Raw genomic sequence first — 52997 nt, 5'->3', positions numbered from 1 at the left:
AACAGATCGAGCAGGTCGCGGCGGCCGCGCATGTCGAGCGATTTCAGCTGCCGCGCGACGGTCAGCGAGTTGAGCCAGTCGGCGAGCACGAAGCGGTCGCTGACGTTGGGCGGCGTGGCGTGCAGCAACGCGCGCAGCACGACGACGACGCGGTCGAGCATCGCGTAGTACTCCGGCAGACGCGCGGCATCGCGTGGCGACCAGCGCGCGAGCTCGGCCGCGCCATCCGGGCCCCCGAGCCGGAATGCACGGCCGTCCGGCAACGGCAGAAAATTCGAGTACGGCCGCTCGACCACACGCAGGCCGTGCTGCGCCAGCCGCAGATCCGCGATCACCTTCGGGTTGAGCAGGCTGACGGTGTAGCTCGCGAGCGAGTTGCGAAAGCCGGGATGGAATTCCTCGGTGACGGCCGCGCCCCCGACGACGCCGCGGCGCTCCAGCACGCGCACGCGCAAGCCCGCGCCGGCCAGATACGCCGCGCAGACCAGTCCGTTGTGGCCGCCGCCGACGACCAGCACATCGCAGTCGTCGCGGCGGCCGCTCATGCGTGCCGGGCCAGCGTGGACTGCACGAGATCGGCCAGCGTCGACGCGGCCTGCGGGCGACCGAGCGCGGCGGACGCACGCGCGGCATCGGGCAACACGGTCGGCGATGCGAACGCCTCGGCGAGCAACGTCGACAGATGCTCGGGCGTGAGTTCGGGTTCGGGCACGCACCAGCCGATACCGGCCGCGGCCAGCGTTTCGGCATTGCGGCGCTGCTCGTCGCGTGAGCCGCCCGCGGGAATCGGCACCAGCACCGCAGGACGGCCGACCGTCAGCAGATCCGCGGCCGTGGTCGCGCCGGCGCGGGTGATCACCAGATGCGCATCGCGCAGCCGCGCGCCCATGTCGTCGAAGAACGGACGCACGGTCGCGTCGATGCCGGCCTCGCGCAAGGTGCGTTCGATCTGGTCGGTCGCGTCGCCCTTGTATTGCAGCGAGACCTGCAGACGTTGGCGGATCGATCCGGGCAGTTGCAGAAGCGCCGGCGGCACGACATCGCCGAACACGCGCGCGCTCTGGCTGCCGCCGACGACGAGCAGGCGCAGAGGCGACGTCGCGTCGAGCACCGGATAGTCACCGCGCGCATCGAGGATCGCCTGGCGTACCGGATTACCGGTGTCGACGATGCGCGCGGCGTCGAAGCCGTCGAGACCCGCGGTGGCCGGGAACGACGTCGCCACGCCATCGGCGAAGCGCAGCAGTTTGCGGTTGGCCATGCTCAGGCGCGCGCCCTGCTCGTGCAGCAGCAGCGGCAGCGCACGGCTCTTGGCCGCCAGCGCCGGCGCGAAGCTCGGATAGCCACCGAACCCGACCAGCAGACGCACGCCGCGACGGCGCATGTCGGCGCGTGCCTGCGCCGTCGCCCGCAGGATCGTCAGGCCGGCGGCCAGCTTGCCCGACAGCCCGCCTTCGAGGCTGCGCGCCGGCAATACGAGGTGGTCGAGTCCCGCCAGTGCCTGCGTATACGCGGCGCCGCGGCGCTCGGTGTAGATCACCACCGGATGTCCGCGGCGCTGCAGCTCGCGCGCCAGCGCCTCGGCCGGGAACAGATGTCCGCCGGTGCCGCCTGCGGCGCAGGCGATGGTGGGGAGCGTTGCGGGAGACACGTGCGACATGGACAACCTGGGGGATCACGACAGCGCACGACTATAGCCAGTGCGCCCGGCGCGTTCACGCCCGCGCGCGGCGCTCAGTCGTCCAGGGTGCGGGTCATGAAGGTGCTGAAGGGATCGTCGACGTAATCGCCGAACGGACCGCAGGGCGCGAAGCCGTGGCGCGCGTACAGCGCATGCGCCGGGGCGAACGCGGCGGCGGTGCCGGTTTCCAGGCTCAGCCGCCGCCAGCCCTGCGCGCGGGCCTTGGCCATCAGGTGCGCGAGCATCGCGGCGGCCACGCCCTGGCGCAGATGCGCGGCGTCGGTGCGCATCGACTTGAGTTCGCCATGCCCGTCGCCGAGATCCTTCAGCGCGCCGCAGCCCGCCAGCGCATCGCCGCGCCAGGCGCCCCAGAACGACACGCCCGGCGCACGCAGGCCGGACAGATCCAGCGCGTGGATGCTTTCGGGCGGCGAGTGCAGGGCCATCGCATCGAGATGCGCCTGCAGCAGCGCGATGACGCGTGGATCGTCGAGGCCACCGGCGCGGATCTCCAGCATCGGCGCGGGCGCCTGCAACCAGGCCAGCTTGCGCGCACGCGGCTGGCGCTTGAGTTGCCACTCGGCGCGCGACGCACTGGCGCGATCGGGATAGACGCGGCTGGCGAGGATGCACACCGGCGGGTTGCCGCGCGTGTACTTCGCGCCGCGGCCTGCCGCGTGGGCCTTGAACCGCGCGTCGAGATCATTGGTGATGCCGGCATACCAGCTGCCGTTGCGGCATTCGAGCAGATACAGGTGCCAGGGCGACGGTGCGGTCATCGCACCGATTATCCACACGCGCGCGGCGCTGTCAGCGGTCGAGTCGATCGAACGAGAACAGCGCCGCCAGCGGATGTTTGCGCCGCTCGATCAGCGCCCGCAGCAGACCCGCGCCCAGCATCGAATAGGTGATGCCGTTGCCGCCGTAGGCCATCGCGAAATGCACGCGCTTGCCGGTCGCGGCATGCGGGCCGAAGAACGGCAGACCGTCGTCGGTTTCGGCGAAGGTGCCGGCCCAGGAGAACGTGGGCGTCAGGTCGAGATCCGGACGGATCTTCGCGATCTGTTTCATCAGCACGCGCGCCTTCTTCTCCACCCGCGCATCGCGCCGCGCGGGCACGTCGACATCGTCGTCCTCGCCGCCGATCAGCAGGCGCCGGTCGCCGGTGGTGCGCATGTAGAGATAGGGCCGCGCGGTTTCCCAGACGAGGGTGTGGGTGAGCGGACCCAGCTCGGCTTCGGCGATCGGATCGGTGACGAAGGCATAGCTGCTGCGGTTGCGCGCGACCTGCTTGGGCAGCCAGTGCTGGCTGGCATAGCCGGCTGCGATCACGACGTGGCGGGCGCGAATGCGCGCGCCGTTGTCGGTCGTCGCGACGACATCGCGCGGACGCGCATCGAGGCGCAGGATCGCGGTGCGGTCGAACACCTGCGCGCCGCGTTTCACCAGTCGCGCGAGCAGCCGGGACGCGAAGCGGTAGGGATCGACCTGCGCCGCCTGCTTGCTGCGCAGCGCAGCGGGCGCGTCGATCATGTATTCGGCTTTCAGCGGTTCCGGTTCCAGATACTCGATGTCGAAGCCGTGGCGTTTACGCGCCTCGTATTCCTCGCGCAGGCTGGCGACGTCGCGCTTGCGGCTGGCGTAGTAGAGGCTGTCGGCGCGTTCGAAATCCACATCGCGCAGGCCGCGTGCGACCTCGCCCAGCATGTCGATCGATTCGCCGCAGGCGCGATACGCCAGCGCGGCATCGGCCTCGCCGTAACGCTTGGCCAGATCCACCAGATGGGTGTCGATCTCGTACTGCAGCAGCGCCGTGCTCGCGGCCGTGCTGCCCCAGGCGATGTCGCGCTGCTCGACGACGACGACCGAATGCCCGTGCGTGGCGAGTTCGTCTGCGATCAGTGCGCCGGTGATGCCGCCGCCGACGACCAGCACGTCGCAGGCCACGTCGGCTTCGAGCCGCGGGAATGCGTGCATCAGCCCGTTGCGCACGGCCCAGAAGGGATAACCGCTCTTGAGGTCCATGCGCGCGCATCGATGGGAGGTGCGGCAGTCTGGACGCGCGCGCGTGAACGCATCGCTGACGGCGTCCGACGACAGCCGCGGCCGGCGCCCGCTAGACTGCGCGCCCCTGCCCGACCCGTGCCGCGATGTCCGTCGTTCCCGCCCCCGCCTCCACCGCCCTGCCGTCCACGGAGTGGGACGTCATCGTGCTCGGTGCCGGTGCGGCCGGCCTGATGGCGGCGATCGCGGCCGGGCAACGCGGGCGCCGCGTGCTGGTGCTCGACCACGCGAACAAGGTCGGCAAGAAGATCCTGATGTCGGGTGGCGGCCACTGCAATTTCACCAACACCGGCACCACGCCGGCGCAGTACCTGTCGGACAACCCGCACTTCTGCAAGTCGGCGCTGGCGCGCTACACGCCGCAGGATTTCATCGAACTGGTCGACCGTCACGGCATCGCCTGGCACGAGAAGGAGCTGGGCCAGCTGTTCTGCGATGGCTCCTCGAAGCAGATCGTGCAGTTGCTGCTCGACGAGGCCGATGCCGTCGGCGTGCAGGTGCGCACGCACTGCACGGTGCAGCAGCCGCGACGCATCGACGACGGCTACGCGATCGACACCGCGGCCGGGCGTCTGCGCTGCACCTCGCTGATCGTCGCGACCGGCGGGCTGTCGATTCCGAGCATGGGCGCGACCGGTTTCGGCTACGACCTCGCGCGTGCCTTCGGCCACACGCTGGTCCCGACGCGCGCCGGCCTGGTCCCGCTGACGCTCAGTGGCAAACACCAGGAACGGCTGGACGAACTGTCCGGCGTCGCGCTGGATGTCGAAGCCGGCTGCAACGGCGCGTCCTTCCGCAACCGCATGCTGGTCACGCACCGCGGTGTCAGCGGCCCGGCGATCCTGCAGATCTCGTCCTACTGGCAGCCCGGCGACGATCTGCGCCTGGATCTGCTGCCCGGCCGCGATGCGCTGGCGTGGCTGCAGACGCAGCAGGCCGAACGCCCCGGCACCGAACTGAAGAACGTGCTGGCCGAACTGATGCCACGCCGCTTCGCCCAGCGCCTGTGCGAGATCTGGCTACCGAACCGGCCGATGAAACAGTTCACGCCCCCGCAGCTGCAGGACACCGCCGCATTGCTGCAGGCCTGGCCGCTGGTCGCCAGCGGCACCGAAGGCTACCGCACCGCGGAAGTCACGCTGGGCGGCGTGGATACCGGCCGCGTGTCGTCGCGCACGATGGAATCGCAGCACGCGCCCGGGCTGTACTTCATCGGCGAAGTGCTCGACGTCACCGGCTGGCTCGGCGGCTACAACTTCCAGTGGGCCTGGGCCTCGGGCATGGCGGCGGGCAGCGTGGCCTGACAGCATTTCTGTGGCAGCGCGCTTGCGCGCGATGCTGCGGGACCGGAAAGGCCCCCTCGCGCGCAAGCGCGCTCCCACAGGGTTGATGTATCCGCTCAGGCCGCCTGCGCGTCGGCGCGCGCACGGCGCGTCCGCACCGCATCGGCCAGACGATCGAGCGTGCGCACCGTCGTGTCCCAGTCGATGCAGCCGTCGGTGATGCTCTGGCCGTAGACCAGCGGCGTGCCCGGCACCAGCGCCTGCTTGCCCGCCACGAGATGGCTCTCGATCATCGCGCCGACGATGCGGCGCTCGCCGCCTTCGAGCTGGCGCGCGATGTCGTCGATCACCTTCGGCTGGTTGTCCGGATTCTTGCTGCTGTTGGCGTGGCTGGCGTCGATCATCAACGCCGCGCGCTGGCCCTGCGCCTGCAGCACGCCGGACGCCGCCTCGACGTGCGTCGCATCGTAGTTCGGCACCGCGCCGCCGCGCAGGATCACGTGGCAATCCGGATTGCCGGACGTCGAGGCCACCGCGCAGCGCCCGTCCTTGCCGACGGCGAGGAAATGGTGCGGGTGCGAGGCTGCGCCGACCGCGTCCACCGCGATGCGCACGTCACCGCCGGTGCCGTTCTTGAAGCCGACTGGACACGACAGGCCCGACGCCATCTCGCGATGCACTTGGCTCTCGGTCGTGCGCGCGCCGATCGCGCCCCAGGCAACCAGATCGGCGAGGTACTGCGGGCTGATGATGTCGAGAAATTCGACGCCGGCCGGCAGGCCCAGCGCATTGACCTCGCGCAGCAGGCCGCGTGCCAGACGCAGGCCCTTGTCGATGTGGAAGCTGCCGTCGAGATCGGGATCGTTGATCAGGCCTTTCCAGCCGATCGTCGTGCGCGGCTTCTCGAAGTACACGCGCATCACCAGTTCCAGCGCATCGCCGTGCGTGTCGCGCAGCGCGCGCAGGCGATGCGCGTACTCCATCGCCGCGATCGGATCGTGGATCGAGCATGGGCCGACGACGACGATCAGACGGTCGTCCTCGCCGTGGAGGATCGCGTGGCAGGCGGCGCGGGCGTCGGCGACGGTCGTCGACATCGCGTCACTGCAGGGTAGTTCGGCGAGCAGCGTGGCGGGCGGGGTCAGCGGTTGCAGGTCGCGGATGCGGAGGTCGTCGGTGTGCGGGGGCATGGTCGATCTCGGAAACGGAAAGGCTGGAAACGAAAAAAGCCGCCAGGGTCTCTGGCGGCTTCCGGGAAAACGTGCGACCTGGTGTCAGGGCGCGCGCGGACCGTCCGCCGCCTGTGGCGTCGGAAACGCATACCAATAGAAAAAGCGGGCGGGGCGCGAGGTCATGGCGTCATTGATACCACGGCATTCCGCGCGGTGCGACGGTTGCAGTCGCGACCATCGCGGCCCGCCGCCGTCATTCGGGCAACAGCGGCGGCCGCGATTCGTACCAGTCGCGCGCACCGGCGATGTGCAGCTTGCGGTCGCCGCCCTGCAGCTCGACGCCCATGCCCAGCACGCCCCAGCGCGCGTACAGATCGCCATCCGGCGTGCCGTCGGCGATGCGCAGCCGCGCCTGCATGTCGATGCGGTCGTTGCTGGCCTGCACGCGGTCGAACACCAGCTCGTTGCCGCGCAGCCGCAGATCGCCGGTCGCGTGCGCTTCGCCGGAATCGATCAGATTGCCGATCCAGCGCGGGAACACGCTGCGCTCGGCGAACAGCCCCAACAGCACGCTGACATCACGCATGTCGACGCGGCCGCGGCCGCTGACCTCGAAAGGCTCGCGCCAGTCCAGCGTGCCGTTCTCCAGCGCGAGCCGTGCCCACCAAGGCGCGTCGTCGCCACCCGACCCGTCGAGCCGTACGCCGTCGAGACGCAGCGCCATCGTATCGATCCTGTAACGCCGTCCGACCCGCTGCATGCGCGACAGGCGACTGTCGAGATCGACATTGCCCGACAGCTGCGACGGTCCCAGCGCCACGCGCACATCCTGCCCGCGCACGCGCATGCGCCCGCCGATCATCTCGCCGCCGTTGTCCAGTCGGATGTCGCCGCTGGCATGCCCGCTGCCGCCGACCAGACGCGCACTGTCGCCGGGCAGATAGCGGTTGTAGCTGCGCAGGTCCGGCACCTGCGCATCGTCGAAACGCAGGCGCGCATCGAGGCGCTCGTGGAACTCGGCAAGCGCGCCGGTGGAACTCAGATCGAGACGAAGATCGCGACCGCGCAGATCGATCCGGTCCGGCGCCGATTCCGGCGCGAGCGTGAAGCGGTCGAGGACGATGCCGATCGTCGTGCGCTGGCCGGCCTGCGCGTCGTCGCGCATCCGCATGCGCGCGTGCGCGTTGCCACTGAAACGGTTGTCGAGCACACGCGCGGTCAGCGCGGCATCGTCGAGATCGATGCGGCTGCCGGGCTGCAGCTGCCCGTCGTGCAGGCGCACGTCGGCATCGAGATCGGCGCGACCGTCGAAGGCCAGCCAGTCGATGTCGCGCAGGATCACGTCGATCCAGCGCAGCGGCACCGCCGGCCATTGCGTCTCGACCGTCCCGCCCAGCGCGCGCACCGGTCGCAGCCAGTCATCGGGACCGATGCGGCGATCGGCGACACGCAGGTCGGCGCGCAGCCACGGCGTGCCCGACGCCGGCGCGGTCACGCGCGCGGCCACGAGAATCGCGTCGGACGAGGTGCGCAAGGCCACGCCCAGCGGATGCCGCAACGGTGTGCCATCTGCGGCGCTGGAATACACCGGCGCCGACCAGTCGAGCTGGCTGCCGGGCATCAGCACGCCGCGTTCGAGCGTCAGATCGGCACGCAGATGGCCGACGAAACCGGCGGTGCCGATCGGCAGGGCGTCGTCGTTGCGCGCGACCAGATCGATCCCCGGCGCCGGCCCGTCGACGCGCATGCGCGCATCGAGCAGCACGAGTTTCTCTTCGCCCTGCGCCTGCTCACGGATGTGGGCGGGGATCGCGATCTCGAAATCGAGCATGCCCTCGCGCAGCACGGTCACGTCGCTGATCTGCAGGGTCGCGTCCGGCATCTTCAGTGTGGACGGACCGACTTCCATCGCGCCGCCCTGCAGCGTCTTCTCGAACGCGAAGCGCGCCTCGCCGTGCCCGGTCACGCGCGCGTCGTAGAAATCCAGCCGCAGCAGGCTCGGCGTGGTGATCGCGGCGAAGCGGATCGTCCACGGCGACTTGCCGGGACGCACCGTGCTCGGCAGATCGTGTGGCGTGCGCGCGACGTGGACCGACACGTTCTGCGCGCGGATCCTGCCGAACGTGACCTGGCGCCCGAGCAGCGGCAGGATCCGGATGCGCCCGTTGGCGCGCGGACTGGCGACCGTCCACACGTTCGTGCGCGCATGACCGCCCATGACGATGCCGCGTGCGTGGATGTGCCCGGGATACAGACTCATCGCCCAGTCCCAGCGCGCATGGAAGCGCTCGGGCTTGCGGTTGATGATGTCCGCGCCGAACGTGCTGTTGAGGAACACGTTCGCGGCGACGAGATACAGCAGATACAGCACGCACGCGACGAGCGCCGCACGACGCAGGCCGCTGCGGTGCACGCGCCACCACGGATCGGGAGAAGTCGCCGGCATGTCGTGAGCATGGCCGATCACCGGTGACGGCTGCCTGCACGCGACACGGTGGAGCCCTTACACACGGCACGGATACGGGGCAAAAAAAACCCCGCCTCGCGGCGGGGTTCTTCGTGCAACGGTACAGCGGATGGGGCTGGATCAGAAATCCATGCCGCCCATGCCGCCCATGCCGCCGCCGCCCGGCATCGCCGGCTCTTCCTTCTTCGGCAGCTCGGCGACCATCGCTTCGGTCGTGATCATCAGACCGGCGATCGAGGCCGCGTTCTGCAGGGCCGAACGGGTGACCTTGGTCGGATCCAGGATGCCGAACGCGATCATGTCGCCGTATTCCCCGGTCGCGGCGTTGTAGCCGAAGTTGCCGCTGCCGTCCTTGACGGCGTTGAGCACGACGCTCGGCTCTTCACCGCAGTTGGTGACGATCTCGCGCAGCGGGGCTTCCATCGCACGCAGGGCGATCACGATGCCGTGGTTCTGGTCTTCGTTCGCACCCTTCAGACCGTGGATGGCCTGCAGCGCGCGCACCAGGGCCACGCCGCCGCCCGGGACCACGCCTTCTTCGACCGCTGCGCGCGTGGCGTGCAGGGCGTCTTCGACGCGGGCCTTCTTTTCCTTCATCTCGATCTCGGTCGACGCGCCGACCTTGATCACCGCAACGCCGCCGGCCAGCTTGGCCACGCGCTCCTGCAGCTTCTCGCGGTCGTAGTCGGACGAGGTGTCCTCGATCTGCGCCTTGATCTGCTTGATGCGGGCTTCGATACCACCGGTCTCGCCGGCGCCGTCGATGATCGTGGTGTTCTCCTTCGAGACCTGGATCTTCTTGGCGCGGCCGAGGTCGGCGATCGTCGCCTTCTCGAGCGTCAGGCCGACTTCCTCGGAGATCACGGTGCCGCCGGTCAGGGTGGCCATGTCTTCGAGCATCGCCTTGCGACGGTCGCCGAAGCCCGGCGCCTTGACGGCGCAGACCTTGACGATGCCGCGGATCGTGTTGACGACCAGCGTCGCCAGCGCTTCGCCTTCGACTTCCTCGGCGACGATCAGCAGCGGCTTGCCGGCCTTGGCCACGCCTTCGAGGACGGGCAGCAGGTCACGGACGTTCGAGATCTTCTTGTCGTACAGCAGGATGAAGGGGTCATCCAGCTCGGCCGACATCGACTGCTGGTTGTTGACGAAGTACGGCGACAGGTAGCCGCGGTCGAACTGCATGCCCTCGACGACGTCGAGTTCGTTGTCCAGGCCCGAGCCTTCTTCAACGGTGATCACGCCTTCCTTGCCGACCTTCTTCATCGCGTCGGCGATGATCGTGCCGATCGACTCGTCCGAGTTAGCGGAGATCGTGCCGACCTGCGCGATCGCCTTGTCGTCGGCCGTCGGCTTGGACAGGTTCTTCAGCTCGGCGACGGCGGCCTTGACGGCCTGGTCGATACCGCGCTTGAGGTCCATCGGGTTCATGCCGGCCGCAACGGCCTTCGAACCTTCGCGGATCAGCGCCTGCGCCAGCACGGTCGCGGTGGTGGTGCCGTCACCGGCGTTGTCGGAGGTCTTGGACGCGACTTCCTTGACCATCTGCGCGCCCATGTTCTCGAACTTGTCGGCCAGCTCGATCTCCTTGGCGACGGACACGCCGTCCTTGGTGATCGTCGGCGCGCCGAAGCTCTTCTCGAGCACGACGTTGCGGCCCTTCGGGCCCAGGGTTGCCTTGACGGCATTGGCAAGAATGTTCACACCACGCACCATCTTGGAACGTGCGTCTTCGCCGAAGCGGATTTCCTTCGCAGCCATTGCGGTATTACCTCAGAAATGAAAGGGGATTGAAGGGCGGGCGGTGCCCGCCAAGGGTCGATCGCGGGATCGCGCGGACGCGGTGCGTCCGCCGCGGATCAGCCGACGATCGCGAGGACGTCGTCTTCCTTGACGATCTTGTATTCGATGCCGTCGGCCTTGTAGGCGCTGCCGGCGTACTGGCCGTAGATCACGATGTCGCCGACCTTGACCTTCGGCGCGCGCACGCTGCCGTTGTCCAGGGCCTTGCCTTCGCCGACGGCGACGACTTCACCCTTGGTGGGCTTTTCCTTCGCGTTGTCCGGAATCAGGATGCCGCCGGCGCTCTTCTCCTCGGCCTCGACAGGCTTGACCACGATGCGGTCGTAAAGCGGCTTCAGGTTGCTCATTACAGCCTCGCTAAGTAATTGATTGGAAAGAAATCGGTCGCCAATTCTAGCACTCGCACATGGCGACTGCCAGAAACCGCGGCGCACGCACCCGGCAGAACCGGGACCGGACGGGAGATGGGCACGGGGAATCGGAATGCAAGGGCGGCCGAGGAAAAATGTCCGCCTGCCGATGCGCCTGTGCCCGCCGCAACCGACAGGCACGCAGTCATGCACGGCCGCCGCGCGGCCGGGAGGCCTGCGGGAGTGCAGATGTATCCATGAGGCCGCCCCACCGGCGCGACGCCGGCGCAGGGCGAGCGGCGTCAATCCGTCGTCAGCGGAAGCGCCACGCGGCGAGCAGCATCGTCTCGCCGTCGTTGGGCTGCTTGATGCTCGCGTTGGAGATGTGTCGGGCCAGCAGCGAGAACCGCTCCCAGCGCCAGCCGACGGTGCTGACGAACTGCGGATTGCCTGACAGCGCGCTCGTGCGGCCGGCCTGCACACCGACGCCAAAACCGGCGACGAAGCCGTTGTCGCGCTCGTAGCGGGCGCCGCCGTGGAACACACCGGCGTCTTCGGACAGATCGAAGCGCGTGTTGTCGCGGCCGCGCACGTAGACCGCGCCGACGTCCCAGCGCAGCACACCATTCTGCGTGCGGCGCCATTCCGGCAGCCAGGCCACGCTGGCGACGAAGGTGGTTTCGTTTTCCCGCGTCGCGGACGCGCCGACGGCGATGTCGACGGGCGCGCTCTGGGCGGCGGCGGGCAGGGTGGCGCAGGCCAGGAGGGCTGCAGCAAGGAGAGAGAGGATCGGGCGCATCGAACTCTGTAGGAATCGCTAGGCGATTCGGCTGGTCTGGGGAAGGTCAGTAATTATACCGACCGGTTCAGTAATGCGTGCGACATCTTTCTCCCACTGGCGGGATGCTGCGTCCGCACGGCGGCGCGCCAGCGTGGGCGGCGGCGCGTGGAGACGCCGTGCACGGCCCGCGTGGCGTCGCATTCGGAGGCCTCTGCCGTCGCGCCCGGACGCAGGCCTGCGTCCGGCCGCGTCTCGATCGGCATCGCCGCTGCGCTCGTGCCGCTCGCCGAGCGGGATGACAGGCGCTGAACCCGCGTTCGGGCATCGGCCATGGCGGCCTGCGATACTGGCGCGATGCGTGCGCCCTCCTCCGATGTCATGTCCGGCCGCGATCGCCGGCCCCGTTCCTTCACCGCGTGGCTGATGGCCTCGGTGCTGCTGTTCGCCGGGCTGCCGGCGTGGGCACAGGGCATCGGCTTCGACGACGTGCTACCGGTCGACGAAGCGCTGCAGGTCTCGGCCGAGGCCGTCGCACCGGGCCGGATCGAGATCCGCTGGACCATCGCCGACGGCTATTACCTGTATCGCCATCGCATGGGCGCTCGGGTCGAGAGCGGCTTCAAGACCAATCCGCTGCAGTTGCCGGCCGGCCACAAGCACACCGACGAATTCTTCGGCGAGGTCGAGACCTATCGCGGCCGGGTCACCGGCGTGCTGACCGGCGCGGCGGCCGACGGCGTCGAGACGCTGCAGGTCGAAGTGAAATACCAGGGCTGCGCGGATGCGGGCATCTGCTATCCGCCGCAGACGCGCGTGCTGCAGGTCGCATTGCCGGGCGGCACTGCGGGTGCCGCACGCGCGCCGGCCGCGAGCGATGCCGGCTTCGCCGCGTTCGGCCAGGCCCTCGGCGGCAACAGTGCCGGCCGCACGCCGACGCTCACCGGTGCGAACGATGCGCTGCCGCCGGAACGTGCGTTCGCGTTCGAGGCCATCGCGGGCGACGGCGACACGATCCTGCTGCGCTTCACCCCGGCCAAGGGTTACTACCTCTATCGCGACCGCAACCGCTTCGAAGTCCGCGGCGCCGACGGCATCCGCGCCGGCGCGCCGCGCTGGCCGAAGGGGCAAGCGCATCACGACGCGCACTTCGGCGACGTCACCGTCTATTTCGACCAGGTCGACGTCCCGCTGCCGCTGGTGCGCACGACGGCCGAGGCTGCGCAGGTCGAGGTCGTCGCGACGTTCCAGGGCTGCCAGGACGAAGGCATCTGCTATCCGCCGATGACCCGCACCGTGCGCGTCGCCTTGCCGGCGGGCCGTGTGCAGACGGTGGCCGACGCCGCGGCTGCGTTGGGGGGCGCTGCATCGACTGGCGACGCCGCCACGACGGACGCGACCGACACTGCGGCCGACACCTCCACATTTGAAAGCCCGTCGCCTGTTGCAACCGGAGACACCGACGCGTCGACCGCGTCGACTGCAGACGCAGAGACTTCCAATGCCAGCGCCGACAACGCAGCGCGCACGCGCCCGCCTGCCGCCGCGTCGATTGGCCTGTTCGCCGCCCTCGGCCTGGCCCTGCTCGGCGGCGTGCTGTTGAACCTGATGCCCTGCGTGCTGCCGATCCTGTCGCTGAAGGTGCTGGGCATCGCGAAGAGTGGCGGCAGTCGCGCGGCCGCACGCGCGCATGCGCTCTGGTACACGGCCGGCGTGCTGGTCGCGTTCGCGCTGGTCGGCCTGCTCGCGATCGCCCTGCGCGCCGCCGGCCAGGCGATGGGCTGGGGCTTCCAGTTGCAGCAGCCCTGGTTCGTCGCGGCGCTCGCCTATCTGATGTTCGCGGTGGGCCTGAGTCTGTCGGGTGTCTTCAGCCTCGGTGGGCGTATCGGCAACGTCGGCCACGCGCTGGCGGGACGCACCGGCCCGGTCGGCGATTTCTTCACCGGCGTGCTGGCCTGCGTGGTCGCCAGCCCCTGTATCGCGCCCTTCATGGGCGGCGCGCTGGCCTATGCCTTCACCGCGTCGACGCCGATGGCGCTGGCGGTGTTCCTGATGCTGGGCCTGGGACTCGCCCTGCCGTTCCTGCTGATCGGCTTGGTGCCGGCACTGGCCGACCGCCTCCCCAAGCCCGGCGCGTGGATGGAGACGCTCAAGCAGGTGCTGGCGTTCCCGATGTATCTCACCGCGCTGTGGCTGGCCTGGGTGCTCGGCAAGCAGCGCGGCGTGGATGCGATGGCGCTGCTGGTCGCAGGCATGACCGTGCTCGCGCTGGCGTTGTGGTGGTTCGAACGGCGCCGCTGGACCGGCCACGCCCTGCATCGCGGACTCGCGCTGGCGCTCGCGCTGCTGGCCCTGCTGCCGGTGATCGCGGTCGGCCGGCTGACGACGCCGTCGACGGCGAACACCACGGCCAGCGAAAGCGGCACGCACGTCGCCTACTCCGCGCAGCGCCTGGCCGCCTTGCGCGCCGCCGGCACGCCGGTGTTCGTCAACATGACCGCCGACTGGTGCGTGACCTGCAAGGCCAACGAGCGCCGGGTGCTGTCGGGCGCCACGTTCAAGACCGCGATGGCCGATGCCGGCGCGACCTACATGGTCGGCGACTGGACCAATGTGGATCCGGAGATCGGCGCCTTTCTCGAGGCGCATGGCGCGGTCGGCGTGCCGTTGTACGTGGTGTATCCGGCCGGCGGCGGTGACGGCGTCGTGCTGCCGGCGCTGCTCAGCGATGCGATCGTCGTCGACGCGCTCGGCCGCACGGGCTCACTGCAATGAAGGTCGGGCCGCTGACCGTCGTCGCGATCGCGGTCGTCGCCGGCGGTCTCGGGGTGCTCGCCAGTCTGTTCGTCGGCGGTCCGGGGCCGCTGCTCGGCACCGAGGCCGGACAACGTCTGTATGCCGATACGCTCAGTGCGACCGCGCCGGCGCCGCCCGACGGCGTGACCGTCGCGCGCCGCGGCGACGTCATCACGTCGTTCGAAGTCGCCGGTCTGGACGGACCGACGCTGCAGGTGCCGGCCGCCTACGCCGGTCGACCGGTGCTGGTGAACCTCTGGGCGAGCTGGTGCGGGCCCTGCATTGAGGAAATGCCCGAACTGGACCGCTTCGCCCGCGAACAGGGTGAGACCGGCGTACAGGTACTCGGCATCGCACTCGACGATGCCGAGGCCGTGCGGGCATTTCTCGCGCGGATTCCAGTTACCTATGCCATCGCGCTCGATGCGCCCGGCCCGGCCGATGCCGGCGTGCGCCTGGGCAATCCACGCGGCGTGCTGCCCTACACGGTGCTGCTCTCGCCGGACGGGCGGTTGCTCAAGCAACGGATCGGCCCGTTCGCCCACGGCGAGATCGACGGCTGGGTCGCGCCCTGACGCGTAAAATTCAAACGGACGTTTAAAATCGCCAAACGTCTGCGAACTGGACACCATCGGGGACATCCCGCAGACTTCGCGCACCTGCCGCACCGCGTTCCCGATGGCCTCGATCCTCGTCCTGCACGGCCCCAACCTCAACCTGCTCGGCACCCGCGAGCCGGCGGTCTACGGGCACGCGACGCTGGCCGACATCGACGCCGCGCTGCAGACGACCGCGCAGGCCGCCGGCCATACCCTGGAGAGCCTGCAGTCGAACGCCGAGCACGTCCTGGTCGACCGGGTGCAGGCCGCCCGGAGCGACGGCACCGCGCTGATCCTGCTCAATCCGGCCGCGTTCACCCACACCTCGGTGGCCCTGCGCGATGCGCTGGCCGCGATCGACCTGCCGTTCTACGAGATCCACCTGTCGAACCCGCACCGCCGCGAGCCGTTCCGCCACACCAGCTATTTCAGTGATCTCGCCGTCGGCGTGGTCTGCGGCTTCGGCGCCGACAGCTACCGCTACGCGCTCGACGCCGCGATCGCCCGGCTGCGCGCCGGCTGACCCGATTCCCATCATCCCGTTCCGTATTCGCGCGGCTGCGCGACCCACGCAAAGAGAGAGGCCCGCATGGACCTGAGAAAGATCAAGAAGCTCATCGACCTGCTCGAAGAGTCCAACCTGACCGAGATCGAGATCAAGGAAGGCGAGGAGTCCGTGCGCCTGTCGCGCAACTCGGGCAATGCCGCCCCGATGATGTACGCCCCCGCGCCGGCCGCGGCCGCGCCGCGCGCGGCCGAGCCGGTGATGCCGATGAGCTCGCCGGTCGATGCCGCCACCGGCGGCACGCCGAAGGCCGCAGGCGACGATCTGCCCGCAGGCCAGGTGACCAAATCGCCGATGGTCGGCACGTACTACGCCTCGCCCGCACCGGACAAGCCGGCCTTCGTGACCGTGGGCCAGCAGGTCAAGGCCGGCGACACGCTGGGCATCATCGAAGCGATGAAGATGTTCAACCCGATCGAGGCCGAGACCTCGGGCACGGTCGTCGCGATCCTGTGCGAGAGCGGCCAGCCGGTCGAATTCGACCAGCCGCTGTTCGTGATCGGCTGAGGCCGCCGCGATGCTGGAAAAAGTCGTCATCGCCAATCGCGGTGAGATCGCGCTGCGCATCCTGCGCGCGTGTCACACCCTCGGCATCCGCACGGTCGCGGTGCACTCCACCGTCGACCGCAATCTCAAGCACGTGGCGATGGCCGACGAGTCGGTCTGCATCGGCCCGCCGCCGTCCGCGCAGAGCTATCTCGACATGCCGGCGATCATCGCCGCGGCCGAGGTCACCGACGCCCAGGCGATCCATCCCGGCTACGGCTTCCTCAGCGAGAACGCCGATTTCGCCGAACGCGTCGAACAGTCGGGTTTCATCTTCATCGGGCCCAAGGCCGAGACCATCCGCCTGATGGGCGACAAGGTCGAGGCGATCCGCGCGATGAAGGAAGCCGGCGTACCCTGCGTGCCCGGTTCCGGCGGCCCGCTCGGCGACGATGCGGCGACCAACGTCAAGATCGCCCGCGAGATCGGCTACCCGATCATCGTCAAGGCGGCCGGTGGCGGCGGCGGACGCGGCATGCGCGTGGTCCACACCGAAGCCGCGCTGGTCAACGCGATCGCGACGACCAAGCAGGAAGCCAAGGCCGCGTTCTCGAACGACATGGTCTACATGGAGAAGTTCCTCGAGAACCCGCGCCATGTGGAGATCCAGGTGCTGGCCGACGGCCAGGGCGGCGCGATCCATCTGGGCGAGCGCGACTGCTCGATGCAGCGTCGCCACCAGAAGGTCGTCGAGGAAGCGCCGGCGCCGGGCATCACCCCAGAAGCGCGCGCGGAGATCGGCAAGGTCTGCGTGGATGCCTGCATCCGCATCGGCTATCGCGGCGCGGGCACGTTCGAATTCCTCTACGAGAACGGTCGCTTCTACTTCATCGAAATGAACACCCGCATCCAGGTCGAGCATCCGGTGACCGAACTGGTGACCGGCATCGATCTGGTGCGCGAGCAGTTGATGATCGCCTCGGGCCACAAGCTGTCGATCAAGCAGGAAGACGTGGTGCTGACTGGCCACGCGATCGAGTGCCGCATCAACGCCGAGGATCCGGAGACCTTCCTGCCCTCGCCCGGCACGATCCGTCACTTCCACGCGCCCGGCGGCCCTGGCGTGCGCGTCGACACGCACGTCTACGAAGGCTATGCGGTGCCGCCGAACTACGACTCGATGATCGGCAAGCTGATCGTGCACGGCGCCGACCGCGAGCAGGCGATCTGCCGCATGCGCGTGGCCCTGTCGGAAATGGTCGTCGACGGCATCAAGACCAACATCCCGCTGCAGCAGCGGATCATGCGCGACCAGGGCTTCGCCGCCGGTGGGCAGAACATCCACTACCTCGAGAAGCGCCTCGCCGAGCGCAAGAACAAGACGCTGGCCATCGGCTGAGTCGGCATCCGGGCGTCGCAGTCGCGGCGCCCGGCGGCGTCAGCCTTCGCGATCGGGAAACGCGCGGCGCAAGGCCGCGTCCAGCCGGATCGGCCGCGCCCAGCGGTCGAAACTCGACACCAGTCCGCGCCGCACGCGGGTGAAGGTTTCCGTGCCGCGGCCCGCCTCCAGTCTTGCGAGCACCTCGCTCCAGCCGCCGGCCGGATCGAGCCGCCATTCGCCGACGATCTCCCGGCACGTCCGCCCCAGCGCACGCGCCGTCGCGCAGGCCAGATAGACGTCTGCCGGTCGCGCGCCGGCATCCAGCAGTTCGGTCACGAACGCGCGCGGCGCGCCCTGGTAGCGCACCAGCTCGTCGACGAAGGCGCCGCGATAGCGCCCGGCGTACGTGTTGACGTCCGCCAGCCAGGTATCCAGCCAGTCGTCACCGCTCGCCGCCGTCCAGATCGCGACTGCCGCCGGTGCGTCCGCGACCGCCAACGGCGCATCGGTCGCGTCCTGCGCCATCGCCGGCAGGGCGATACCGGTCAGCAACGCGGCGATCAGGGCGGAGCGGATGTACATCGAAGGTCCTCGGCTGGCCGGACGGGCGCACCGCGCGCGTTGTCCGGCATGAGCGTTGCCACGCGCCGCCTCGCGACGTGCCTGCGACACGCGGTGGACGACGATACCCCACGCCCGCAATCCAAGGACAGCCGTCATGACCGCATCCCGCCCGCAGAACCGCTCGACCCGATTGTGGCGCTGGGGCATCGGGATCGGCGTGGTCGCCGTGCTGCTGGGCGCGTGGTGGCTGGCCCTGGACCGCTTCGCTGCACGGATCGGACTGGACGCCGAAAACACGATGCGCGAACTGCCCCGTAACGCGGACAACCGCCTGCTGGCGGACTGAAGGGAGTTCGAACCGCGCCGGCACGCGGCGCGGTACTCAGCGCGCGGCGATGACCAGCGTGCCGGGACGTCCGCCCTGTTGCCACCAGTCGCCGGTGCCGGTCACACGCAGCGCGATCGCGCCCTTGCGCATCGCCAAATCGTTGCCGACCTGCCCGTTCGCCACGTAGGCACCGATCACGTCGCGCGGATCCTCCACGCCACTGAAGCTCGCCGCGCCCGCATCGATGCGTAGCGCGTCACCGCCATGGGCCTTGACGCTGACCCGCACCGGCAAGGTCCGCCCGTCGGCGCAGCGGAGTTCGCCGGTGCCGCGCGCGGCGCGGTGATGCATCGACCAGTTGCCGGCGGTGAACACCAGTTCGCAGGTCATCGGCTCGGCGGCGACACCGCTTGCAGGCGCGCCAGTGAACAGCGCGCACGCGGACAGGACCGCGACGAGCGGACCGTGGGTTCGGCGGAAACGGAGATGGCGGCGCATGGGCCAACGCTAGCAGAAGGTCCGGACGGACACACGCCGCAGTCGATGACTGCGGCGTGGCGGATGGCTGAATGCGGCGGGCCGCCGCGATGTGGCGCCGGACTCAGCGCCAGCGGCGATCGCGCGAGCGGTCCTGGCGCGGATCGTAGTACTGCACGGTGCAGCGGCCGCGACGGTCGCAGGTCTCGCGGCGCACCTGCTGCTGGTTGCGCCAGCCGTGGGCGGGCGCATGACGCGGCGGGCCGTTGCGGTAGTGACGTGCGTCGTAGCGCGCATCGTAGCGCGGCGCCGTGCGGTAGTAGACCGGTCGACCACGGTTGTCGTAGGACACGCGCAGCTGATTGTCGTAGTCGCCGCGGTAGTACGGCTGGTTGCCGCGCAGCACCACATCGGCGACATCGACGATGACCTGCACCAGGTCGTCGCTGGACTGGGCGTGCGCCGGCGCCGGCGCGAGTGCGGCGGCCGACAGACCTGCGGCGAGCAGGCCGGGCGCGAGCCATCGGGTCAGGGGATTGGTGATCATGGCGTCTCTCCGGTGGGCCGCCACCGCAGCGGCCATGGGTCCAACATGGCGCCCCGGGAATGAACAGGCATGCAATTTCGCGGCCTGCGGCCCCACACACGCGGACGCGTAAAGAGACGGTTCAAACTGTAAACGTTTCCCGACGATGGAAGCGTTTACGCGGCGATTGCGGGGTCTCGCCGATCAATCTTCGCGAGACGCTGATGCGCGCGCGGCGAGCATCGCTACCGCTTCGGGCAACGCTTCGGGTTCGGCGACCACGCACATCCGCGCATCGAGTGCCGCGTCGATGTACGCGTCCGTTTCATGCGCCCAGGTCGTGCGATACGGCATGTGCACGCCCCAGCCGCCGAGCGCGAGCACCGGTGCGATGTCGGAGCGCAGCGAATTGCCGATCATCAGGAATTGCCCGGCGTCGATGTCGAACTCGGCCAGCAGACGCGCATAGGTCTGCGGATCCTTCTCGCTGACGATCTCGATGCGCCGGAACAGATCCGACAGGCCCGAATCGCGCACCTTGGCTTCCTGGTGGAACAGGTCGCCTTTGGTGATCAGCACGACGTCGAAATCCGCGGCCACGGCTTCGACCGCCTGGCGGATGCCGGGCAGCAGTTCCACCGGATGCCGCAGCAGCCCCTTGGCCATCTCGACGATGCGATGCAGATCGAGCGCGGCGATGCGGCCACCGGTGATCTGCGTCGCCGATTCGATCATCGACAGCGTCATGCCTTTCACGCCGTAGCCGAACACCGCGATGTTGGCCGTCTCGACCGCATACAGCGCATCGAGCACGCGCACATCGGCGAGATCCACGTAGCGGCCGACGATGCGCTCGAACTCGGCCTGCGCGTCATCGAAATAATCCTGGCTGCGCCAGAGCGTGTCGTCGGCGTCGAAGCCGATCATGCGGATTCCGGTCATGCGCCAATTATGCGCTGCCCGCGTGACACGTCACCGCGACGCGGGCACAAAAAAGGGCGGCCCGAAGGCCGCCCTCTGTTACGCGATGATCTGAGTCGATCAGGTCACGCGCGTGCCGGAATCACTCCTCGGCAGCGCCCGCACCAGCGGCCTGACGGTTCACGAAGTCGCGATACTCTTCCGGCGTGATGAAGCCATCGCCGTCGGCATCGACCTCGCTGAAGACCTGTGCGAGGCCTTCGAGGCCTGCAGCCTCGGCCTGGCTGAGCTTGCCGTCACCATCGGTATCGAGATCCGCCCAGGTCACCTGACCCTGCTGGGCCTGCGGCGCTTCGGCCGTGGCGTCCTGCGCGTAGTCCTGCGTGGTCGTGGTCGCCGCATCCGTGGTCGGCGGCGCCTGCGTGGTGGAGGCGGTCGGGTCCTGCGCGAACGCCATCGGCATGGCCAAGGCAACACCCAGGGCGATCATCGCGGTCAGCGGCTTGCGTGCATTCTTCATGAGCGTCTACTCCGTATTTCAGAACTTGGGTTTGTTGCGCGGGGTGGTGAGTCGTCCTCGTCGTGGATACCGCACGGGATCCACCTTGCAGGCAGGCGAATGAACGCTTCGGGCGCCACGAACACCACCGCTTACGAACGCTTAACCACAGCGTGGATCGCGCGCTTTAGGCCGTCCGTTCACGACGCGTGAGCGCGTACGGACGAAACGCTTGATTACGGCGTTCGTGCGCGCGATGCATCGACGCGTTCCGACGGCTGCGTTGCGCCGGATGCACTGAATCGAACACAACGTTTACGAGCCGATGCTCGACCACGCGTCAAACGGTCTCCACGAACCGGTATGCGACACTCGGGTTTACCCCGATTGCGCCCTGGAGATACGCATGACACGCACGCGACCCCTCGTTCTGACCACCCTCGCCGCTTCGCTGTTGTGGCTCTCGGGCTGCGACGGCAATGCCGCCAACGGCACCGCGACGCAGGACACGGCAGCGCCGCAGGCAGCGACCTCCGACGCGACCGCGACCGCAGCGCCCGCCGCCGATGCGATCGAAGGCCTGCCGTTCGCGAGCACCGCAATCGCCAGCTTCAACGAGCCGTGGGCGATCGGCTTCCTGCCCGATGGCAGCGTGCTGATCACCGAGAAGAGCGGCGTGCTCAAGCACGTGACGTTGCCCGGCGGCGAAGCCCGCGAGATTTCCGGCGTGCCGGCCGTCGCCAACGCAGGCCAGGGCGGCCTGGGCGACATCAAGCCGCATCCGCAGTTCGCGGAGAACGGCATCGTCTACCTGAGCTACGCGGAGGACGGCGAAGGCGGTCGCGGCGCAGCGGTCGCACGTGCGCGTCTGGATCTCGACGCGGGCGCGCTGCAGGACGTCTCGGTGATCTGGCGCCAGGTGCCCAAGGTCGACGGCAACGGTCATTACGGCCATCGCATCGCATTCGATGGCGACGGCAAGCTGTGGATCTCCTCGGGCGAGCGGCAGAAGTTCGATCCCTCGCAGAGCATGCAGTCCAACCTCGGCAAGATCGTGCGCCTCAACGACGACGGCAGCGTGCCGGACGAAAATCCGTTCGCCGGCAAGGGCGAGGTCGCGTCGCAGGTCTGGTCGCTCGGCCATCGCAATCCGCTCGGTCTCGCGTTCGACACGCAGGGCCGTCTGTGGAACAGCGAGATGGGCCCGGCCGGCGGCGACGAGCTCAACCTGGTCAAGCGCGGTGCGAATTACGGTTACCCGACCGTCTCCAACGGCGACCACTACGACGGCCGTCCGATTCCCGACCACGACACGCGCCCGGAATTCGAGAAGCCGGCGATCACCTGGACGCCGGTGATCTCGCCATCGAGCCTCGCGTTCTACAGCGGCACGCTGTTCCCGGAGTGGACCGGCAACGCCTTCATCGGCGGCCTGTCGGGCCAGACGCTGGTGCGCATCGAGATCGACGGCGACAGCGCGCGCGAAGCCGAGCGTTTCGCAATGGGCGGTCGCATCCGCGACGTCGCGCAGGGCCCGGACGGCGCGCTGTACGTGATCGAGGACGGCAAGGACGGCCGCCTGATCCGGCTGGCACCGCGCGAGGGCTGATCGCCCACGCGTCGCATCGAAGGCCGCGGGGAACCGCGGCCTTTTTCGTTCCGGGGTTTCAGATTTCCGGTCGTTCGATCGGATTGCCCAGCGCCGCGCGATACCGCACGTACAGCGCCTGCACCTTGTCGATGTAGGCGCGCGTCTCGGCATACGGCGGTACGCCGTCGAACCGCGTCACAGTGCCGATGCCGGCGTTGTAGGCCGCGAGCGCGAGCGTGCGGTCGCCGTTGTAGCGGCGCAGCAGACCACGCAGATGCCGTGCGCCGGCACGGATCGATTCGGCCGGCGCGTCCGGATCCACGACGCCGTAATCGGCGATGACATCCGGCATCAGCTGCATCACGCCGCGCGCGCCCTTGGGCGACAACGCGGTCGCGTCGAAGCCGCTTTCCGCGTGCGCGATCGCGCGCAGCCAGGCTTCGTCGAGTCCATAGGTCTTCGCATTCGCCGCGAACAGCGCCGAGTGCGGTTTGAGCTGCGGCGCGCCGACATTGCCCAGGCCTTCGTGCGCGGGTTCGCCGGGCGGCGTCTGCGCGGTGAAGCGCAGGTACTCGCGTGATCCCGGCAGCCGGCGCGTGCCGTAGACCATCATGCCGTCCTGCTCGCGCTCGTACAGCACGCCGCTGAAGACGCCCATCGAACCCCAGAGATTCGGCGTCTGCACCGCGTCGTCGGCGATCTCGCGCGCTTCGCATTTCGAGCCCGGCTCGGGCGCGGTCGACAGGCTCACGGTGCCGCCCTTGACGCAGCGCCAGACGGTGCGCGCTTCGACCGGCGCGGCGGCCACGAGTGCGGCGGCGAGCACGGTGGCCGACCACCGGTGCGACATGGGCGGGAACTGGGGCATGACGGCACCGGAAGCGGGTCGCGGCTGTATACGCCGCATGGCGTGCACATTGTGTCGGAACGCGTGTGCGGCCATGATCGTCGCCCGCCGAACGAGCCCTCCCCCGATGCCGCACTGGTCGTCGCTGATCCGGGAAATCCCGGACTTCCCCAAACCCGGCATCGTGTTCAAGGACATCACGCCGGTCCTCGCCGATGCACGCGGATTCGCCGACGCGATCGACGCGATGGCCGCGCCGTGGCGCGACGCGGTGCCCGATGCCTTCATCGGCATCGAGTCGCGCGGCTTCATCTTCGCCGCCGCGCTCGCGCATGCTCTGGGCGCGGGCTTCGTGCCGGTGCGCAAGCCGGGCAAGCTGCCGGCACGCACACTGGCCCACGACTACGCACTCGAATACGGCAGCGACCGGCTGGAAATGCACGCCGATGCACTGCCGCCGGGCGCACGCGTGGTGCTGGTCGACGACGTCCTCGCCACCGGCGGCACGCTGCGCGCGGCGTTGTCGCTCGCACGCCAGCAGGGTGCGCGCGTCGTCGGCGCCGCGGTACTGGTCGAACTGCCCGAACTCAACGGCCGCGCACGCTGGGACAGCGACGCGCCGCTGCACGTCGCCCTGCAGGGCTGATTTTCCGACGCGCTGACGCGTTCGCAGGCAGGCTGGCGGCAGGTCCGTCAGGAGCCCGAAATGCGCATCGAACATCTGGTCCTCGGCCCCAACGACTGGGTGCCGAACCATCCATCGATCGCGGTGCGCGTCTATCGCGGCCTGCGCTCGGCCGACGGCCATGTGCCGGATGCATCGGCGTTCGAGCGCATGTTCGCGTCGCACGGCTGGCCGCCGGACTGGCGCGGCGGTGTCTACGACGATCACCACTACCATTCGACGGCGCACGAAGTGCTGGGCGTGTACACCGGTCACGCGCGACTGGAAATCGGTGGACCCGGCGGCAATGTCGTCACGCTCGAAGCAGGCGACGCACTGCTGTTGCCGGTCGGCACCGGCCATCGCTGCATCGATGCCGACACTGCGTTCCGCGTGGTCGGCGCCTATCCCGAGGGACAGGACTGGGATCTTCAGCGCGCCGCGCCGGATGCGGCGACGCGCGCGCGCATCCATGCGCTGCCGGCGCCGCCGCGCGATCCCGTCGACGGCGCGCCGTTCTAGCGCAGTGCGTCAGGGCGTTGCAGGCGCCGGCGGCGCGCCGCGCTTGGCCTGTTCCAGCAGCGCCGCGAAGCGCGCCTGCCGCAGCTGATCGCCGAGCGTCGTGCACTGCGGACCGACCGGGCGCGACGCGAGCTGCGTGCGCATCGTGCCGGCGACCTGGTCGAACTGCGCATCGACGGCCTGCACCGTCGCGGCGAATTCGGGCGAATCGGGCTTGCTGCCCTTCGCGGCGACGTAGTCGGGATTGTTGAGGCGGAACTGGGTCACGCCGGTGTCGAGCGCCTGCGCGCCGGCCGGATCCTTGGCACAGAACTCGCGGAACACCTCGATCTGGCGATCGAAGACGTGCGCGCCCATGTAGGCGGCCTGCGCATCGGTGGGCGGGGCCTGGGCGAAGGCGGGGGCGCCGACGGCGGCAAGGGACAGCGCGAGACAGGCGGTGCGCAGGATCGGCATGACGGACTCCGGAACAGACTGGGGGAAGCGCGGACGATAGCGCTGCGATGTGAGTTTTCCGTCAGTCGTCGTCGATGTCCGCGTCGGGATCGGCATCGTCGTCCACCGGATCGGCATCGTCCGGCGGTGCGGGTTCGAGCAGGGTGTAGTCGTCGACATCGCGGCTGCGGATGCGCTTCGAGACCGGATAGGCCTCGAGCGCCGGCTGCGGTGTCCCGGCGATCCGCGCGGGATCGGGCGCCGGATCGGACAGCCAGTCGAGAATGTTCGAGGCCGGCAGGAACAGCGGCCCGTCGGGCGACAGGGGCCGCGGAATCGCGGTGTTCGGCATCGTCAGCAACGCGAACGAGGCCAGCGGCGGCGGCTCGCGTTCCCACAGATCCCAGACGCCGGCCGCGAACAGCAGCTCGCCGCTGCGCGACTGGATGAAGTGCGGCACGGGCCGCGCGCCGCTGCGGTCCCATTTGTAATAGCCGTTCATCGGCACGACGCATCGCCGCGATGCCCACGGCCGTGCGTAGATGCGACTGGTCGGTGCGCGATTCAGGCGCGCGGTGATCGTGCTGTACGCGGTTTCCGGCAGCTTCGACCAGCGCGGCACCAGCCCCCAGCGCAGCGTGTCCACCACCACCTCGCCGTCGTGCAGGACCAGCACGAGCGCGTCGCCGTTGGACGCGATGTTGTAGCGCGGCCGCGCGTCCGACAGCGCGGCCCTGATGTCGGGCGCCAGCGCGGCCGGCACGGTATCGGCGGCGACGGCCTGCACGAACCTACGCATCGACGGTCTCTGGATACACGATGTGGCGCGCGTGATGCGACATGCGACCAGCCTGCGACGCGACGCGTGAAGCAGGCGCGGATTTCACGCGTGCATGGCGCGTCCGCGGCCACGGTGGACGCACCACCCGCACCGAGACGACGCCATGCAGATGCCGAACCCTTCGCGACCGCCGACGCCGCCGGATGACGTACCCGGCAGCATGCCGCACCCGATGCACGATCCGATGCCGGACCAGCCGGTCGATCCACCGCTGCCGACGCCCGGCGACCCGGAGCGGGACCCGCAGCCGATGCAGGACCCGCCCGCACCCAACCAGCCGCAGGATCCGCCGCAGTAGTCCTGAGCGCGCACGGAACAGCGCACGCGAGACTGCGTGTCGCTGTCGAACGTCGGTCGCGCGTCTGATGCGCGCGTGCCACCGGCGGATCCGCGCGGCGGCCTGATACCCCAAGGCGGTCGTACGCGTCAGAGCGCGACGGTGGATACCGTGTCGTCGCCGCCCGACTGCGCGGCCATCGACGCAGCGGGGGCGTACATGCGTTCGTGCTCGTAGCCACCATCGGCGCCGAAGATGCGCAGCGTCGCGCCGCGCGCGAGCGTCAGCGGATTGGCGGCGAGGGTGTCGAACGCCGAGGCATGCGTGGCGTGGTGCGAGGGTGAGGCGTCGCCGGCCGCGGCGAGTTCCCAGTCGAAGGTGGCGGCGTTGTGCCGCAGGGTGAAACTGATCGGAGGCATTGCAGGGTGTCCATCGACGGTGAGGAGGCCGCCGGGCACCGGAGCATCCTCACACGCGCGGCATGATGGCCTCGTGTGCGCGGCCCGCAGGCTGCGCAGCGAACGCGATGCACATGCCGGACCGGTTGCGCCGGGCGGGCCTTGGTCCCGCATTCACCGAGGCAGCACATGCGCTGCGCGATAAGCCCGGACACCGGCGCACCGCCGGCGGAGACGCCCATGCACGCTGCATTCGAGAGTCTGTTTTCGCTGAGCATGCCGTGGTGGGAGTTCGTGCTGCGCGCGGTGCTGGTGTACGTGGTCGTCCTGGTGTTGATGCGCCTGACCGGCAAACGCACGGTCGGCCAGCTCACCCCGTTCGATCTGCTGGTCGTCGTGCTGCTGGGCAATGCGGTGCAGAACTCGCTGATCGGTGAGGACACCTCGCTGCTGGGCGGTCTGATTCTCGCCGCGACGCTGTTGGGATTGAACTCGCTGGTCGGCCGGTTGTCGGCGCACAACCGCCGCTTCGACCGGTTCATCGAAGGCTCGCCGGTGATCCTGGCGCGTCGCGGCGAAGTGTTCCGCGCGCAGCTCGCGCGCCAGGCGATCAGCGAGCAGGATTTCGCGATCGCGCGCCGCGCCGCCGGTTACGCGACGCTGGGCGAGATCGAACTGGCAGTGCTCGAGACGTCGGGCGAGATCACCTTCATCCCGCGCAGGGACGGCGCGCACGCGACACGCTGAGTGGTCGTTCGCACGCGAGCCACGCGTCTGCATGCACGCTGCATCCATGCGTCCCCTGCCCCATCGTTTCTATGCCCGCGATGCGGATGTCGTCGCACCCGAGCTGCTCAACAAGGTGCTCGTCACTGCCGATGGACGCCGCGCGCGCATCGTCGAAGTGGAGGCCTATCGCGGCGGCGACGATCCGGCGGCGCACTCGTTCCGCGGGCCGACACCACGCAATGCGGTGATGTTCGGCGCGGCCGGGCATCTGTACGTCTATTTCATCTACGGCATGCATTGGGCGATCAATGCCGTCTGCGGACAGCGGTCCGGGCATGGCGTGCTGATCCGCGCGGCGGAACCGCTTGCGGGCCTGGACACCATGGCCGAGGCGCGGCGTACGACGACGCCGACATTGCTCGCGTCAGGCCCGGGACGCCTGGCGCAGGCACTGGGCGTGACACGCGAGGATGGCGGGCTCGACATCACCCGACGCACGTCGCGCATCTGGATCGGCGACGACGGCACCCCGCCGCCACCGGCACCCTCGATCACGACCCGCATCGGCATCCGCCGTGCGATCGACGTGCCGTGGCGCTTCTGCGTACCGGGCAATCCCCATGTCTCGAAGCATCGCGGACCACCGAAGGCCCGACGCACGCGGACGCATTAGTCCAGCGCGCGCAGCGCCTGGGTGACGGCCGCCGCATCGGTCGGACGCACGACGCGGGCGAGTTCCACGCCATCGCGCATCACGATCAGCGTGGGCCACAACTTCACCGAGAAGCTGCGCCCGAGCGGACGGCCCTTGCCGTCCTCGACCTTCAGATGTGCGATGGACTCACGACCGGCGAGCGCGGAGGCGATCGCCGGTTGCGCGGCCTGGCAATAGCCGCACCAGTCGGTCCCGAATTCGATCACCAGCGGCCCATGCATCGCGTCGACGTCATCGCGCGTCGGTGCCGCTTCGCGGTAGCCGCTCGTGGCCGTCATCAGGACAGCGAACGCTGGATGTCTTCGAGCGGCGCGTTGGTCAGATCCTTGGCGAGATCGCCGACCAGACGCTGCTGGGTCTCCTTGTGCAGCAGCGGACGCACGCGGCCCAGCGTCTTGGCATCGGCGATCAGCACCAGATGCGCGTACTTGTTCTTCAGCGCGCCGTCGTTGAGGCCCTTGGCCAGCTGCTTGGCGAACGTGGCCTCGTCGAGCTGCGAGGCGCTGGATTCCGACGGCATCGAACCGGACGGACCTTCGTCGTCCAGATTCATGCCTTCCAGCAGCGCTTCCTGCTTCAGGGCCAGGTTGCGTTCGTCACCGGTGTTGCTGAACACGCGGGCCGAGCCGCCATCCGCCACTACGATCAGGGCGCCCTGCGGAATCTTCATCGTCATCTTCGCCTCCACTTTGTTGGTCTGCGCCGTCATCCGGCTGCGGCCAGCGTAGGCAGGCAAATGTGAGCAGCGCGGCATGGGGGCGTTCGCGGTGCCGCGTTGCGTTCAGGGCCGAAAGGGCTGCAAACCTGTTATGTAATAATCTAACGATTGACGGCTTCCGGTTCCGCTGTGTCCTCCAACGTCCTGTCCGCCGCGCCGACGGCACGCCTGTCCTCGATCGATCTGCTCCGCGGCACCGTGATGGTGCTGATGCTGCTCGACCATGTGCGCGAGACCTTCTTCCTGCACGTGCAGATGGGCGACCCGGTCGACGTGGCCACTGCCTCGCCTGCCCTGTTCTTCTGCCGCCTGCTGGCGCATCTGTGCGCACCGGTGTTCGTGTTCCTGACCGGCCTCTCGGCTTGGCTCTACGCGAGCCGTCAGCCCGACGGCCGGCGCGCGGCCTCGGCCTTCCTGTTCAAGCGCGGCCTGTTTCTGGTCGTGCTCGAACTGACCCTGGTCAACTTCGCGTGGACCTTCGAACTGCCGCCGCAGACGCTGTACCTGCAGGTGATCTGGGCGATCGGGCTGAGCATGCTGGCGCTGTCCGCGCTGCTGTGGCTGCCGCGTGCAGGTCTGATTGCGCTGGCGATCGCGATCATCGCCGGCCACAACCTGCTCGATGGCCTGCGGCTGGAGGCCGACCATCCGTTGCACACGCTGTGGGCGGTGCTGCACCAGCGCGACTGGCTGCAGATCGGCGACGCAATGCGTGCGCGCACCTCGTATCCGCTGCTGCCGTGGATCGGCGTCATCGCGCTGGGCTGGGCGGCCGGCCCGTGGTTCGCACGCGAGGCATCGGCCGCGCGCCGGCATGGGCTGTTGCTGTGGAGCGGGCTCGGCGCCCTCGGCGGCTTCCTGATGCTGCGCATGGCGAACGTCTACGGCGACGCGGCCTGGACACTGCAGGCCGACACCGCGCGCACGCTGATGGCGTTCTTCAATGTCACCAAGTACCCGCCGTCGCTGCAGTTCGTGCTGCTCACCCTCGGCGTCGGCCTGTTGCTGCTGCGGCTCTACGAATCGCCCGCACTCGCGCGCCGCCTCCAACCGCTGTCCGCACTGGGCGCCGCGCCGATGTTCTTCTATCTGCTGCACCTGTACGTGCTGAAGCTGCTGTACCTGGCCGCACTGGCGCTGTGGGGCACCAACCAGGGCGCGGTGTTCGGCTTCGACAGCGTGGCGACGCTGGTGGCGATCTCGATCGCGCTGGCGGTGGTGCTGCAGCCGCCAACGGCCGCGTTCGCGCGGCTCAAGGCGCGCCGACGCGACATCGCGTGGCTGCGTTACCTGTGACGCTCAGGCTCGAGGCGCCGGCACGCGGGCTCGGTCAGCGCCAGGGCTGACGGCCTTCGGTCCACGATTCGCCGCGGATGCGGCCTGATGGATACGGACCGTGGATGTCATTGAAGCCCGCGCCGAAGCCGTCGAAGTAACCGCCGGCGCCGTAGCCGCCATAACCGCCATGGCCACCGTACGGGCCGAAGCCGCGGCCGTAGTAGCCGGGGCCGTCGAACTGGGCGACGCGCAGGTTGAGCTGCATCGTGTTGATGTTGCCGGCGTCGCTGACGGTTTCCTTGCACAGGCTGATGTCGGCGGCGTTGAAGTTGCTGTTGCCGCCACGCGAGGAATAGCCGATGCCGGTGGTGACGCTGCCGGTGACGGTGCGTTCGCTGCCGTCCGGCCCGGTCGGGCAACCGCCGCGACGCACCAGTTCGTCGCCGTAGCGGCCGCGATACGCGGGCGTGTCGGTGCGCGGGCCGGTGTACTCGCCGCCGCCGAAGGCCGCTTCGCCGGTGAACATCGGCTGCGACGGCAGGCTCAGGTCGACGCGATCGTCCTCCGCCGCGTACGCCATGCAGGGCGCGACGAGCAGGGAGATCCACAACACTGGGGTGATCCGCATGGCGAGGCCTGTTCCGGTTTCGTGGGCGGGCAGCGTCGGCCCGGAGTTCGACGCTAGCACTGCGCGCTTGAATCGGTGCTGGCTGCGCTCAGGCCAATGCGGCCGCGTCGACGACCCGGCAGCCGCGCACGGCAGCCAGTGCGTGCTCGATGAGGGCGTCGGCGATGCGCGCCGCGGGACTGATGCGCCAGCGCTTCGGCAACACCGGCCCCAGCGCACCGAGCACGACCGCGGCGGCGCGTTCTGCAGGCCGCGCCTCGTTGCGATCGCCGCCGATAAGACCCGGACGCACGAACGTCAGCGACGGCCAGCCCTGCGCCTGCAGCGTGGCTTCGAGTTCGCCCTTGACCCGGTTGTAGAAGAACCGCGACTGCGCATCGGCGCCCATCGCCGAGGTCAGCGCGAAGGCCTGCGCCCCATGACGACGCGCGAGCGCGGCGGTCGCCAGCGGGTAGTCGTGGTCGACGCGGCGGAACGCTTCGCGCGAGCCGGCTACGCGCATCGTCGTGCCGAGCGTGCAGATCACCGCATCGACCGACCACAGCGCGGCATCGTCGGGCAATGCATCGAAATCGACGACCGGCGCCTGCAGCCGTGCATCGCGACGTGGCAACGGGCGCCGCACCGGCGCGATCACGCGCGTGACACGTGGATCCGCCAGCAGCCTGTCCAGCACATGGTTGCCGACGAGGCCGGTGGCACCGACCAGTAAAACGCGCGCGCCGTCAGCCGACATGACGCATCCACACGCAGTCGATCGCGTCGAGCGCGATGTGCACCAGCAGGCCGATGCCGAACAGGCGCGTGCGCCTGGGCACCGTCAGGCCAGCGTAGACCGCGATCGCCGGCGCGGTGTGCAGCGGATGGAAGCCGATGCTGCAACGCCCCGGCGCATAGATCGGATCGGCCAGCAGATGGTCGATGTCGATGATCCAGCCGAGCATCAGCAGCGCCCAGGCCCGGCCGAACCGTTCGCGCCAGAACAGCCAGGCCAGCAGCGCCGGCACGGCGGCATGCAGCAGCAGGTGGAGGATGGCGCGGACACCCATGGGCGACGACCGGTTCGACGGAGGCCGCACAGCTTAGACCCGCGTGCGGTGACGATCACGCCAGCCGCGGCGCTGCACGACTCAAGCAATTGGGAACGCGGCCGTTACACTTTCCGAAGCTCCCATTCCGGGAAACAGGGTGTCTCCGGCGCAAACGATGATGCGAATGCGGGGTTGGCGGGCGATGGCCATGTCCATCGCGGGGGGATTACTGGTGTGCATGCTGGCGGCCTGCGGGCAGCCCGGCGCGGCTGCGCCCGTGGTCACCGGCGCGCCCGCGCTCGTCTCCGACGCCCAGCACGAATGCGTGCACGTGCATCGCCCGGGCCGGCAGGTGCTGCAGTTGCCGGCGCCCGAGGCTGGCTGGTCCGGTCATCCGCAGGCCGTGGTGGTGCTCAATGCGCTGTCGGGCGAAGTCGACATCCGCCACGGCCAGCGCGACCGCTGCGGCACACTGGCCGATGCCCGCACGCTCGATTCGCGCTTCCGCGCCGGCGTCGGCACGGTGCTGGTGCCCGATGCCGGCGACACCGCACCGATCGAGATCGAATACGACGCCAATCCCCTGCCGCTGTGGCGGCCGATCGTGCAGCTGGGCGAACCGGCGCCGGTGCAGCGCGCGGATATCGGCCGCTTCGCGATCCGCGTCGCGTCGCTGGCGGTGGTGTTGACGCTGGTGATGTCGGCGCTGCTGAGTTTCGTCGCCACGCGCGAGCGCGCGTTCCTGACCTACGCCACCACGGTGAGCGTCTTCGCGATCTGGGTGGCGCTGCTGTCGGGCATGTGGGCGTGGCCGCGTCCGTGGCTGCCGATCGCCGGCTTCGCGGTGGAGGCGATGGTGGGGCTCGCGGTCGCGCTGGTCGGCGTGACCACGCTCGCGCTGGTGCGGCAATCCTGGTTGCGACGTCGCCTGCCCCAGGTCGAGCTCGGCGTGCGCTGGGCCGCGTGGGCGCTGGTCATCGCCGGACTGTGCGCGCCGCTGCTGCCGCTGGTCGTACTGGCGGCGATGTCGGTGGCGACGGAAGTCGGCTTCTATCTGTTGGCGCTGGTCTTCGCCGGCGTTGCGATCACGGCGTTGGCACGGCGACGCGGCGGCGGCGCCTCGCTGCTGGCCGGTGTGCTGCCGTTCCTGGCAGTCGCCGCACTGGAGGCCTTCGCGCCGATGACGCTCGCGCTGTGGAAGGTCGAAGCTTTCATGCTGTCGGGCGGCTGGCTCGCGCTGACCTGCAGCATGGTGCTGACCCTGCGCCTGGGCGTGCTGCGCCAGCAACGCGACGAGATGACCCGACTGGCGCAGACCGATCCGCTGACCGGCCTGCCGAACCGCCGCGCGGCGCTGGCGCAGCTCGAGCGCAGCATCGCGGGCGCACGCGCCAGCGGTGCGCCACTGACGGTCGCCTTCATCGACCTGGATCATTTCAAGCGCATCAACGATCTCTACGGCCACGAATGCGGCGATCGCGTACTGCGCCACGTCGCGCACGCGCTGCGTGGCGCGTTCCGCAGCGCGGACCACGTCGCGCGCATGGGCGGCGAGGAGTTCCTGGTGATCCTGCCCGGCGCCGATCCCGATCACGCCCGCATGCGGGTCGATACCCTGCGCGCGATGCTGTCGAGCACCGGCGTCGTGCTCGACACGCCCGGCATGCAGGTCACGCTCAGTGCCGGCATCAGCGCGCTGCGCGCCGACGATGCCGGCGGCGATGCGCTGCTGCAGCGTGCCGACACCGCGATGTACGCGGCCAAGCACGCGGGCCGCGACCGGACCGAACTCGAAGCGCCGCGGCCGGCCCTGGTCGACTGACCGCCACCGCGCCTGCGCCGGTCATTCCGCGAACGTGATCTCCACCGACGCCGCGCTGCGCCTGGCCTCGCCATGGAAGACTGCCTCGATGTTGTTGCCGTCCGGATCGAGCACGAACGCGGCGTAGTAGCCCGGGTGATACGGGCGCTCGCCCGGCGCGCCATGGTTAAGCCCGCCGGCACCCAGCGCCGCGGTATGGAAGGCGTCGACCATCGCCCGGTCGCGCGCCTGGAACGCCAGATGATGGCGCCCGGTCGGCACGCCTGCGGCGGCCTCGCTGTCAGGGGTGGAGACGAACAGCTCGTCGGCCCAGAAGAAGCCCGGACCTTCGCCGCCGATCGGCACATCGAGCACATCGAGGACCGCCTGGTAGAAGCGACGGCTGGCGGCGAGATCGGCCACGACGAGCTGCAGATGATCGATCAGCCGGCCGCGGTGCAACTGCTGGATTTCCATGTCGAAAGGCCTCGAGAGACGGGAAACCGATCTTGCACCCGCCACGTGACGGCCGGGGCGATGCCGCGAACCCCCCGCCCAACGTCCCCGAACGGGTCGCCATATGTGCGGAAACGCACATGGGTTTTCACCGGATTTCCACCGCCGTGATGCGAGCTTCGCGAACCTTAATCCTGTAGTCGGAGTCGTTCCATGGCGCACCACAGTCCCGGCGGTCTCATCCTGCTCGTCGAGGACAACCGCAACATTTCCGAACCCGTGGGCGAGTTCCTCGAAAGCCGCGGCTTCGAGGTCGATTACGCGGCCGACGGACTCGATGCGGTGAACCTCGCAACCGAGATCCAGTTCGACGTCATCGTGCTCGATCTCATGCTGCCGCGACTGGGCGGACTGGAAGTCTGTCGCCGCCTTCGTACCGAACATCGCAGCACCACGCCGATCCTGATGCTCACCGCGCGCGATTCGCTGGAAGAGAAGATCGAAGGCCTGGAAGCCGGTGCCGACGACTATCTGACCAAGCCGTTCGACATCAAGGAACTCGAGGCGCGCGTGCGTGCATTGATCCGCCGTGACCGTCGCGAGATCGGTGCCAGCGTGCTGCAGATCGCCGACCTCGTGCTCGACCCGGCTTCGTTGCGCGTGCAGCGCGGAGGCCGCGAGCTTAACCTCGCGCCGATCGCGCTGAAGATCCTGACCATCCTGATGCGCGAAGCGCCGCGCGTGGTCAGCCGCCGCGAGATCGAACAGGAAATATGGGGCCTGACGCTGCCCGATTCCGACACGCTGCGCAGCCATCTCTACAACCTGCGCAAGGCGGTCGATCGCGACCAGGACGTGCAGTTGCTGCACACCATCACCGGTGCGGGTTACCGCGTCGCGGATCTGGACAAGGCCGTCGCCTGATCCGTATCGCGTGACGCTCCGGCACCGGAGCGTCACGCCGTGTCACGAGCGGGCGTGTGGGACGCCGCTTATTCTTCTTCTTCGCTGCTGCCGGGCGTCTGACGCTGCGGCTGCTGACGCGTCGCATCGTCCTGACGATCGTTGCCCTGCTGACCCTGGTTGTTCGGGGACTGCGGCGTCTGGTGCTGATTGCTCATGGGAGGCTCCAACGGCGGGAATCGCCGTACGCGCACCCTCCGCCGGTGCGCGTGAGTCGATCGAGACGAACAGGCATTCAGTCCGCACGCGGCCTGCGCCGTTGCCATCGATACAGGCAGCTGTCTGCGAACTGCGTTCGATTGCCACGTCCGCTTCACCGTGGCGGGCGCGTGATATCAGCGCCCCATCGGAGACATCGCCATGCTGCAGGACTTCCCGCTCTACAGTGATCTCCCCGCGCGCGACGTCGCGCGTGCGCGCCGCTTCTACGAAGACACACTGGGGCTGCATGCCAGAGAGGAAAACGCGGGCGGCGCGACCTATCGCTTCGCAGGCGGCACCGCGTGCTTCCTGTATCCGACGCCGAACGCCGGCACGTCTAAGGCCAGCCAGGCGTTCTGGCAGGTCCGCGACATCCACTCGGTGAAGCGTGCACTCGAAGCACGCGGCGTCGTGTTCGAACGCTACGACCTCGACGACGACGACGGTGCGTGGGACGACGGGGTGTTCACCGGCGGCGGCGCGAAGGCCGCGTGGTTCAAGGACAGCGAGGGCAACATCCTCGCGCTGATCGAACCCGTCTGAGCGTCAGTCCCGCGCGGCGATCAGTGGCGACTGCGGCGGCGCCGCGTCCACCATGCGAATGCAGCGCCGGCGAGCAGGCTGCCAAGCGCCATCGACAGCAAACCGCCGATGCCGCGGGTCGCGTCGATGAGCACCGGCATCGGCGCGACCGCATCGACGACGCGCACCGCGGCAATCAAACCGACACCGGCGGCGAGCGCGTAGAGGGGCACGCGCGCCTGCGGCCATGCGCGCACCAGCAGGGCGGCAACGAGAAACGCGGGCAGCCACGCCGCCAGCACGACGCCGGCATAGGCCGGGCCGAAACCCGCGAGATCCTGCAGCGTGGTCGCGCCACGCACCTGCAGCGGAATGTCGACATCCAGCGCCACCAGTGCCTGCAGATTGAACTGCGTCTGCACCACGCTGCCCCACGCGGTGGCGAGCAGCAGGGCGGCGAGGAACGCGGCGATGCGCCGGCCCCATCCAGCGGTGCGGGTCGTACGGGACATCGTCATCGGCAAGGGTCATGCAGCATCATGTGACGCGATGATGCCGCAGTCGCGGCGCCGAATGTGGAGTGTGCATGTCGATCGCGTCCCCCTGCCCGCCGTTGTCGCAAGTGACATGCAGGCCGTTCGCGCGCGTCGGCATCGCCTGCATCGCGCTGCTGTCGATGCTGCTGTCCGGGACCGCCGTCGGCGATACGCGCGATTACCGCGTGGAGACCGTCGCCGGCGGCCTCGACCATCCGTGGTCGCTCGCCTTTCTGCCCGACGGTCGCATGCTGGTGACCGAACGCGCAGGTCGACTGCGCGTCATCGAGCGCGGCCGCAATGGCGTATTCGCATTGCGCGACGCGCCGGTCGACGGCGTGCCGCCGGTGCTGGCGATGGGGCAGGCCGGGCTGTTCGACGTCATGGTCGATCCCGGCTTCGCGAACAATGGCCTCGTCTATCTGTCGTTCGCGCACGGCACCGCGGACGCGAACCACCTGCGCATCGTGCGCGCGCGCTTCGACGGCACGCGCCTCCACGGGGTCACGCCGGTCTTCACTTCGCAACCGGCCAAGCGCGCCGGCCAGCATTTCGGCGGCCGCATGGCGCTGCTCGCCGATGGCACGCTGGTCACCGCGATGGGCGACGGCAATCTCGAGCGCACCGATGCGCAGCGTCTGCACACGCATCTGGGCAAAACCATCCGCGTGCACACCGACGGCCGCGTGCCGCGCGACAATCCCTTCGTCGGCCGGGACGGTGCGCTGCCGGAAATCTATACGACCGGCCATCGCAATCCGCAGGCGATGGTGCGCGTCGGCAACCTGCTGTATTCGAACGAGCACGGCGCCAAGGGCGGCGACGAACTCAACGCGATCACCGCCGGCGCGAACTACGGCTGGCCGATCACCACCGACGGCGTCGACTACACCGGCGCGCGCGTGACGCCCTATCGCACCTGGCCCGGCATCACCGCGCCGCTGACGCACTGGACGCCGTCGATCGCACCCTCGGGCATGGCCTGGTACGACGGCGCCCTGTTCCCCGCCTGGCGCGGCAGCCTGTTCGTCTCGGCGCTGGCCGAACGCAGCGTGCGACGCGTGCCGATGGCCGGTGGCTCACCGGGCGCGCAGGAGATCCTGTTCACCGAACTCGGCGAGCGCATCCGCGATGTCCGCAGCGGGCCGGACGGCGCGCTGTATCTGCTGACCGACAGCGCGAGCGGGCGCGTGCTGCGGATCGTGCCTGCGCAATGACGGCGCCCGCGTCTGCGACTCATTGCGCAGGCGGCGGCCCGACATGGAACGGGAAGTTCGCGTACGCCGCATGACCCTGGCCGTCGCGCACTTCGACGAACAGCCGGTAGGCGCCTGGCATCGTGGGCGCTGAGAAACGCAGCGTGCCGTTCGCATGTTCGGCCAGCCGCAACGGCACCTGCGGCGGCAAGGTTTCCGGATCGCCCCCGATCGACGTCGCTTGGCTCTCCTCGCGCACGATCCAGCGGTAGTCGAGCGGATCGCCGTCGGGATCGGTCGCGACCACCTGCGCGCGATGTTCGGCATCGGGCATCAGCACCACGCTGTCGGTGGCGACACGCGCGTCGATGCGCAGCGGTGAGATCGCCGGCGCACGGTTCGCCGGCCAGTGCCCGGTCCACAGCTGCTGCATCGCATCGACACCCGGCGTGGATTCACCGCCGGGCAGGAACAGGCCGTACCAGGTCGGCGTGCGTTCCTGCTTCTGCCCCCACAGGAACACATAGGACCCGAGTCCCTGCGCGGCATCGGCCTCGATGATGCGCGTGTAGCGATCGACCAGCAGCGCCGCCTTGCGCGATGCGTCGTCTTCGACCGGCGCACCCCAGGACGTCAGCGGGCTTTCCCAGTGACCGGTCGGGCCCCATTCGGTGACGACGTAGGGCCCGGCCCAGCGCGCCGCCTCGAGCTTGCGCGGCAGATCGACGATGTCGCCGTAGAGCTGCACGCCGATCAGGTCCAGCGACGGCGCGCGCGTACGCAGCAGGTCCGCGAGCGCGGGGTCGAATCCCGCCAGCGGCGTCATCACCGGATGGTTCGGATCTTCGGCATGGATCGCCCGCGTGATCGCCTCGACCGCATCCCAGACCCGCGGATCGCGGCCTTCGAGATTCAGTTCGTTGCCGACCACCCACATCAGCACTGCGGGATGATCCTTGTAGGCGCGCACCTGCTCGAGCAGACGCGTTTGCTGCGCCGCGAGCGCAGCGGCATCGTCGAAGTCGAAGCCGTGCCGCTCCTTGCCGACGTGCAGACCCATCGCGACCATGAGCCCGTTGCGCTGCGCCCGATCGAGCATCGCGCGCACCTGCGCGGCATCGTCCGCGGTGTGCCAGGTCCGGAACGAATTCGCGCCGCGCGCGGCGAGCGCTTCCTGGTCGCCGTCCTGCAGCCCGGCGCCGCGGATGCGGAACGGCGTGCCGTCGACCTGCAGCTGATGGCCGTCCGCCGTTGCGACGATGCGGACGACCGCCGGGCCATCGTCAGCGGTCACGGTCAGGCTGCTCACGCACAGCACCAGCACTGCGATCGCGCGCAATGTGTAGCGAGACATCACTCCGTTCATCGCGGACTCCAGCGCGCGGACGGGCGCAATCGCGCCACTCTAACGGCGGAACCGCGCATGCCCGAGCCGCAGCGCAGCATGCGCCTCCCGATCAGAGCGGAGCGGAATGACCCGGCGAAGACCTCAGACCTTCGGCAGCGACACCGACACCCGCGTGCCTTCGCCGAGTGCAGACTGCACGTCGATGCGCGCGCCCAGCACGTCGGCGGCCTGACGCACGATCCACAGGCCGATGCCGAGACCTTCGGATGCGGCGTCGGCCTGGTGGAATGCGGTGAAGTAATCCTCGACACGGGTGGCGTCCATGCCGATGCCGGTATCTGCGACGACGATCTCGATGGCGTCGTCGTTCGCGCGGCACTCGACCGTCACACGACCGCCATCGGGCGTGTACTTGATCGCGTTCGACACGAGATTGCCGAGCAGCGTTTCGAGCAGGCCGGCATTGGTGCTGGCGATGCACGGCGACGGGTCGACCACCAGTTCGATGCGCTTGCGGCGCGCGGCGCGATTCCACGCACGGCCCACTTCGCCCAGCACCGGCGCCAGGTCGGTCGGGCGCAGCTCCGGCGCCGCAGCGCCGCCCTTGCCGGTGGCGCCGGCGATCATGTCGCCGAACTTCTGGTTGATGTAGGCGAGATCGTGCTCGGCGCTCTCCAACCGGGCTTCGCGTTCTTCGCCATTGGCGACGCGCGCCTTGGTCAGCGCGTACAGCGCGGCGCGCAGCGGCCCCTTGAGATCGTGACCCGCGGTCGCGAGCACGCGGGCGCGGTGCTGGTTCAGCGCCTGCGCCTCGATCAGCATGCGCCGCAGTTCGAGCTGCGCCATCACCTGCCGCGCGAGCGCCTGCAGGGTATCGATCTGCGTCGCCGTGAGTTCGCGCGGCACGGTGTCGAGCACGCAGACCGTGCCGAGCGGCAGGCCGTCGGGCGTCTTCAGCAGCGCGCCCGCATAGAACCGCAGGCCCGGATCACCGGTCACCAGCGGATTGCTGGCGAAGCGCGCATCGGTAGTGGTGTTGGGGACTTCGAGAAAATCGTGTTCGAGGATCGCGTGCGCACAGATCGACGTGTCGAGCGGCGTCTCGCGCACGCCCAAGCCGATTTCGGACTTGAACCACTGGCGATCGGCATCGATCAGGTTGACCACCGAAATCGGCGTGCCACAGACGGCCGCGGCGATCCGGGTGATGTCGTCGAACACCGTCTCGGCCGGCGTATCGAGGATCCCGTAGCTGCGCAACGCGGACAGGCGCCGGGACTCGGCGTGGGCGGGCAACTTGGCGGCGGCCTGATGCATGGTGCACTCCGAGGGGGTGGCGGATTCTGCCACGTCCGGCAGGGACGGCATGTGGTGCCGGTATTCCGCGGTGCGGATCGCGGCACTGCACGACGCCACGACGACCCGGCCCGGCTACGATCGCCCGGACCGCCCCAGGCCCGGAGTCCACATGCCCGTCGTCCGTTCCGTCGTTCGCGCCGTGTCGCCGACCCGGGCGCCCGGTCGATGAGCGCCCTGCTCGCCACCTGCCACTGCGGCGCGATCGAGATCGCCGTCGACGTCGCGCCCACCGAGGTCACCGAGTGCAACTGCTCGCTGTGCCGCCGCTACGGCGTGGTGTGGGCCTACTTCGAAGCCGACCAGCTCACCCTCCCCGATGCGACGCTGACCGGAACCTACGCCTGGAACGGGCGCCACGTCGACTTCCACCGCTGCCGGACCTGCGGCTGCGTGACCCACTGGATGCCGCGCGCCGACGGCCGGACCCGGCGCGGACTCAACGCACGCCTGTTGCCGCCCGAGGTAATGACTGCCGCGCGCCTGCGGCACAAGGACGGCGCCGGCAGCGGCGACTATCTCGATTGAGCCCGGCGCGCGCGGCATCGGCGACGTTTGAGCCGCAGCTGTCGGCGGCGAAGGACGCGTGCATCAGCGACCTGCCGAATGCAGCGTCCCGCGCTACGCTACGCACATGACGCAGACCACCCTCGATCAACTCAACGACCTGGTCGCCGAGGGCCGGTTGCGCAGCGCGCTCGAGACGCTGAACCTGCTCTCGGGGTGCCGCTTCACCGCTTTCTTCCGCTTCAGTGATCCGGATCTGCGCAACCTCGTGCTCATCGACCGGCAGGATCCCTACGCCCCGACGATGCAGGCGGCCCCGATCGACCAGACCTACTGCGTGTTCGTGCAGCAGTCGCGCGATGCCTTCGTGGTCACCGACGCTTCGGGTGATCTGCGACTGGAAGGGCATCCCAAGCGTCCCGTGGTCCGCACCTACGTCGGTTTTCCGGTGGCTTCGGGCGACGTGGTGTTCGGCACGGTCTGCCATTTCGATTACGAAGTGGTCGAGGTCGCGCCGGAGGTCGTCGCGCTGACCCGCGCCTTCGCCGCCTCGTTCGAACCGCTCGGCGCGATGGCCGGCCTGCAGCATCTGCTGGATCGCCGGCTCGAATCGTTGCGGCTGATGAGCCACGAGATCCTGCTGGCGTCCACCACGCGCAGCGAGGCACTCGAGGCCTTCGAGGAATACGCGCAGCCGCTGCGCCAGGAAGCCGGCCGCCTGCTCGACCCCGACGTGGCCGCCGCGTTCCACGCCGACATCGACGCGCTCGCCACGCACTTCCTGTCGCTGGACGGCTCCGCCGCCACCCCGCCGCATCCGCCGCTTCCGATCGGCGCGGCGCCCGATCTGCAGCCCGCCGTCTAGATGCCCGGAATCGGACCGCTGCTGCGGATGTGAGGAGCGCCGTCCGGGCCAGCTGCTAGGTTTCCCGATTGACCGGGAGAACATCTTGACCACTCGCGACACCGCGACTTCGGTGCTGGACGACCTGGACGGAGAGCTCGTCCGCATGGCCGACACTGGCGCCCCCGAGCTGTCCCGCCTGGCCGCATTCGCGAATGTGGCGGACGCCCTGCAGTTCATGATCGTGCCGGTGGACCGGCCCTGGTTCTTCGGCGCGCTGCAGATGCTCGTCGAACGTCACCACCTGCCCGTCAAACGCCTGGACGCAGCGGCCGCGCATTGAGCGGACGTCTGGCAACGCCATGCGCCTTCACATAGGATTCACGCCACAGGATGAGTCGCCCGGGGAGGGCGTCGTGGCCACCGGCGAACGCTTCTTCAGCCAGTCGGGCAATCTCGCCGATCTCGCGGTCGCCTCGGTGACCAGCACGTCGCTCCGCCATGCCTTCGACGATCTGCTCGACGGTCTCAAGCGCAGCCTCGACGTCGCGCATGCGCAGCTGACCTTCGATCCGCAGGTCTCGGCCTGGTTCGCGCTCGAAGGCGCGCCCGAACTGGCGCCGGTCGACGACGGCTCGCCGGATCTCACCGTCGTCTGCCGCCAGGTCATCGCGCACAGCACGCCGATCGAGGTCACCGATCTCGCGGCGCATCCGGTATTCGCCGACGAACCGTTCGTCACCCGCGCCGGGTACCGCTTCTACAGCGGCCTGCCGCTGCTTTCGGATTCCGGTCGCGCGCTCGGCGCGCTGTGCGTGCTCGACACCCGACCGCGCGTGCTCGACGCCGACGAACGCGCCCTGCTGCAGGGCGCGGTGCGCCAAGCCAGCATCCAGCTCGAACTGCGACGGGCGCTCGAGAGTGCGCGTCGCGCCAACCGTTATCGCTCGCGCCTCAACGTGCTCGCCACGCGCGGCTTCCGCGGGCCGCTGACCACCATCACCACCGTACTCGGCGAACTGGCGGGTTTCACGCACTCCGCCGAAGAAAAAGAGTTACTGGAACTGGCGCTGGACGCGGCGCGCACCCTGGAAACCGACTTCCGCCAGGTCGCCGAAGCCACTGCGGAAGACGCCGACCAGGACCTGCAACCCAGCGCGCCGGTCGCGCTGTCGCAGGTGTTCAACGATCTCGCGCACTCCATGGCGTTGCCGATGCGCGTGCACGGCACCCGGCTCGAAGTCGAGGCGACGGACGTCGTGCTGCACACCAATGCGCCCCTGCTGCTGCGCACGCTGTGCAGCCTCGTCCGCGTGGCGCTGGAGCGACGCGCGACGCTGGTGTACGTGCAATGCAGTCGCGACGCCGACGGCCTGCTGCTCTCGGTGCGCGCCCGCGGCGGTGGCGATCGCAGCGGCATGAACGACCGCGACGCGCGCGGCGTTGCCGAGGATCTCGCCGGCCTCAATCCCAACGGCTCGCTGGGCCTCGGCACCAGTATCGCCAAGCGCAGCTGTGACGTGCTGGGCTACAGGCTGTCGGTGGAGACCGCGCTCGACATCGGCAGCGACTACAGCATCCGCATTCCGGCGACGCAGATCGTCGACTGAAGTTCCTGCGACACGACGTCGCTCGCGGCGTCAGTCCTCGCGCCGTGACGCGGCGGGCCCGCGTGGCAGATGCGGCGACACCTTCGCCTGGAGCAGACGCACCAGCGCCGGCGCCATGAAATCGAAGTCGTCCGGTATCTGCAGACAGATCACCCGCGCATGCCGCAGATGCGCCCGGAACCGTTCGCCCAGGCGCGCGCGATGCACACGCTCCATGACGAAGATCGTATCGGCCCAGGCCAGCAGTTCCGGTGTCACCGGCACTTCGGCATCCGGACTCAGGCCGGCCGATGCGGTCTCGATCCCGGGCCAGTCCGCAAACACCTGTTCGGCGGTCGGGCTGCGCAGCCGGTTGCGGCTGCAGACGAACAGGACGTGCCGGGTCAAGGTACGTCCATTCCGGGGCGGGCTTGTGCACCGGCCTGCGTCTGCCGGCGGCGCACCCAGGTCATGATCTCGCGGAAGGTCGCGGTCCAGTAGCGGTCGCGGTGCGCAGCGAGATGATCGAGCAGTTGCGCATGCGCCTCGCTCGACACGGCAAGGTGCTCGGCGCCGATCCCGTGGAAGGTCAGATTCATCATCGTGCCGCGGCGCGCGGCCGCGTCGACCAGCGCGATCAATGCCTCGCCATCGAGACCGACCGGCGCCTCCACCGGTACCGCCTGCGGGTCGAGAGTGCGCATGTCGGGCACGATAGCGCCGCCCATCACCTTGATGCCCACGAAGTCCGCGGCGAGTCCCGCCACGTAATCGCCATCGCGCGCCACGGTGTCGCCGCAGGGCACGGTGAACGTCCGCGCCGTGGCGCCGTCGATCGCCTGCAGCATCGTCGATGCCAGCCGCACCTGTTCCTGCATCTGCGCGACGGTCATCGCGTCGAGATCGTGCTGCGGCGTCACCCATGTGCGCTCCGGCTTCGACGCCGCGCACTGGTGGAACAGGCTGTGGTTGCCGAGCTCGTGCCCGTTGCGCGCCGCCGCGCGCCACGCGTCCATGCGCGTACGCACCGTGTCGGATGACAGCGTGAGGTAGAAGCTGGCCTTCAATCCCCGGCGATCGAGTGCGGGAATCGCCGTGTCGAGCTGCGAATCCAGCGCATCGTCGTAGGCGAGACTCACCGCGGCCCGCTGGCCATAGGGCCACGCGAACGCAGCCGGCTCCGCTGCCGCGGCCGCGCACGACGCCACGGCCAATAGCAGCGCGACTGCAGACCGGCGTGTCACGGCGCCTGATCCGCACGCACGAAGTTTGTCACGTAGACGGGCGATCCGTCCTTGGACGTCATGCCCATCCGCGGGTCGACGAAGCTGTTGTGGAACCAGAACACTTGGATCGGCTTCATCCGGAGCTCCCTGCAGGACGTGTACGCGCAGCGTAGTCCGGTCGCGCGCGCCGTGCATGCGGGACCTGCATCGCGCAGTCCGGCGCACGTCGTGATCGCTGTCGCGCACGGCGTGGCGGCAGTCGTCGCTGACGCTATCCCGGCGCAGACCGGTTCGGGCGCTCGCTCCCGCGTGCCGCGCGTTCGACGCGGTGCGCTGACCGATCGAGCGCGTTCCGTGGCACGGGTCAGCGCGCCGCAACCGTCAGGACTGCAGGCTCATCGGCTTCTCGCCGCCCGGCGGCAGTCCGAACAGGCGCCTGGTCCAGTTGAGGAACGCGCCGTAGGGACGCCCCGACACCAGCATGATCGCCGTCGCACCCAGCACGCCGAGCAGCAGACCACGACCCGACGCACCGCTGATCGCGATGATCGCCGCGTAGATCGGCACCTGGAACGACACCAGCGCCAGGCTGTCCCAGGCGGTGCGCGACAGGCGGGACGGGCCGGCGCGTCGCATCAGCCAGTCACGCCACACGCCGTAGGGTCGCGCCACCGGAATCATCAAGGCCGCGCCGAGCAGACGGGCATGCAGCACTTCGTCCCAGGACATGCCGGAGACGAAGCGTTCGTTGAGTGCACCGGTCACGGTGAAGAACAGCACCAGCGCAGTGGTGTCGGCGAGGAACGCGCGCGTGCGCGTCGGTTGCGTGGGGGTCATGGGAGACGGCCGTGCAGATCGTGGCAGGAACCGGCGCCGGCGGACTGTGGCAGCCGTGCGCCGCGTCCGGTGCCGCGGCGTTGCAGTGTGACATCGGGTGGACGCCATCCCGTTTCACGTCGACGCCTTGCGCATGCCGAAGCCGGTATTCGCAGCGGAATCCGCAGCGTCCGCGCAGCCCAGCTGCCTGCAACCGTGACATACCGTGCACGCGCCCGCTCTACAGTTGCGCATCCCTCCGGATGCACAGCCCATGCCCATCAACGACGCCACGACCGCCGCGCTGCAGGACCTCGACGTCAGCCTGTGCAACTACGGCGATTCCGAGGGCGACCGCCTGAAGAAGATCGCCGCACTCGCGAACATGGCGGTGCGCCTGCGCGAGAGCGCGCCGGCGGACGAGCGCGACTGGATCAACCAGGCACTGCACGCGCTGGCGACCAAGCATCGTGTGCCCGACGAGTGCGTCCTGCCGCATCCGGACTGATCCACGGCCTCGGGCGCGACGCACGCATCGCCCCCTGGACTGCATGAACTCCGAGACAAGCGTCGATCGACGCGCAAAGTGCGCCAGCGCGCACATCGGCGCGCAGCCCGGTCGTAGGATGGAGTGCGTCCGCGGTGCATCCTGCGTGCGGCGCTCCTTCCGCTGGAACCTGGCATGTATCTCGAGAAATTCTTCGGCGCTGCGCCGTCCCCGCATCCCTGCAGCGGCTGTGGCGGTGACGACACGCTCGATTTCGAAGTCCGCATGGCGTTCCAGCCGATCGTCGATGCGCGCGACCGCTCGATCTTCGGATACGAAGCGCTGGTCCGCACCGGAGACGGCGGCGGCGCGGCCGAAGTCATCGCGCGGGTCACGCCGGCGCAGCTCTACCGCTTCGACCAGACCTGCCGGGTGAAGGCCATCGAAACCGCGGCGCGGCTCGGTCTGCAGCAGCGGTTGTCGATCAATTTCTTTCCCAATGCGGTCTACGAGCCGGCGACCTGCATCCGCCTGACGCTGACCGCGGCGCAGATGTTCGGCTTCCCCACCGACCGGTTGATCTTCGAGACCGCGGAATCGGAGCAGGTCCGCGACCACGCGCATCTCACGCGGATCTTCCGCGACTACCGCAATCGCGGCTTTCTCACCGCGATCGACGACTTCGGCGCCGGCTACGCGGGCCTGAACCTGCTGGCGGATTTCCAGCCCGATCTGATCAAGCTCGACATCGCGCTGATCCGCAATGTCGACACCGACCCGGTGCGCACCTCGATCGCCCGCGGCCTCGTGCAGATCGCCGATGCGATCGGCTGCACGCTGCTCGCGGAAGGCGTGGAGACCGAGGCCGAATACCGGTGTCTGCGCGCGCTCGGCGTGCCGCTGTTCCAGGGCTACCTGTTCGGCAAACCGCAACTGGAACGCCTCGACACCGTGCCCGACGCGCTCTGGGACCAGCTGGAGCGACCGCCGGGCACCTGAACGCCTTCAGGCGGAATCGACGGCGGTCGCGTCACCGGGCGCGTCGTCGCGCGTCGACGCGACCTGCCGGGCGGCCTCGATCGCGGCGACCTCGGCCACCTGCGGCGTCCCGAAGCTGTCGCCTGCCAGCACCGTGTCGATGGGCGCAGCCGATCCGGCCACGTGCAGTTCGCCTTGCGCGGTCCACTTCCCGGGCTTGTCGGCCGTGGGCGTGACCCGTGCGGTGATGGCGTAACGGCCTTCTGTGTCCATGGCGTGCGCTCGGCCGGAGTGGCGGGCCTGCAGCGTACGCGGGCGCCCTGCAGCGTCGCCTTCACCCGCGCGACCCGTCCTGACCTGCGTCGGGCGAGCATTCAGATTGCGGTGCCGTCATGACGGAATACCCACAAACCCCGGTGCTAGAGTCGGCCACCGCCTCGCGAGCCCCTGTCGTGCAACTTGCCCAGCCGCGTGACCCTGCCACCTTGCGCGCCTATGAAGCGCTGCTGCAGGCCACGCCCGATCTCCTCTACGTGTTCGACCTGCAGCACCGGTTCGTCTACGCGAACGATGCGCTGCTGGCGATGTGGGGCATGCGCTGGGAAGACGCGGCCGGCAAGACCTGCCTGGAGATCGGCTACGAGCCCTGGCACGCGGCGATGCACGACGAAGAGATCGACCGCGTCATCGCCACCCGCGCACCGATCCGCGGCGACGTGCCCTTCCAGCACCACGCGAAAGGCACGCGGATCTACGACTACATCTTCACGCCGGTGATCGGCGCCGATGGCGAGGTCGAGGCGGTCGCCGGCAGCACCCGCGATGTGACCGACCGGCGCGTGCACGAGGAACACCTCGAACTGCTGGTCAACGAGCTGAACCACCGGGTCAAGAACACCCTGTCCACCGTGCAGTCGCTGGTGCGCCAGACCCTGGGCACCGCGCAGGATCTCGACGACGGTGGCACGCGCATCGAATCGCGCCTGTTCGCACTGTCGCGGGCGCACGATGTGCTCACGCGCGAGAACTGGCACAGCGCCGACATCCAGGACATCGTCGAAGGCGCCATCGCACCCTACGAGGCGGAAGTGGGCCAGCGCTTCGAATTGTCGGGCCCGCCCTGCCGCGTGAATCCGCAGCGCGCGCTCGCTCTCGCCATGGCGCTGCACGAGCTGGCGACCAATGCGGTGAAATACGGCGCGCTGTCGCGCGACGAGGGCGAGGTGCACATCCACTGGGACTGCACGCATCCGGGCGAAGGCGCCGCGATGGAGTTCACCTGGCGCGAATGCGGCGGGCCCGTCGTGCAGACACCGACGCGCCGCGGCTTCGGCTCGCGACTGCTCGAACGCGGCCTGCGCAACGATCTGGGCGGCGACGTCGAGCTTGCCTACGCGCCCGAGGGCGTCGTGTTCCGCGCCACCGCGCCGCTCGAATCCGCACCGACCGATACACTGACGGAAGCCGAACTGGAAACGGAAGCCCGATGATCGGCACCGATGCCGCGATCCTCATCGTCGAGGACGAATCGATTCTGGCGATGCTGCTGGAGGATTTTCTCGGCGATCTGGGCTACGCGCCGCCGGCGGTGGCGTCCAACGTCGCCCAGGCGCTGCGTATCATCGATGCCCGCGACTTCGACTTCGCGATACTCGACATCAACCTCGGCGGCGAACAGAGTTTTCCGATCGCCGATGCACTCGACGCACGCGGCGTTCCCTACATCTTCATGACCGGCTATGGCGCTGCCGGCGTGCCCGAGCGGCTGCGCGACCACTACATCCTGCAGAAGCCCTACGGCGCCGATGCGCTGCAGAAGGCCCTCGCGAGCGGCGGCCGGATGGTCGACGCCGCGCGTGCACGCAAGTCGGGCGCTGGCGCCTGACGCGAACGTGCCGCGCTAGTCCGGGTAATCCGCTAGACGCGCACCGTCGATCGACACGATGCGATCGAGCCGCACAGGCCTGCCGCTGTCGAGCAGCACGTATTCGCCATCGGGCCGGGTGACGATGTCACCGATGCGCGCCTGCACGCGCTCGATCGCATCGGCGGCATCGCGGACCTCCAGCGTCACCACAGAACGCCGCGTTGCCGCGGCCTCCAGCAGATCGTGGAAGTCGCAGCTGATCGGGCGGTAGGGCGTGTCGTCCATGCGATGTCTCCGCGACCGGACTCAGTGGCCGCCCTGACGTTCTTCCGCGCGATCGCCGGCCTCGTCGCTCGACAGCTTCGACGGCGCCTCCTTCCCGGGCGTTTGCGGAGGCGCCTTGTCCTGCTGCGACTTCTTCATGCTGTCCGGTGTCTGCGGAATGCTCATGGCGGATCTCCGTGGTGGGTCGGATCACCCTGCGCCCGGGCGGATCAGCCAGCTGTGATGCGCTAGGGAATCAGCCTCTGCGCGCGCAGCTTCGCGAACAGATCGAAGAACGCATCATCACTGGGCTGGTAGTCCAGAAAGCCCATACGGCGGCTCTTGGACATGTCGGTGACGACTTCCAGCGGCCGGCCCAGATCGGCATCGGTATGCCAGGGCGAGATCAGGCGCTGGATGTCGGCTTCGATCAGACCGTGGGCGACCGCGAGCTGCGTCCACGCGTCGGCATCGTCCGCCATCTGCATTTCCAGCGGCTGCACCGTGCCGTCGAACGGCGCGGGTTCGAGTTCGAACCACTCGGCAATGCGGCCCCACATCCAGCGCCATCGGAACACATCGCCGTTGACCACGTTGAAGGCTTCATCGGCCGCGGCCGGCGTGGTCGCGGCCCACAGCAGATGCTTCGCTAACTGGCGTGCATCGGTCATGTCGGTCAGGCCTTCCCACTGCGCGGTCGAACCCGGGAAGCGGAACGGCCGGCCGGTCGACTTGCACAGCGAGGCGTAGACGGCGAGCGTCGTGCCCATGTTCATCGCATTGCCGACGGCCGCGCCGATCACCGTGTGCGGGCGATGCACGCTCCAGTGGAAGCCGTCGCGCGCAGCGGCGGCGAACACTTCGTCTTCCTGCGCGTAATAGAAATTCTCGATGTCGAGCCGCGGCTGTTCCTCGCGGAACGGCGTCTGCGGCAGCGCGCCTTTTGCGTACGCTTCGAACGGACCGAGGTAATGCTTCAGCCCGGTCACCAGCGCGACGTGCCGCACCGAACCCGCCGGCTGCAGCGCATCGAGCAGGTTGCGCACCATCGCCGCATTGACGCGGATGTTCTCCGCCTCGCTCGCCTGCCGCGACCACGTGGTGATGAACACATGGCTGGGCGCGAGACCGGCCAGCGCTGCGCGCGTGCCCTGCGCATCGGACAGATCCGCCGCCACGCCCTGCACGCCCGCCGGCAATGCCTCCGGCCGTCGCGCCAGTCCATGCACGTCCCAGCCCGCTGCCAGCAGCTGTTTCGCCAGCGCGCTGCCCACGATGCCCGTCGCGCCCACCACGAGTGCCTGCTGCGTCATCTGTCCTACCTTGCGTTGCATGTCCGGCGCCATGTCTTACGCGTCCTCGTCTTCTTCGACGGTCCACAGACTCTCCGGCAGCGCGTCGAGACGGGCCTTGGGAATCGGTGCGCCACTGCGATCGGACAGACCGTAGCTGCCGTCCTCGATCTTCTGCAGTGCGCGCGTCACGGCCGCGAGGCGCGCGGTGTTGTGCTCGATCAGCGCGGCGTTGTTGTCGCGCAGGTTGGTCTTCTGCGCGTCGTCGCCCGAGCCCTGCGGTTCGTCGATCGAATCGGCCTGCAGCTCGGCTTCTTCAGCTGCGGAGGCCTGATTGTCCGCCCCCAGCTCGTCGCGCAGGGCCAGCAGTCGCGCCTTCTGTGCGGCGATGTAATCGGCTGATAACGCGGCGGTGTCGTGGGCCATGGGGGAGTCCGCTCGATGCAAAGTGAGCGCAGACCCTAGGCCACGCGGCGCCTGATGCGCGTGAGCGTCGGCGCCGTGCGTCAGGCGGCGCCCACCTCGCCCGAGACCAGACGCCCCTCGTGGAACGTCGCGCGACGCGGTGAACAGCGCGCCACCACCTCGGCCGAGCAGCTGGCCTCTGCCAGCACGAAGGCCGCCGCATCACCGGCCCTGGGCCAGGCGCGCGCGCCGGCATCGTCCAAGGGCAGCACATCGCCGGTCGCGATCCGCAACGCACGCGACAGACTGCGCTCGTCGCTGCCCGCGTAGAGCTGCGCGTACAGATTCGCCTTGTCGATCATGTCGCCGGTGCCGAAGGGCGACCAGTGATCGATGACGCTGTCGGTGCCCGACATCACCCGCACGCCCATCTCGCGCAGCGCCTGCAGCGGCATCACCGAGCGGCCGATCGGCACGGTCGAGGCCACGTCGATCCCCTGCGCCGCCATCCGTCCGCCGAGTTCCGCCAGTTCGCCTGCGTCCAATGTCGCCAGCGCGAAGGCGTGACTGAAAGTCACGCGCGAGCGGAGCGCCGCATTGGCCTCGACCGTCTCGACCATGTAACGCAGGGCCGCGACGCCCGACGCGCCGGACTCGTGCAGATGGATGTCGACGCCCTTGTCGTGGTCCAGCGCGATCTGGAACATCGCGTCGAGCGAGGCTTCCATCGCACCGTCCACATTGGTGGGATCCAGCCCGCCCACGTGCGTGACGCCCAGCGCCATCGATTCGCGCATCAGGCCGTCCACCTTCGAATGCAGCAGGCCGTGCTGTGGAAACGCGACGATCTCGCACTCGAACGATGCCTGGCGCTCGGCCAGCGCGCGCTTCAGATGTTCCAGGCTCCGCAGTCCGCTGACCGGATCGATATTGCAGTGGCTGCGCGCCGTCGTGGTGCCGTTCGACAGCAGCAGCGCGATCAACGCTTCGGCGCGTGCCTGCGAGGTCGGCAGCAACTGCGGCAGCAGCGTTTCCTCGTACGCGATCATGTCCATGATCGTCTTGCCCTTGCGCGGACGCGGCGCCTGCCACGGACCGCCGTAGAAGGTCTTGTCGAGATGGATGTGCATGTCGCGCATCGGCGGCAGCGCCAGCAGTCCCTGCGCGCTGTAGCGCGGCAGGTTGCCCGCGGGTGCGTCGTGGATCGCGACGATGCGGCCGCCTGCGATCTCGAGCGTCTGCAGCGCGGTCTCGGTGCCGACCACCACGCCGCCGTCGCGCGCGAAACCGGTTTCCAGACGCACGTCGGTCAGCAGGTAGTGGTCGTGGTCGTGGTCGTGGACGATGCCTGTCACACCTGCGGTGTCCGGTGCTCGCGCCTGCGCGTGCACGGGCAGAAATCCCAGGGCTGCGCCCGCCGTCATGATGCCGCCGCTGCGGCGCAGGAACTCTCTGCGGTTGGTCATCGGGTCCGATCCCGTGTCAGTTATCAGGACTGTAGAGCGGCACGCGGATATTCAGAAATTAAATATCTGGATACTTTGCATGCATGAACCAGATGATCGATCCACGCCTGCTACGCGCGTTCATCGCCGTCATCGATGGCGGCGGCTTCACCCGCGCGGCCGAGCACTTGAACATGACCCAGTCCACCATCAGCCAGCAGATCGCACGGCTCGAGGACCAGCTTGGCCAGGCGCTGATCGACCGCGAGGCGCGCCCGGTCCGCATGACCGTCGCCGGCGAGCGGCTGTCCGGCTATGCGCGTCGCATTCTCGCGCTGCAGGACGAAGCCACGCTCGCGCTGGGCGATCGGTCCGGCACGGTGCCCGTGCGCATCGGCCTGGCGGACGACATCCTGACGCCCGACATGGCCCGGCTGTTCGCCACCTTCGCGGCTGCCCATCGCCACATCCGTCTCGATGTCACCACCGGCCTCAGCCGGAGCCTGACCGCGCGCTATCGCGACGGAGAGTTCGACATCGTCGTGGTCAAGGAATCCGCGCCGGCGCCCGACTGTCGCGTGAGCTTCGCCGAGCCGATCGCATGGTTCGAAGCCACCGCGGCGGGCACATGGCCGGATCCGTTGCCGCTGGTGACGTTTCCGCCGGGCGGTCTGTATCGCGAGCAGATGTTCGCGCGCGCGGACGCCGACGGGCGGCGCTGGTATGTCGCGTTTTCCGGCAGCAGCCTGCAGAACGTGACCACTGCGGTCGAAGCCGGGCTGGGCATCTCGTTGTTGCCGGTGCGTGTGGCGACAGGCCAGCGGATGCAGCGCTGCCGGCTCTTCGGCGCCGAGCAGGCCATGGTCGTCTCGATGTACGCGTGGGAAGCGCAGGGTCCGTACGGACCGCTGGTCGCGGACATGCACGGCGTGCTGGAGTCCCGCTGAGCGGCGAAGCGCAGTTCCGGCGTTTTCGACGGCCGCGTCCGGAATCCACCGTTCGCCGCATACGCGATCGAATTCCCGGAAGCAGGTTTGCCCCGGTTGACCGACGTTGACGGCGTTCGGCGCACCGGCCGCGCTGGATCGGGCGCCACGACGGTCTCTGCTTCGACCGGGAAAACACCGCTCAGGCCCGTCGTACCGCCGTTTCCCTGCCCCGCCCGCAGCTCCGCCCGTCATCGGGCGCTCACAGTTCACAGACAAATCGGAAAAGTGCTGTAAGGTGCACCCACTGTTCAAAGCGGGATCACGGTACATCGTGGCTCCGATGCGGTTGATCACAGGTTCCAGGGCCGGCAACGGCCTCTCCAGACGATCCGCTCCATCGCTTCGCGTTACCCCTTGCTCGATACAGTCCCGGCACCGCACTTGCGGGCCGTGTTTCCAATCACTGATCCAAGGAGTAACACCATGTCTGATCGTCAGAACGGCGTCGTCAAGTGGTTCAACGATGCAAAGGGCTTCGGCTTCATCACCCCGCAG

General features: G+C 69.0%; 66 protein-coding genes and 1 pseudogene (2 of these 67 cut by a window edge). 28 read left to right on the top strand and 39 right to left on the bottom strand.

What is annotated here, in order from left to right:
- The 5 genes and pseudogenes from V3391_RS16105 to V3391_RS16085 all read right to left on the bottom strand — a co-directional run.
- On the bottom strand, positions 1-545 hold the 5' portion of the coding sequence (locus V3391_RS16105; RefSeq protein WP_332079446.1) for a phytoene desaturase family protein. 1084 nt of this gene lie to the left of the window's left edge; the window shows 545 of its 1629 coding nt (coding positions 1-545); it begins with the start codon at positions 543-545; its stop codon lies off the left edge, out of view.
- Positions 542-1660 carry a UDP-N-acetylglucosamine--N-acetylmuramyl-(pentapeptide) pyrophosphoryl-undecaprenol N-acetylglucosamine transferase gene (locus tag V3391_RS16100; RefSeq protein WP_332079445.1) on the bottom strand — a complete coding sequence of 373 codons (1119 nt, stop codon included), beginning with the start codon at positions 1658-1660 and terminating at the stop codon, positions 542-544. The genes V3391_RS16105 and V3391_RS16100 overlap by 4 nt, the downstream gene beginning before the upstream one ends.
- Before the next feature lie 74 nt (positions 1661-1734).
- A complete protein-coding gene (locus tag V3391_RS16095) occupies positions 1735-2226 on the bottom strand; it encodes a GNAT family N-acetyltransferase (protein WP_336657431.1) in 492 nt (163 codons plus the stop codon).
- Positions 2209-2460: pseudogene (locus tag V3391_RS16090) on the bottom strand (GIY-YIG nuclease family protein); the annotation flags it as partial. The pseudogene V3391_RS16090 and the gene V3391_RS16095, both read right to left, overlap by 18 nt.
- 31 nt (positions 2461-2491) lie before the next feature.
- Entirely contained in the window at positions 2492-3706 is a 1215-nt protein-coding gene (locus V3391_RS16085; protein ID WP_332079444.1) for an NAD(P)/FAD-dependent oxidoreductase, read from the bottom strand.
- A 125-nt stretch (positions 3707-3831) separates the two neighbouring features.
- Here V3391_RS16085 and V3391_RS16080 point away from each other — a divergent pair, with 125 nt between their 5' ends.
- The gene (locus V3391_RS16080) at positions 3832-5049 is read left to right on the top strand and encodes a BaiN/RdsA family NAD(P)/FAD-dependent oxidoreductase (RefSeq protein WP_332079443.1); all 1218 of its coding nucleotides are present in this window, start codon (positions 3832-3834) and stop codon (positions 5047-5049) included.
- 95 nt (positions 5050-5144) lie between these two features.
- On the opposite strand, the gene V3391_RS16075 is transcribed toward V3391_RS16080, so the two are convergent.
- The 5 genes from V3391_RS16075 to V3391_RS16055 all read right to left on the bottom strand — a co-directional run bounded on the left by V3391_RS16075 (position 5145) and on the right by V3391_RS16055 (position 11619).
- Entirely contained in the window at positions 5145-6218 is a 1074-nt protein-coding gene (locus V3391_RS16075) for a 3-deoxy-7-phosphoheptulonate synthase (RefSeq protein WP_332079442.1), read from the bottom strand.
- A 235-nt stretch (positions 6219-6453) separates the two neighbouring features.
- Positions 6454-8646 (bottom strand): AsmA family protein, encoded by a 2193-nt coding sequence (locus tag V3391_RS16070; protein ID WP_332079440.1) that lies wholly within the window; start codon positions 8644-8646, stop codon positions 6454-6456.
- Positions 8647-8787: 141 nt separating this feature from the next.
- The gene (gene groL / locus V3391_RS16065; RefSeq protein WP_332079438.1) at positions 8788-10428 is read right to left on the bottom strand and encodes a chaperonin GroEL; all 1641 of its coding nucleotides are present in this window, start codon (positions 10426-10428) and stop codon (positions 8788-8790) included.
- A gap of 98 nt (positions 10429-10526) precedes the next feature.
- Complete coding sequence (locus V3391_RS16060) at positions 10527-10817, bottom strand: co-chaperone GroES (protein WP_232147877.1); 291 nt, start codon at positions 10815-10817, stop codon at positions 10527-10529.
- Positions 10818-11133: 316 nt separating this feature from the next.
- Positions 11134-11619, bottom strand: a complete 486-nt coding sequence (locus V3391_RS16055) for an acyloxyacyl hydrolase (protein ID WP_332079437.1) — start codon at positions 11617-11619, stop codon at positions 11134-11136.
- Between the two features lie 360 nt (positions 11620-11979).
- Between V3391_RS16055 and V3391_RS16050 the strand changes: the two genes are divergently transcribed.
- The 5 genes from V3391_RS16050 (at position 11980) to accC (ending at position 17443) form a co-directional block, all read left to right on the top strand.
- On the top strand, positions 11980-14373 hold the full coding sequence (locus V3391_RS16050) for a protein-disulfide reductase DsbD family protein (RefSeq protein ID WP_425497301.1): 2394 nt from the start codon (positions 11980-11982) through the stop codon (positions 14371-14373).
- Entirely contained in the window at positions 14370-14969 is a 600-nt protein-coding gene (locus tag V3391_RS16045; protein ID WP_332079436.1) for a TlpA disulfide reductase family protein, read from the top strand. Before V3391_RS16050 ends, V3391_RS16045 begins: the two co-directional genes overlap by 4 nt.
- A gap of 103 nt (positions 14970-15072) precedes the next feature.
- On the top strand, positions 15073-15516 hold the full coding sequence (gene aroQ, locus V3391_RS16040) for a type II 3-dehydroquinate dehydratase (protein WP_332079435.1): 444 nt from the start codon (positions 15073-15075) through the stop codon (positions 15514-15516).
- Positions 15517-15582: 66 nt separating this feature from the next.
- The gene (accB, locus tag V3391_RS16035) at positions 15583-16065 is read left to right on the top strand and encodes an acetyl-CoA carboxylase biotin carboxyl carrier protein (RefSeq protein ID WP_332079434.1); all 483 of its coding nucleotides are present in this window, start codon (positions 15583-15585) and stop codon (positions 16063-16065) included.
- A gap of 10 nt (positions 16066-16075) precedes the next feature.
- Positions 16076-17443 (top strand): acetyl-CoA carboxylase biotin carboxylase subunit, encoded by a 1368-nt coding sequence (accC, locus tag V3391_RS16030; protein WP_332079433.1) that lies wholly within the window; start codon positions 16076-16078, stop codon positions 17441-17443.
- A 39-nt stretch (positions 17444-17482) separates the two neighbouring features.
- On the opposite strand, the gene V3391_RS16025 is transcribed toward accC, so the two are convergent.
- Positions 17483-18007, bottom strand: coding sequence for a hypothetical protein (locus V3391_RS16025; RefSeq protein WP_332079432.1), 525 nt, complete (start codon positions 18005-18007; stop codon positions 17483-17485).
- Positions 18008-18143: 136 nt separating this feature from the next.
- Here V3391_RS16025 and V3391_RS16020 point away from each other — a divergent pair, with 136 nt between their 5' ends.
- On the top strand, positions 18144-18335 hold the full coding sequence (locus tag V3391_RS16020) for a hypothetical protein (RefSeq protein WP_332079431.1): 192 nt from the start codon (positions 18144-18146) through the stop codon (positions 18333-18335).
- A 36-nt stretch (positions 18336-18371) separates the two neighbouring features.
- On the opposite strand, the gene V3391_RS16015 is transcribed toward V3391_RS16020, so the two are convergent.
- From V3391_RS16015 to V3391_RS16000, 4 genes are all read right to left on the bottom strand, one after another.
- The gene (locus V3391_RS16015; protein WP_332079430.1) at positions 18372-18815 is read right to left on the bottom strand and encodes a hypothetical protein; all 444 of its coding nucleotides are present in this window, start codon (positions 18813-18815) and stop codon (positions 18372-18374) included.
- A gap of 103 nt (positions 18816-18918) precedes the next feature.
- Positions 18919-19341: a hypothetical protein gene (locus V3391_RS16010; RefSeq protein ID WP_332079429.1), complete on the bottom strand. Its 423-nt coding sequence runs from the start codon at positions 19339-19341 to the stop codon at positions 18919-18921.
- A gap of 183 nt (positions 19342-19524) precedes the next feature.
- Positions 19525-20262, bottom strand: coding sequence for an HAD family hydrolase (locus V3391_RS16005; protein WP_332079428.1), 738 nt, complete (start codon positions 20260-20262; stop codon positions 19525-19527).
- Between the two features lie 121 nt (positions 20263-20383).
- Positions 20384-20761 carry an EF-hand domain-containing protein gene (locus tag V3391_RS16000; RefSeq protein WP_332079426.1) on the bottom strand — a complete coding sequence of 126 codons (378 nt, stop codon included), beginning with the start codon at positions 20759-20761 and terminating at the stop codon, positions 20384-20386.
- Between the two features lie 385 nt (positions 20762-21146).
- Between V3391_RS16000 and V3391_RS15995 the strand changes: the two genes are divergently transcribed.
- Complete coding sequence (locus tag V3391_RS15995; RefSeq protein ID WP_332079424.1) at positions 21147-22349, top strand: PQQ-dependent sugar dehydrogenase; 1203 nt, start codon at positions 21147-21149, stop codon at positions 22347-22349.
- A gap of 58 nt (positions 22350-22407) precedes the next feature.
- Here V3391_RS15995 and V3391_RS15990 read toward each other — a convergent pair whose 3' ends face one another.
- Positions 22408-23181 carry a lytic transglycosylase domain-containing protein gene (locus tag V3391_RS15990; RefSeq protein WP_332079422.1) on the bottom strand — a complete coding sequence of 258 codons (774 nt, stop codon included), beginning with the start codon at positions 23179-23181 and terminating at the stop codon, positions 22408-22410.
- 91 nt (positions 23182-23272) lie between these two features.
- Here V3391_RS15990 and V3391_RS15985 point away from each other — a divergent pair, with 91 nt between their 5' ends.
- Entirely contained in the window at positions 23273-23824 is a 552-nt protein-coding gene (locus tag V3391_RS15985) for an adenine phosphoribosyltransferase (RefSeq protein ID WP_425497276.1), read from the top strand.
- 60 nt (positions 23825-23884) lie between these two features.
- On the top strand, positions 23885-24364 hold the full coding sequence (locus tag V3391_RS15980) for a cupin (RefSeq protein ID WP_332079420.1): 480 nt from the start codon (positions 23885-23887) through the stop codon (positions 24362-24364).
- 9 nt (positions 24365-24373) lie between these two features.
- Here V3391_RS15980 and V3391_RS15975 read toward each other — a convergent pair whose 3' ends face one another.
- Both V3391_RS15975 and V3391_RS15970 read right to left on the bottom strand, forming a co-directional pair.
- Entirely contained in the window at positions 24374-24820 is a 447-nt protein-coding gene (locus tag V3391_RS15975) for a hypothetical protein (protein ID WP_332079419.1), read from the bottom strand.
- 61 nt (positions 24821-24881) lie between these two features.
- Positions 24882-25598 (bottom strand): SOS response-associated peptidase, encoded by a 717-nt coding sequence (locus V3391_RS15970; RefSeq protein ID WP_332079418.1) that lies wholly within the window; start codon positions 25596-25598, stop codon positions 24882-24884.
- A 145-nt stretch (positions 25599-25743) separates the two neighbouring features.
- Here V3391_RS15970 and V3391_RS15965 point away from each other — a divergent pair, with 145 nt between their 5' ends.
- Entirely contained in the window at positions 25744-25938 is a 195-nt protein-coding gene (locus tag V3391_RS15965; protein WP_332079417.1) for a hypothetical protein, read from the top strand.
- A gap of 128 nt (positions 25939-26066) precedes the next feature.
- Here the strand turns inward: V3391_RS15965 and V3391_RS15960 are convergent, their stop codons facing one another.
- Positions 26067-26336 (bottom strand): hypothetical protein, encoded by a 270-nt coding sequence (locus V3391_RS15960; protein ID WP_332079416.1) that lies wholly within the window; start codon positions 26334-26336, stop codon positions 26067-26069.
- 219 nt (positions 26337-26555) lie between these two features.
- On the opposite strand from V3391_RS15960, the gene V3391_RS15955 reads away from it, so the two are divergent.
- Together V3391_RS15955 and V3391_RS15950 are read left to right on the top strand one after the other, a co-directional pair.
- Positions 26556-27062, top strand: a complete 507-nt coding sequence (locus tag V3391_RS15955; RefSeq protein WP_332079415.1) for a DUF421 domain-containing protein — start codon at positions 26556-26558, stop codon at positions 27060-27062.
- 46 nt (positions 27063-27108) lie between these two features.
- On the top strand, positions 27109-27717 hold the full coding sequence (locus V3391_RS15950; RefSeq protein ID WP_332079414.1) for a DNA-3-methyladenine glycosylase: 609 nt from the start codon (positions 27109-27111) through the stop codon (positions 27715-27717).
- Here V3391_RS15950 and V3391_RS15945 read toward each other — a convergent pair.
- The gene (locus V3391_RS15945) at positions 27714-28037 is read right to left on the bottom strand and encodes a thioredoxin family protein (protein ID WP_332079413.1); all 324 of its coding nucleotides are present in this window, start codon (positions 28035-28037) and stop codon (positions 27714-27716) included. The genes V3391_RS15950 and V3391_RS15945 overlap by 4 nt on opposite strands.
- A complete protein-coding gene (locus tag V3391_RS15940; protein ID WP_332079714.1) occupies positions 28037-28435 on the bottom strand; it encodes a host attachment family protein in 399 nt (132 codons plus the stop codon). Before V3391_RS15940 ends, V3391_RS15945 begins: the two co-directional genes overlap by 1 nt.
- A gap of 186 nt (positions 28436-28621) precedes the next feature.
- Here V3391_RS15940 and V3391_RS15935 point away from each other — a divergent pair, with 186 nt between their 5' ends.
- Complete coding sequence (locus V3391_RS15935) at positions 28622-29773, top strand: acetyltransferase domain-containing protein (protein ID WP_332079713.1); 1152 nt, start codon at positions 28622-28624, stop codon at positions 29771-29773.
- Between the two features lie 34 nt (positions 29774-29807).
- On the opposite strand, the gene V3391_RS15930 is transcribed toward V3391_RS15935, so the two are convergent.
- The 3 genes from V3391_RS15930 to V3391_RS15920 form a co-directional block, all read right to left on the bottom strand.
- A complete protein-coding gene (locus V3391_RS15930) occupies positions 29808-30383 on the bottom strand; it encodes a hypothetical protein (RefSeq protein ID WP_332079412.1) in 576 nt (191 codons plus the stop codon).
- A gap of 88 nt (positions 30384-30471) precedes the next feature.
- Positions 30472-31119: an NAD(P)H-binding protein gene (locus V3391_RS15925; RefSeq protein ID WP_332079411.1), complete on the bottom strand. Its 648-nt coding sequence runs from the start codon at positions 31117-31119 to the stop codon at positions 30472-30474.
- A complete protein-coding gene (locus tag V3391_RS15920; RefSeq protein WP_332079410.1) occupies positions 31109-31432 on the bottom strand; it encodes a DUF6122 family protein in 324 nt (107 codons plus the stop codon). Before V3391_RS15920 ends, V3391_RS15925 begins: the two co-directional genes overlap by 11 nt.
- 190 nt (positions 31433-31622) lie before the next feature.
- Here V3391_RS15920 and V3391_RS15915 point away from each other — a divergent pair, with 190 nt between their 5' ends.
- Positions 31623-33236 (top strand): GGDEF domain-containing protein, encoded by a 1614-nt coding sequence (locus V3391_RS15915; protein WP_332079409.1) that lies wholly within the window; start codon positions 31623-31625, stop codon positions 33234-33236.
- Between the two features lie 21 nt (positions 33237-33257).
- Here V3391_RS15915 and V3391_RS15910 read toward each other — a convergent pair whose 3' ends face one another.
- Positions 33258-33692 (bottom strand): VOC family protein, encoded by a 435-nt coding sequence (locus V3391_RS15910; RefSeq protein ID WP_332079408.1) that lies wholly within the window; start codon positions 33690-33692, stop codon positions 33258-33260.
- A gap of 192 nt (positions 33693-33884) precedes the next feature.
- Between V3391_RS15910 and V3391_RS15905 the strand changes: the two genes are divergently transcribed.
- A complete protein-coding gene (locus V3391_RS15905) occupies positions 33885-34595 on the top strand; it encodes a response regulator transcription factor (protein ID WP_232134207.1) in 711 nt (236 codons plus the stop codon).
- Between the two features lie 68 nt (positions 34596-34663).
- On the opposite strand, the gene V3391_RS15900 is transcribed toward V3391_RS15905, so the two are convergent.
- Positions 34664-34792 (bottom strand): hypothetical protein, encoded by a 129-nt coding sequence (locus tag V3391_RS15900; RefSeq protein WP_268738613.1) that lies wholly within the window; start codon positions 34790-34792, stop codon positions 34664-34666.
- Between the two features lie 202 nt (positions 34793-34994).
- On the opposite strand from V3391_RS15900, the gene V3391_RS15895 reads away from it, so the two are divergent.
- Positions 34995-35378, top strand: a complete 384-nt coding sequence (locus V3391_RS15895) for a VOC family protein (RefSeq protein WP_332079404.1) — start codon at positions 34995-34997, stop codon at positions 35376-35378.
- A gap of 20 nt (positions 35379-35398) precedes the next feature.
- Here V3391_RS15895 and V3391_RS15890 read toward each other — a convergent pair whose 3' ends face one another.
- A complete protein-coding gene (locus tag V3391_RS15890) occupies positions 35399-35869 on the bottom strand; it encodes a hypothetical protein (RefSeq protein ID WP_332079403.1) in 471 nt (156 codons plus the stop codon).
- A gap of 74 nt (positions 35870-35943) precedes the next feature.
- On the opposite strand from V3391_RS15890, the gene V3391_RS15885 reads away from it, so the two are divergent.
- Positions 35944-37110: a PQQ-dependent sugar dehydrogenase gene (locus V3391_RS15885; protein ID WP_332079402.1), complete on the top strand. Its 1167-nt coding sequence runs from the start codon at positions 35944-35946 to the stop codon at positions 37108-37110.
- A gap of 19 nt (positions 37111-37129) precedes the next feature.
- Here the strand turns inward: V3391_RS15885 and V3391_RS15880 are convergent, their stop codons facing one another.
- Together V3391_RS15880 and V3391_RS15875 are read right to left on the bottom strand one after the other, a co-directional pair.
- On the bottom strand, positions 37130-38443 hold the full coding sequence (locus V3391_RS15880) for a glycoside hydrolase family 2 TIM barrel-domain containing protein (RefSeq protein WP_425497300.1): 1314 nt from the start codon (positions 38441-38443) through the stop codon (positions 37130-37132).
- Between the two features lie 135 nt (positions 38444-38578).
- Positions 38579-39754: a GAF domain-containing sensor histidine kinase gene (locus V3391_RS15875; RefSeq protein WP_332079400.1), complete on the bottom strand. Its 1176-nt coding sequence runs from the start codon at positions 39752-39754 to the stop codon at positions 38579-38581.
- A 207-nt stretch (positions 39755-39961) separates the two neighbouring features.
- On the opposite strand from V3391_RS15875, the gene V3391_RS15870 reads away from it, so the two are divergent.
- The 4 genes from V3391_RS15870 to V3391_RS15855 all read left to right on the top strand — a co-directional run bounded on the left by V3391_RS15870 (position 39962) and on the right by V3391_RS15855 (position 42754).
- Complete coding sequence (locus V3391_RS15870) at positions 39962-40321, top strand: GFA family protein (RefSeq protein WP_332079399.1); 360 nt, start codon at positions 39962-39964, stop codon at positions 40319-40321.
- A gap of 106 nt (positions 40322-40427) precedes the next feature.
- Complete coding sequence (locus V3391_RS15865) at positions 40428-41165, top strand: GAF domain-containing protein (RefSeq protein ID WP_332079398.1); 738 nt, start codon at positions 40428-40430, stop codon at positions 41163-41165.
- Positions 41166-41250: 85 nt separating this feature from the next.
- Positions 41251-41487 carry a hypothetical protein gene (locus tag V3391_RS15860; RefSeq protein ID WP_332079397.1) on the top strand — a complete coding sequence of 79 codons (237 nt, stop codon included), beginning with the start codon at positions 41251-41253 and terminating at the stop codon, positions 41485-41487.
- A 73-nt stretch (positions 41488-41560) separates the two neighbouring features.
- Positions 41561-42754, top strand: a complete 1194-nt coding sequence (locus tag V3391_RS15855; RefSeq protein WP_332079396.1) for a sensor histidine kinase — start codon at positions 41561-41563, stop codon at positions 42752-42754.
- 30 nt (positions 42755-42784) lie between these two features.
- Here the strand turns inward: V3391_RS15855 and V3391_RS15850 are convergent, their stop codons facing one another.
- From V3391_RS15850 to alaE, 4 genes are all read right to left on the bottom strand, one after another.
- On the bottom strand, positions 42785-43141 hold the full coding sequence (locus tag V3391_RS15850) for a low molecular weight protein tyrosine phosphatase family protein (protein WP_332079395.1): 357 nt from the start codon (positions 43139-43141) through the stop codon (positions 42785-42787).
- Positions 43138-43977 (bottom strand): polysaccharide deacetylase family protein, encoded by an 840-nt coding sequence (locus tag V3391_RS15845; RefSeq protein ID WP_332079394.1) that lies wholly within the window; start codon positions 43975-43977, stop codon positions 43138-43140. The genes V3391_RS15850 and V3391_RS15845 overlap by 4 nt, the downstream gene beginning before the upstream one ends.
- Complete coding sequence (locus V3391_RS15840) at positions 43974-44096, bottom strand: hypothetical protein (RefSeq protein ID WP_332079393.1); 123 nt, start codon at positions 44094-44096, stop codon at positions 43974-43976. The genes V3391_RS15845 and V3391_RS15840 overlap by 4 nt, the downstream gene beginning before the upstream one ends.
- Positions 44097-44340: 244 nt before the next feature.
- Positions 44341-44796: an L-alanine exporter AlaE gene (gene alaE / locus V3391_RS15835; protein ID WP_332079392.1), complete on the bottom strand. Its 456-nt coding sequence runs from the start codon at positions 44794-44796 to the stop codon at positions 44341-44343.
- Between the two features lie 253 nt (positions 44797-45049).
- On the opposite strand from alaE, the gene V3391_RS15830 reads away from it, so the two are divergent.
- Together V3391_RS15830 and V3391_RS15825 are read left to right on the top strand one after the other, a co-directional pair.
- Positions 45050-45283 (top strand): hypothetical protein, encoded by a 234-nt coding sequence (locus V3391_RS15830; protein ID WP_332079391.1) that lies wholly within the window; start codon positions 45050-45052, stop codon positions 45281-45283.
- A gap of 174 nt (positions 45284-45457) precedes the next feature.
- Positions 45458-46261 (top strand): EAL domain-containing protein, encoded by an 804-nt coding sequence (locus tag V3391_RS15825; protein ID WP_332079390.1) that lies wholly within the window; start codon positions 45458-45460, stop codon positions 46259-46261.
- Between the two features lie 6 nt (positions 46262-46267).
- Here V3391_RS15825 and V3391_RS15820 read toward each other — a convergent pair whose 3' ends face one another.
- Positions 46268-46513, bottom strand: a complete 246-nt coding sequence (locus V3391_RS15820; protein WP_332079389.1) for a hypothetical protein — start codon at positions 46511-46513, stop codon at positions 46268-46270.
- 179 nt (positions 46514-46692) lie between these two features.
- Between V3391_RS15820 and V3391_RS15815 the strand changes: the two genes are divergently transcribed.
- Both V3391_RS15815 and V3391_RS15810 read left to right on the top strand, forming a co-directional pair.
- Positions 46693-47730 (top strand): sensor histidine kinase, encoded by a 1038-nt coding sequence (locus V3391_RS15815; RefSeq protein WP_332079388.1) that lies wholly within the window; start codon positions 46693-46695, stop codon positions 47728-47730.
- Positions 47727-48125, top strand: coding sequence for a response regulator (locus V3391_RS15810; RefSeq protein ID WP_332079387.1), 399 nt, complete (start codon positions 47727-47729; stop codon positions 48123-48125). The genes V3391_RS15815 and V3391_RS15810 overlap by 4 nt, the downstream gene beginning before the upstream one ends.
- A gap of 15 nt (positions 48126-48140) precedes the next feature.
- Here the strand turns inward: V3391_RS15810 and V3391_RS15805 are convergent, their stop codons facing one another.
- The 5 genes from V3391_RS15805 to V3391_RS15785 all read right to left on the bottom strand — a co-directional run bounded on the left by V3391_RS15805 (position 48141) and on the right by V3391_RS15785 (position 51534).
- On the bottom strand, positions 48141-48392 hold the full coding sequence (locus tag V3391_RS15805; RefSeq protein ID WP_332079386.1) for a Rho-binding antiterminator: 252 nt from the start codon (positions 48390-48392) through the stop codon (positions 48141-48143).
- Positions 48393-48413: 21 nt separating this feature from the next.
- Positions 48414-48557, bottom strand: coding sequence for a hypothetical protein (locus V3391_RS15800; protein ID WP_332079385.1), 144 nt, complete (start codon positions 48555-48557; stop codon positions 48414-48416).
- Between the two features lie 62 nt (positions 48558-48619).
- The gene (locus V3391_RS15795) at positions 48620-49684 is read right to left on the bottom strand and encodes an SDR family oxidoreductase (RefSeq protein WP_332079712.1); all 1065 of its coding nucleotides are present in this window, start codon (positions 49682-49684) and stop codon (positions 48620-48622) included.
- Between the two features lie 36 nt (positions 49685-49720).
- Positions 49721-50089 carry a TraR/DksA family transcriptional regulator gene (locus V3391_RS15790; protein ID WP_332079384.1) on the bottom strand — a complete coding sequence of 123 codons (369 nt, stop codon included), beginning with the start codon at positions 50087-50089 and terminating at the stop codon, positions 49721-49723.
- 80 nt (positions 50090-50169) lie between these two features.
- On the bottom strand, positions 50170-51534 hold the full coding sequence (locus tag V3391_RS15785) for an amidohydrolase family protein (RefSeq protein ID WP_332079383.1): 1365 nt from the start codon (positions 51532-51534) through the stop codon (positions 50170-50172).
- Positions 51535-51617: 83 nt separating this feature from the next.
- Between V3391_RS15785 and V3391_RS15780 the strand changes: the two genes are divergently transcribed.
- Together V3391_RS15780 and V3391_RS15775 are read left to right on the top strand one after the other, a co-directional pair.
- Entirely contained in the window at positions 51618-52460 is an 843-nt protein-coding gene (locus tag V3391_RS15780; protein ID WP_332079382.1) for a LysR family transcriptional regulator, read from the top strand.
- 465 nt (positions 52461-52925) lie between these two features.
- Positions 52926-52997: the 5' end (the start) of a cold-shock protein gene (locus V3391_RS15775; RefSeq protein ID WP_332079381.1), read on the top strand. Its footprint extends 138 nt past the window's final position; the window shows 72 of its 210 coding nt (coding positions 1-72); its start codon is at positions 52926-52928; its stop codon lies beyond the right edge, outside the window.

This window comes from Luteimonas flava (assembly GCF_036584485.1).
GTDB lineage: Bacteria > Pseudomonadota > Gammaproteobacteria > Xanthomonadales > Xanthomonadaceae > Luteimonas > Luteimonas flava.
Note: the sequence above shows the minus strand (reverse complement) of the source record. Positions and strands in the feature narration are given on the sequence as shown.

Coding starts and splice junctions, on each gene's coding strand:
- V3391_RS16100 (WP_332079445.1), bottom strand. CDS start 1,660: ATGTCGCACGTGTCTCCCGCAACGCTCCCCACCATCGCCTGCGCCGCA.
- V3391_RS16085 (WP_332079444.1), bottom strand. CDS start 3,706: ATGGACCTCAAGAGCGGTTATCCCTTCTGGGCCGTGCGCAACGGGCTG.
- V3391_RS16080 (WP_332079443.1), top strand. CDS start 3,832: ATGTCCGTCGTTCCCGCCCCCGCCTCCACCGCCCTGCCGTCCACGGAG.
- V3391_RS16075 (WP_332079442.1), bottom strand. CDS start 6,218: ATGCCCCCGCACACCGACGACCTCCGCATCCGCGACCTGCAACCGCTG.
- V3391_RS16070 (WP_332079440.1), bottom strand. CDS start 8,646: ATGCCGGCGACTTCTCCCGATCCGTGGTGGCGCGTGCACCGCAGCGGC.
- groL (WP_332079438.1), bottom strand. CDS start 10,428: ATGGCTGCGAAGGAAATCCGCTTCGGCGAAGACGCACGTTCCAAGATG.
- V3391_RS16060 (WP_232147877.1), bottom strand. CDS start 10,817: ATGAGCAACCTGAAGCCGCTTTACGACCGCATCGTGGTCAAGCCTGTC.
- V3391_RS16055 (WP_332079437.1), bottom strand. CDS start 11,619: ATGCGCCCGATCCTCTCTCTCCTTGCTGCAGCCCTCCTGGCCTGCGCC.
- V3391_RS16050 (WP_425497301.1), top strand. CDS start 11,980: ATGTCCGGCCGCGATCGCCGGCCCCGTTCCTTCACCGCGTGGCTGATG.
- V3391_RS16045 (WP_332079436.1), top strand. CDS start 14,370: ATGAAGGTCGGGCCGCTGACCGTCGTCGCGATCGCGGTCGTCGCCGGC.
- aroQ (WP_332079435.1), top strand. CDS start 15,073: ATGGCCTCGATCCTCGTCCTGCACGGCCCCAACCTCAACCTGCTCGGC.
- accB (WP_332079434.1), top strand. CDS start 15,583: ATGGACCTGAGAAAGATCAAGAAGCTCATCGACCTGCTCGAAGAGTCC.
- accC (WP_332079433.1), top strand. CDS start 16,076: ATGCTGGAAAAAGTCGTCATCGCCAATCGCGGTGAGATCGCGCTGCGC.
- V3391_RS16025 (WP_332079432.1), bottom strand. CDS start 18,007: ATGTACATCCGCTCCGCCCTGATCGCCGCGTTGCTGACCGGTATCGCC.
- V3391_RS16020 (WP_332079431.1), top strand. CDS start 18,144: ATGACCGCATCCCGCCCGCAGAACCGCTCGACCCGATTGTGGCGCTGG.
- V3391_RS16015 (WP_332079430.1), bottom strand. CDS start 18,815: ATGCGCCGCCATCTCCGTTTCCGCCGAACCCACGGTCCGCTCGTCGCG.
- V3391_RS16010 (WP_332079429.1), bottom strand. CDS start 19,341: ATGATCACCAATCCCCTGACCCGATGGCTCGCGCCCGGCCTGCTCGCC.
- V3391_RS16005 (WP_332079428.1), bottom strand. CDS start 20,262: ATGACCGGAATCCGCATGATCGGCTTCGACGCCGACGACACGCTCTGG.
- V3391_RS16000 (WP_332079426.1), bottom strand. CDS start 20,761: ATGAAGAATGCACGCAAGCCGCTGACCGCGATGATCGCCCTGGGTGTT.
- V3391_RS15995 (WP_332079424.1), top strand. CDS start 21,147: ATGACACGCACGCGACCCCTCGTTCTGACCACCCTCGCCGCTTCGCTG.
- V3391_RS15990 (WP_332079422.1), bottom strand. CDS start 23,181: ATGTCGCACCGGTGGTCGGCCACCGTGCTCGCCGCCGCACTCGTGGCC.
- V3391_RS15985 (WP_425497276.1), top strand. CDS start 23,273: ATGATCGTCGCCCGCCGAACGAGCCCTCCCCCGATGCCGCACTGGTCG.
- V3391_RS15980 (WP_332079420.1), top strand. CDS start 23,885: ATGCGCATCGAACATCTGGTCCTCGGCCCCAACGACTGGGTGCCGAAC.
- V3391_RS15975 (WP_332079419.1), bottom strand. CDS start 24,820: ATGCCGATCCTGCGCACCGCCTGTCTCGCGCTGTCCCTTGCCGCCGTC.
- V3391_RS15970 (WP_332079418.1), bottom strand. CDS start 25,598: ATGCGTAGGTTCGTGCAGGCCGTCGCCGCCGATACCGTGCCGGCCGCG.
- V3391_RS15965 (WP_332079417.1), top strand. CDS start 25,744: ATGCAGATGCCGAACCCTTCGCGACCGCCGACGCCGCCGGATGACGTA.
- V3391_RS15960 (WP_332079416.1), bottom strand. CDS start 26,336: ATGCCTCCGATCAGTTTCACCCTGCGGCACAACGCCGCCACCTTCGAC.
- V3391_RS15955 (WP_332079415.1), top strand. CDS start 26,556: ATGCACGCTGCATTCGAGAGTCTGTTTTCGCTGAGCATGCCGTGGTGG.
- V3391_RS15950 (WP_332079414.1), top strand. CDS start 27,109: ATGCGTCCCCTGCCCCATCGTTTCTATGCCCGCGATGCGGATGTCGTC.
- V3391_RS15945 (WP_332079413.1), bottom strand. CDS start 28,037: ATGACGGCCACGAGCGGCTACCGCGAAGCGGCACCGACGCGCGATGAC.
- V3391_RS15940 (WP_332079714.1), bottom strand. CDS start 28,435: ATGACGATGAAGATTCCGCAGGGCGCCCTGATCGTAGTGGCGGATGGC.
- V3391_RS15930 (WP_332079412.1), bottom strand. CDS start 30,383: ATGCGGATCACCCCAGTGTTGTGGATCTCCCTGCTCGTCGCGCCCTGC.
- V3391_RS15925 (WP_332079411.1), bottom strand. CDS start 31,119: ATGTCGGCTGACGGCGCGCGCGTTTTACTGGTCGGTGCCACCGGCCTC.
- V3391_RS15920 (WP_332079410.1), bottom strand. CDS start 31,432: ATGGGTGTCCGCGCCATCCTCCACCTGCTGCTGCATGCCGCCGTGCCG.
- V3391_RS15915 (WP_332079409.1), top strand. CDS start 31,623: ATGTCCATCGCGGGGGGATTACTGGTGTGCATGCTGGCGGCCTGCGGG.
- V3391_RS15910 (WP_332079408.1), bottom strand. CDS start 33,692: ATGGAAATCCAGCAGTTGCACCGCGGCCGGCTGATCGATCATCTGCAG.
- V3391_RS15905 (WP_232134207.1), top strand. CDS start 33,885: ATGGCGCACCACAGTCCCGGCGGTCTCATCCTGCTCGTCGAGGACAAC.
- V3391_RS15900 (WP_268738613.1), bottom strand. CDS start 34,792: ATGAGCAATCAGCACCAGACGCCGCAGTCCCCGAACAACCAGGGTCAG.
- V3391_RS15895 (WP_332079404.1), top strand. CDS start 34,995: ATGCTGCAGGACTTCCCGCTCTACAGTGATCTCCCCGCGCGCGACGTC.
- V3391_RS15890 (WP_332079403.1), bottom strand. CDS start 35,869: ATGTCCCGTACGACCCGCACCGCTGGATGGGGCCGGCGCATCGCCGCG.
- V3391_RS15885 (WP_332079402.1), top strand. CDS start 35,944: ATGTCGATCGCGTCCCCCTGCCCGCCGTTGTCGCAAGTGACATGCAGG.
- V3391_RS15880 (WP_425497300.1), bottom strand. CDS start 38,443: ATGTCTCGCTACACATTGCGCGCGATCGCAGTGCTGGTGCTGTGCGTG.
- V3391_RS15875 (WP_332079400.1), bottom strand. CDS start 39,754: ATGCATCAGGCCGCCGCCAAGTTGCCCGCCCACGCCGAGTCCCGGCGC.
- V3391_RS15870 (WP_332079399.1), top strand. CDS start 39,962: ATGAGCGCCCTGCTCGCCACCTGCCACTGCGGCGCGATCGAGATCGCC.
- V3391_RS15865 (WP_332079398.1), top strand. CDS start 40,428: ATGACGCAGACCACCCTCGATCAACTCAACGACCTGGTCGCCGAGGGC.
- V3391_RS15840 (WP_332079393.1), bottom strand. CDS start 44,096: ATGAAGCCGATCCAAGTGTTCTGGTTCCACAACAGCTTCGTCGACCCG.
- alaE (WP_332079392.1), bottom strand. CDS start 44,796: ATGACCCCCACGCAACCGACGCGCACGCGCGCGTTCCTCGCCGACACC.
- V3391_RS15830 (WP_332079391.1), top strand. CDS start 45,050: ATGCCCATCAACGACGCCACGACCGCCGCGCTGCAGGACCTCGACGTC.
- V3391_RS15825 (WP_332079390.1), top strand. CDS start 45,458: ATGTATCTCGAGAAATTCTTCGGCGCTGCGCCGTCCCCGCATCCCTGC.
- V3391_RS15820 (WP_332079389.1), bottom strand. CDS start 46,513: ATGGACACAGAAGGCCGTTACGCCATCACCGCACGGGTCACGCCCACG.
- V3391_RS15810 (WP_332079387.1), top strand. CDS start 47,727: ATGATCGGCACCGATGCCGCGATCCTCATCGTCGAGGACGAATCGATT.
- V3391_RS15805 (WP_332079386.1), bottom strand. CDS start 48,392: ATGGACGACACGCCCTACCGCCCGATCAGCTGCGACTTCCACGATCTG.
- V3391_RS15800 (WP_332079385.1), bottom strand. CDS start 48,557: ATGAGCATTCCGCAGACACCGGACAGCATGAAGAAGTCGCAGCAGGAC.
- V3391_RS15795 (WP_332079712.1), bottom strand. CDS start 49,684: ATGACGCAGCAGGCACTCGTGGTGGGCGCGACGGGCATCGTGGGCAGC.
- V3391_RS15790 (WP_332079384.1), bottom strand. CDS start 50,089: ATGGCCCACGACACCGCCGCGTTATCAGCCGATTACATCGCCGCACAG.
- V3391_RS15785 (WP_332079383.1), bottom strand. CDS start 51,534: ATGACCAACCGCAGAGAGTTCCTGCGCCGCAGCGGCGGCATCATGACG.
- V3391_RS15780 (WP_332079382.1), top strand. CDS start 51,618: ATGAACCAGATGATCGATCCACGCCTGCTACGCGCGTTCATCGCCGTC.